The sequence below is a fragment of the Oceanotoga sp. genome (assembly GCF_030445905.1).
In the GTDB taxonomy this organism is placed as follows: Bacteria; Thermotogota; Thermotogae; order Petrotogales; family Petrotogaceae; genus Oceanotoga; species Oceanotoga teriensis.
On sequence record NZ_JASUSU010000006.1, the window covers coordinates 1 to 57,671 of the forward strand.

The 57,671-nt window shown below is 26.9% G+C and carries 49 protein-coding genes and 1 riboswitch (1 of these 50 running past the window's edge); of the genes, 27 read left to right on the forward strand and 22 right to left on the reverse strand.

Going from position 1 to position 57,671, the window contains the following annotated elements; genetic code table 11:
* Positions 1-128: 128 nt before the first annotated feature.
* Positions 129-674 carry a GNAT family N-acetyltransferase gene (locus PWP28_RS02720; protein WP_109605373.1) on the forward strand — a complete coding sequence of 182 codons (546 nt, stop codon included), beginning with the start codon at positions 129-131 and terminating at the stop codon, positions 672-674.
* A 16-nt stretch (positions 675-690) separates the two neighbouring features.
* Here the strand turns inward: PWP28_RS02720 and PWP28_RS02725 are convergent, their stop codons facing one another.
* The gene (locus PWP28_RS02725) at positions 691-1,974 is read right to left on the reverse strand and encodes a sodium:proton antiporter (protein ID WP_109605371.1); all 1,284 of its coding nucleotides are present in this window, start codon (positions 1,972-1,974) and stop codon (positions 691-693) included.
* 197 nt (positions 1,975-2,171) lie between these two features.
* Between PWP28_RS02725 and PWP28_RS02730 the strand changes: the two genes are divergently transcribed.
* The 5 genes from PWP28_RS02730 to PWP28_RS02750 all read left to right on the forward strand — a co-directional run bounded on the left by PWP28_RS02730 (position 2,172) and on the right by PWP28_RS02750 (position 10,087).
* Entirely contained in the window at positions 2,172-2,579 is a 408-nt protein-coding gene (locus PWP28_RS02730) for a hypothetical protein (protein ID WP_109605369.1), read from the forward strand.
* A gap of 90 nt (positions 2,580-2,669) precedes the next feature.
* Positions 2,670-5,402, forward strand: coding sequence for an ATP-binding protein (locus PWP28_RS02735; protein ID WP_109605367.1), 2,733 nt, complete (start codon positions 2,670-2,672; stop codon positions 5,400-5,402).
* 20 nt (positions 5,403-5,422) lie between these two features.
* Complete coding sequence (locus PWP28_RS02740) at positions 5,423-5,776, forward strand: response regulator (protein WP_109605365.1); 354 nt, start codon at positions 5,423-5,425, stop codon at positions 5,774-5,776.
* Between the two features lie 165 nt (positions 5,777-5,941).
* Entirely contained in the window at positions 5,942-8,698 is a 2,757-nt protein-coding gene (gene ileS, locus PWP28_RS02745) for an isoleucine--tRNA ligase (RefSeq protein WP_109605363.1), read from the forward strand.
* 51 nt (positions 8,699-8,749) lie between these two features.
* Positions 8,750-10,087, forward strand: a complete 1,338-nt coding sequence (locus PWP28_RS02750) for an NYN domain-containing protein (RefSeq protein WP_109605361.1) — start codon at positions 8,750-8,752, stop codon at positions 10,085-10,087.
* Positions 10,088-10,122: 35 nt separating this feature from the next.
* Here PWP28_RS02750 and PWP28_RS02755 read toward each other — a convergent pair whose 3' ends face one another.
* The gene (locus PWP28_RS02755) at positions 10,123-11,076 is read right to left on the reverse strand and encodes an S-layer homology domain-containing protein (protein WP_146192165.1); all 954 of its coding nucleotides are present in this window, start codon (positions 11,074-11,076) and stop codon (positions 10,123-10,125) included.
* A gap of 128 nt (positions 11,077-11,204) precedes the next feature.
* On the opposite strand from PWP28_RS02755, the gene aspS reads away from it, so the two are divergent.
* The 11 genes from aspS (at position 11,205) to PWP28_RS02810 (ending at position 23,819) form a co-directional block, all read left to right on the forward strand.
* On the forward strand, positions 11,205-12,989 hold the full coding sequence (gene aspS / locus PWP28_RS02760) for an aspartate--tRNA ligase (RefSeq protein ID WP_369426130.1): 1,785 nt from the start codon (positions 11,205-11,207) through the stop codon (positions 12,987-12,989).
* Between the two features lie 60 nt (positions 12,990-13,049).
* Positions 13,050-13,379: an STAS domain-containing protein gene (locus PWP28_RS02765; RefSeq protein WP_109605356.1), complete on the forward strand. Its 330-nt coding sequence runs from the start codon at positions 13,050-13,052 to the stop codon at positions 13,377-13,379.
* A gap of 11 nt (positions 13,380-13,390) precedes the next feature.
* Positions 13,391-14,053, forward strand: coding sequence for a (d)CMP kinase (gene cmk / locus PWP28_RS02770; protein WP_374045478.1), 663 nt, complete (start codon positions 13,391-13,393; stop codon positions 14,051-14,053).
* Entirely contained in the window at positions 14,043-14,888 is an 846-nt protein-coding gene (gene ispH / locus PWP28_RS02775) for a 4-hydroxy-3-methylbut-2-enyl diphosphate reductase (protein WP_308644213.1), read from the forward strand. The genes cmk and ispH overlap by 11 nt, the downstream gene beginning before the upstream one ends.
* 22 nt (positions 14,889-14,910) lie before the next feature.
* A complete protein-coding gene (locus PWP28_RS02780) occupies positions 14,911-16,509 on the forward strand; it encodes a S1 RNA-binding domain-containing protein (protein WP_308644214.1) in 1,599 nt (532 codons plus the stop codon).
* Positions 16,510-16,538: 29 nt separating this feature from the next.
* On the forward strand, positions 16,539-17,882 hold the full coding sequence (der, locus tag PWP28_RS02785) for a ribosome biogenesis GTPase Der (protein WP_109605349.1): 1,344 nt from the start codon (positions 16,539-16,541) through the stop codon (positions 17,880-17,882).
* Positions 17,883-17,897: 15 nt separating this feature from the next.
* Positions 17,898-18,512: a glycerol-3-phosphate 1-O-acyltransferase PlsY gene (gene plsY / locus PWP28_RS02790; RefSeq protein WP_109605347.1), complete on the forward strand. Its 615-nt coding sequence runs from the start codon at positions 17,898-17,900 to the stop codon at positions 18,510-18,512.
* The gene (locus tag PWP28_RS02795) at positions 18,509-20,284 is read left to right on the forward strand and encodes a hypothetical protein (RefSeq protein ID WP_308644215.1); all 1,776 of its coding nucleotides are present in this window, start codon (positions 18,509-18,511) and stop codon (positions 20,282-20,284) included. The genes plsY and PWP28_RS02795 overlap by 4 nt, the downstream gene beginning before the upstream one ends.
* Complete coding sequence (locus tag PWP28_RS02800) at positions 20,277-20,732, forward strand: tetratricopeptide repeat protein (RefSeq protein ID WP_109605343.1); 456 nt, start codon at positions 20,277-20,279, stop codon at positions 20,730-20,732. The genes PWP28_RS02795 and PWP28_RS02800 overlap by 8 nt, the downstream gene beginning before the upstream one ends.
* Before the next feature lie 13 nt (positions 20,733-20,745).
* Positions 20,746-22,992, forward strand: a complete 2,247-nt coding sequence (locus PWP28_RS02805; RefSeq protein WP_308644216.1) for a polysaccharide biosynthesis/export family protein — start codon at positions 20,746-20,748, stop codon at positions 22,990-22,992.
* A gap of 272 nt (positions 22,993-23,264) precedes the next feature.
* Positions 23,265-23,819, forward strand: a complete 555-nt coding sequence (locus PWP28_RS02810) for a TetR family transcriptional regulator (RefSeq protein WP_308644217.1) — start codon at positions 23,265-23,267, stop codon at positions 23,817-23,819.
* 32 nt (positions 23,820-23,851) lie between these two features.
* Here the strand turns inward: PWP28_RS02810 and PWP28_RS02815 are convergent, their stop codons facing one another.
* The 6 genes from PWP28_RS02815 to PWP28_RS02840 form a co-directional block, all read right to left on the reverse strand.
* Entirely contained in the window at positions 23,852-25,144 is a 1,293-nt protein-coding gene (locus PWP28_RS02815) for an extracellular solute-binding protein (RefSeq protein ID WP_109605338.1), read from the reverse strand.
* 33 nt (positions 25,145-25,177) lie between these two features.
* Positions 25,178-25,753 carry a dephospho-CoA kinase gene (gene coaE / locus PWP28_RS02820; protein WP_308644218.1) on the reverse strand — a complete coding sequence of 192 codons (576 nt, stop codon included), beginning with the start codon at positions 25,751-25,753 and terminating at the stop codon, positions 25,178-25,180.
* Positions 25,750-27,123 (reverse strand): glucose-6-phosphate isomerase, encoded by a 1,374-nt coding sequence (locus PWP28_RS02825; protein WP_109605334.1) that lies wholly within the window; start codon positions 27,121-27,123, stop codon positions 25,750-25,752. Before PWP28_RS02825 ends, coaE begins: the two co-directional genes overlap by 4 nt.
* Positions 27,124-27,135: 12 nt before the next feature.
* Entirely contained in the window at positions 27,136-27,648 is a 513-nt protein-coding gene (locus PWP28_RS02830) for an adenine phosphoribosyltransferase (RefSeq protein WP_109605332.1), read from the reverse strand.
* A gap of 178 nt (positions 27,649-27,826) precedes the next feature.
* The gene (gene cls / locus PWP28_RS02835; protein WP_308644219.1) at positions 27,827-29,275 is read right to left on the reverse strand and encodes a cardiolipin synthase; all 1,449 of its coding nucleotides are present in this window, start codon (positions 29,273-29,275) and stop codon (positions 27,827-27,829) included.
* A gap of 124 nt (positions 29,276-29,399) precedes the next feature.
* The gene (locus PWP28_RS02840) at positions 29,400-31,418 is read right to left on the reverse strand and encodes a methyl-accepting chemotaxis protein (RefSeq protein ID WP_308644220.1); all 2,019 of its coding nucleotides are present in this window, start codon (positions 31,416-31,418) and stop codon (positions 29,400-29,402) included.
* A 488-nt stretch (positions 31,419-31,906) separates the two neighbouring features.
* On the opposite strand from PWP28_RS02840, the gene PWP28_RS02845 reads away from it, so the two are divergent.
* From PWP28_RS02845 to PWP28_RS02865, 5 genes are all read left to right on the forward strand, one after another.
* On the forward strand, positions 31,907-33,760 hold the full coding sequence (locus PWP28_RS02845; RefSeq protein WP_308644221.1) for a ribonucleoside triphosphate reductase: 1,854 nt from the start codon (positions 31,907-31,909) through the stop codon (positions 33,758-33,760).
* A 25-nt stretch (positions 33,761-33,785) separates the two neighbouring features.
* Complete coding sequence (locus tag PWP28_RS02850; protein WP_308644222.1) at positions 33,786-34,424, forward strand: anaerobic ribonucleoside-triphosphate reductase activating protein; 639 nt, start codon at positions 33,786-33,788, stop codon at positions 34,422-34,424.
* A gap of 70 nt (positions 34,425-34,494) precedes the next feature.
* Positions 34,495-34,673, forward strand: a riboswitch (cobalamin riboswitch).
* Positions 34,674-34,786: 113 nt separating this feature from the next.
* Positions 34,787-35,644 (forward strand): YitT family protein, encoded by an 858-nt coding sequence (locus tag PWP28_RS02855; protein ID WP_109605323.1) that lies wholly within the window; start codon positions 34,787-34,789, stop codon positions 35,642-35,644.
* A 17-nt stretch (positions 35,645-35,661) separates the two neighbouring features.
* The gene (locus PWP28_RS02860; protein ID WP_264149182.1) at positions 35,662-36,687 is read left to right on the forward strand and encodes a succinate--CoA ligase subunit beta; all 1,026 of its coding nucleotides are present in this window, start codon (positions 35,662-35,664) and stop codon (positions 36,685-36,687) included.
* On the forward strand, positions 36,684-37,523 hold the full coding sequence (locus PWP28_RS02865) for a CoA-binding protein (protein WP_264149181.1): 840 nt from the start codon (positions 36,684-36,686) through the stop codon (positions 37,521-37,523). Before PWP28_RS02860 ends, PWP28_RS02865 begins: the two co-directional genes overlap by 4 nt.
* 30 nt (positions 37,524-37,553) lie before the next feature.
* On the opposite strand, the gene PWP28_RS02870 is transcribed toward PWP28_RS02865, so the two are convergent.
* Positions 37,554-38,804, reverse strand: coding sequence for an MFS transporter (locus PWP28_RS02870; protein ID WP_308644223.1), 1,251 nt, complete (start codon positions 38,802-38,804; stop codon positions 37,554-37,556).
* A gap of 73 nt (positions 38,805-38,877) precedes the next feature.
* Here PWP28_RS02870 and PWP28_RS02875 point away from each other — a divergent pair, with 73 nt between their 5' ends.
* Complete coding sequence (locus PWP28_RS02875; protein ID WP_109605454.1) at positions 38,878-39,414, forward strand: 2'-5' RNA ligase family protein; 537 nt, start codon at positions 38,878-38,880, stop codon at positions 39,412-39,414.
* A gap of 2 nt (positions 39,415-39,416) precedes the next feature.
* Here the strand turns inward: PWP28_RS02875 and PWP28_RS02880 are convergent, their stop codons facing one another.
* Genes PWP28_RS02880 through PWP28_RS02900 form a run of 5 tightly spaced genes read right to left on the reverse strand, consistent with a single transcriptional unit; the run spans position 39,417 to position 43,326 of the window.
* Positions 39,417-40,163, reverse strand: coding sequence for a LytTR family DNA-binding domain-containing protein (locus PWP28_RS02880; protein ID WP_109605456.1), 747 nt, complete (start codon positions 40,161-40,163; stop codon positions 39,417-39,419).
* A gap of 19 nt (positions 40,164-40,182) precedes the next feature.
* Complete coding sequence (locus tag PWP28_RS02885) at positions 40,183-41,226, reverse strand: histidine kinase (protein WP_308644224.1); 1,044 nt, start codon at positions 41,224-41,226, stop codon at positions 40,183-40,185.
* Entirely contained in the window at positions 41,227-41,910 is a 684-nt protein-coding gene (locus PWP28_RS02890; RefSeq protein ID WP_109605461.1) for a lipopolysaccharide assembly protein LapB, read from the reverse strand. It lies immediately after the preceding gene.
* Positions 41,911-41,970: 60 nt separating this feature from the next.
* Positions 41,971-42,615: a hypothetical protein gene (locus PWP28_RS02895; RefSeq protein ID WP_109605463.1), complete on the reverse strand. Its 645-nt coding sequence runs from the start codon at positions 42,613-42,615 to the stop codon at positions 41,971-41,973.
* A gap of 15 nt (positions 42,616-42,630) precedes the next feature.
* Entirely contained in the window at positions 42,631-43,326 is a 696-nt protein-coding gene (locus PWP28_RS02900) for a hypothetical protein (protein ID WP_109605465.1), read from the reverse strand.
* Between the two features lie 158 nt (positions 43,327-43,484).
* Here PWP28_RS02900 and PWP28_RS02905 point away from each other — a divergent pair, with 158 nt between their 5' ends.
* Positions 43,485-44,411, forward strand: a complete 927-nt coding sequence (locus PWP28_RS02905) for a hypothetical protein (protein WP_109605467.1) — start codon at positions 43,485-43,487, stop codon at positions 44,409-44,411.
* 27 nt (positions 44,412-44,438) lie between these two features.
* A complete protein-coding gene (locus PWP28_RS02910; RefSeq protein ID WP_109605469.1) occupies positions 44,439-44,894 on the forward strand; it encodes a MarR family winged helix-turn-helix transcriptional regulator in 456 nt (151 codons plus the stop codon).
* Between the two features lie 31 nt (positions 44,895-44,925).
* On the opposite strand, the gene PWP28_RS02915 is transcribed toward PWP28_RS02910, so the two are convergent.
* The 4 genes from PWP28_RS02915 to PWP28_RS02930 form a co-directional block, all read right to left on the reverse strand.
* Positions 44,926-47,295: an EAL domain-containing protein gene (locus PWP28_RS02915; RefSeq protein WP_109605471.1), complete on the reverse strand. Its 2,370-nt coding sequence runs from the start codon at positions 47,293-47,295 to the stop codon at positions 44,926-44,928.
* A gap of 222 nt (positions 47,296-47,517) precedes the next feature.
* A complete protein-coding gene (locus tag PWP28_RS02920; protein WP_109605473.1) occupies positions 47,518-48,267 on the reverse strand; it encodes a peptidylprolyl isomerase in 750 nt (249 codons plus the stop codon).
* Between the two features lie 196 nt (positions 48,268-48,463).
* On the reverse strand, positions 48,464-49,141 hold the full coding sequence (locus PWP28_RS02925; RefSeq protein WP_308644225.1) for a histidinol phosphate phosphatase domain-containing protein: 678 nt from the start codon (positions 49,139-49,141) through the stop codon (positions 48,464-48,466).
* The gene (locus PWP28_RS02930) at positions 49,138-49,515 is read right to left on the reverse strand and encodes a DUF427 domain-containing protein (RefSeq protein ID WP_109605477.1); all 378 of its coding nucleotides are present in this window, start codon (positions 49,513-49,515) and stop codon (positions 49,138-49,140) included. Before PWP28_RS02930 ends, PWP28_RS02925 begins: the two co-directional genes overlap by 4 nt.
* A gap of 311 nt (positions 49,516-49,826) precedes the next feature.
* On the opposite strand from PWP28_RS02930, the gene PWP28_RS02935 reads away from it, so the two are divergent.
* The gene (locus PWP28_RS02935; protein ID WP_264149173.1) at positions 49,827-50,156 is read left to right on the forward strand and encodes a hypothetical protein; all 330 of its coding nucleotides are present in this window, start codon (positions 49,827-49,829) and stop codon (positions 50,154-50,156) included.
* Between the two features lie 11 nt (positions 50,157-50,167).
* Here the strand turns inward: PWP28_RS02935 and PWP28_RS02940 are convergent, their stop codons facing one another.
* From PWP28_RS02940 to PWP28_RS02955, 4 genes are all read right to left on the reverse strand, one after another.
* The gene (locus PWP28_RS02940) at positions 50,168-51,439 is read right to left on the reverse strand and encodes an L-serine ammonia-lyase, iron-sulfur-dependent, subunit alpha (RefSeq protein WP_308644226.1); all 1,272 of its coding nucleotides are present in this window, start codon (positions 51,437-51,439) and stop codon (positions 50,168-50,170) included.
* A 166-nt stretch (positions 51,440-51,605) separates the two neighbouring features.
* Entirely contained in the window at positions 51,606-52,838 is a 1,233-nt protein-coding gene (locus PWP28_RS02945; RefSeq protein ID WP_308644227.1) for a metallopeptidase TldD-related protein, read from the reverse strand.
* An 11-nt stretch (positions 52,839-52,849) separates the two neighbouring features.
* Positions 52,850-54,187, reverse strand: coding sequence for a TldD/PmbA family protein (locus tag PWP28_RS02950; protein ID WP_305081510.1), 1,338 nt, complete (start codon positions 54,185-54,187; stop codon positions 52,850-52,852).
* Between the two features lie 16 nt (positions 54,188-54,203).
* Entirely contained in the window at positions 54,204-54,956 is a 753-nt protein-coding gene (locus PWP28_RS02955; RefSeq protein WP_109605487.1) for a transposase, read from the reverse strand.
* Between the two features lie 160 nt (positions 54,957-55,116).
* Here PWP28_RS02955 and PWP28_RS02960 point away from each other — a divergent pair, with 160 nt between their 5' ends.
* Positions 55,117-57,671, forward strand: the 5' portion of a protein-coding gene (locus PWP28_RS02960; RefSeq protein WP_308644228.1) for an MMPL family transporter. The gene runs 160 nt beyond the window's last position; the window shows 2,555 of its 2,715 coding nt (coding positions 1-2,555); its start codon is at positions 55,117-55,119; its stop codon lies beyond the right edge, outside the window.

The following is a 57,671-nucleotide window of genomic DNA, read 5'->3' on the forward strand; positions in this document are numbered from 1 at the left end:
AACAATTTAATTATAACCTATGGAGGTAAATATCCCTTTTAACATCGTTTAAAATTACTTTAAATAAACGTTTTTAGAATTTAGAAAGATACTATTTTAAGAGATCTATAATATTAGGAGGTGCAAATATGCTTAAGGGAGATAAAGTTATATTGAGGGCTTATAACAAAGATGATGTGAAAAATGCTTTAAAAAGTATTAATGATTTTGAAGTGAAACAATATTTAGATCCATCTATTCCATTTCCATTAAAATATGAAGATGAACTTAAATGGTATGAGCGTTTAAATCCAAAAGGGGATGGAACTTACAGTATGGCCATTGAAAATTTAGAAACTGGAGAATATATGGGTGGAATAGGTGTAAATTCTGTTGATTGGAAAAATTCTGTAGCCTCAATAGGATTATTTTTAGCTAAAGAATTTTGGAATAAAGGATATGGAACTGACTCTTTAAATGTACTTTTGAATTTTATTTTCAATGAAATGAATATAAATAAAGTCAAATTAAATGTTTATGATTTTAATAAAAGAGGTATAAGATGCTATGAGAAAGTTGGATTTGTTAAAGAAGGTGTATTGAGAGAAGAAATTTATAGAAATGGAAAATATAATGATGAAATAATAATGGGAATATTAAAAAGTGAATTTAAACAAAAAAATAATCAGGAGTAAAAAATATGCTCCTGATTTAATTAAAAACATTTATTCTCAAAAGAAGATAGCCTGTAGATAAAGTCAAACCCATTATGGCTACAAGCATACCAGGTTTCATGAAATCTGTAAATTTAATTTTTTCTTTAAAATTTGATTCTAACATACCAACCACAACCATATTTGATGCTGCTCCACTAATGGTTCCATTACCACCGAATGAAGCTCCTAAAGCAAGAGCCCACCAAAGTTCTGGACCATTTGGTATTTCTGGAACTAATGCTTTAACTATAGGAATAAATATTGTGACAACTGGAACAGCTCCTATAAAAGCAGATAATATACCGGATATCCAAAGGACTAATATTATTAATAGTGTAGGATGGCTTGAAAAGTTAAAGATCAATGAAGTTATATCATCAATTACTTCAGCAAGTTCTAAAGCTTTTACTATTGTGAACAGACCAATGAAGAAAAAAATCGTATCCCATTCTATCTCTTTTGAAACTTCTTCAAAAGATTTTCCCGATATCAAAAGCATTATTGCTCCACCTGTAAGAGCTATAAGTGCTGCTTCATAATCGAGGTACTCATGAATTAAAAATCCCGCAACTACAGCAAAGAAAACTATACTTCCCTTTATCAAAAGTGGTTTGTTTGTTATAGCTTTTTTAGGCTCAATATTCAAAAGATTTTTGAATTTATCTGGAGTGGCCTTTTTAAACTCTTTATTGTATAATAAAAAATAAAGTGTTGATATAAAAAAAGCTAAAACTGCTGGAATAACCATTACCGAGAAAAACTCTACAAAACTTTTTTGAGAAGCACTTGCAACCAATATGTTAGGAGGATCACCAATCATTGTTGCCGTACCACCTATATTTGCCGCAAAAATCATTGGAAATATTATGGCTTCAGGTTTAATTTCAGCTTCCTGACATATCAAAAGTATAACTGGTGAAAAAAGAAGTAATGTTGTTACATTATCCAATATACTGGATAGTACTGCGACAGTGGCAAGGGTTGTTATGAATATAGTATTTATATTTCCCTTTGAAAATTTTACTATATATCCTGCAATAGCTTGGAAAACACCCGTGCTCTTAAGTATTCCAACGAGAATCATCATTCCCATTAAGATACCTATAGTATTAAAATCGACATACTCACTTATGTTTTCTACTTTCATTTCATCTGAAACTTTAATCAATAAAGCCAATAAACCCATACTAAAAGCAATAACTGATTTATTGACTTTTCCAAAAATTATAAAGTAGTATGTCAATAAAAGAATACCTACCACAACAATCTTGGAAATCATGTTATTCCTCCTGCATAAAAATGTTTTAAAAGCCTAAAAAGTACTAATAAATATAATTTCAGCTTCTAACTAATTACATTATACATCAAAAACCTTTTTTTACAAATAAAAGATATTTTATATATTTAAAGATTTTTTATTTAAATTTAATTTTATTATTATAAAATTGAATGAATATATTTGAGGAGGTAAAAAAAATGAAAAAAAGTATTCTGATCATTATGATGGTTATTATATCTATTTTTACATTTTCTGCTACCCTTAGAGTAAATGTAGTTCCGCCAACATTAAAAAATGTTAATGGTGATTTATTATTTGTAACTGATTTTAAAACTGCTGGAATTGGTGCAGGAGCAGAATTACCTATTATATCATTTGCATATGATAATGATTTTGTATCTACGATGGGTATAGGTGTGGGCAAATATAATAAAGACATGGATATAAGATTTGTCCTAAAAGCAGGAACATATTCAACAAAAGCTTTTGGAACATTTGGGACTGATGGAATATCACTTGGAGCATTGGTGGGAGTAGCTGGTGGATATTTTAAAGCAGGTGCTTGGATAAGTCCGTTTAAATTATTTTTAGGATTTGAATTTTAAAGATGCCCTAAGGCATCTTTTTTTATTATAAATATATTTTAATTTTAAAAGTTATTAAGGTATAATTAAATATAATGGGGGGTGAACCTTATGATGGACAATTTAATAGGAATAATAGCTAGAGAAGAACCTGAAAAATTGTTAAAATCGATAGTTGAAGAAATCTCACAACAGATGAAAAATAAATTAAAAGAAGATATTTTATTATTTATTTATGAGCCTTCAAGAAAGGTTCTTAGACTCATAGGTAATACAACTGAAAAGAAAGAAATAAATGGTTGTAAAATAATGACTAAAGAAGAAAAAATCGAAAAAGAACTTTCTAAAAAATCTTTATTGAAGTATAAAATAAATGATGAACTTAAGGCTTTGAATACAGATTATATATATATATATCCTTTGATATCAGAAGAAAAACTTTTAGGTGTTGTTGGATTATTTAAAGAAAACATAAATATTGATACTTTAGAGAAAACCTTTTCTTCTTATGAAATAATATTAAAAATGGTGATGGAAAATCTCAGCATAAAAGAAATTAGGGAAAGAGTTTTACTTATAGAAAAAATAACAGATCTAATTCAAGAGACACTTGAAATAGAACAATTATATACTAAATATATAAAGATATTGAATGATTTTTTACATGCTGAAAAAGTTATTTATTGGGAACTACATGATGAAAAGCTTGTTTTTAAATATGGATATGGTATAGATAAAAATGAAATATTAAAAAAAGAATTATGTGAAAATTCTTTAGAATATGAAGCATTTAAAAAGACAGATAAACTTATAATAGGTAGAAAATCTTTTTTGAATTATGAAAAAATATTTGATATAGACTTAAAATCAGCCATGTTTTCGACATTGATAGTTGATGGAGAAAAAAAAGGTTTATTTGGAATTTATAACAGAAATATATCGGGATTGAGATTATATAAAAATTTTGATGAACTTGATTTTGATTTCTTTAAAGAGACAGTAAAAAAGATGAGTATAGGTGTTAGTAGAATAAACTTGTACAATAAAATAAAAAGTGAAAATGATGAATTAAAAAGTTTAAAAGAATCTACGGAAAATCTTATAGAGCTTCAAAACAATCAACTTGATAAGATGAACTCTTTACATAAAATTTCTCAAGCTATAAGATCTACATATGATAAAAATATGGCAATTAAAATAATGTTAATAGGTCTTACTTCTGGAAGAGGTTTGAGGTTTAATAGAGCACTTTATCTTGAAAAAGATAATTTAAGAGGATTTCTTGTTCCAAAACTTTGGATAGGCCCAGATAATTTTGAAAATGTTCATCAAGTTTGGGAAGAAGCCGATAGAAGAGCACTTAAATATGGAGAAATATCTCAATATTTGAGAGAAGAAGCTGTTAATTTGCCGGATACAAATAAATTAACAGAAAGTGTTGGAAACAAAGTTCTTGCATATAAAGGTCATCCTGTTCTTGAAAGAGTAGTTCAAAAAAGACAAATAGTTCATGTTAAACCAAATGTTTTAAAGGTGAAGGGTGAGGAATTAGAAGATATATACGATATAATAAAATGTGAAGAATTTTTAATATTTCCGATAACTGGTAGAACAGAAACAAAAGGTGTAGTTATAGTGGATAATATAGTTACCAGAAATGAAATAAGCGATCTCGATTCTGAAATAATAAAATTATTTCTTGATAGTACAGGGCTAGCCTTTGAAATGATAGAAAATTATAATGAACTAAGACATAAAAATAAAACTCTTGAAGAACAAAAAAATATGATGGATTATTATAGAAGATTTAAAGAAAATATTCTCCAAAATCTTGTTGTTGGAATAATAGTTGTTGATAGACAAGGTGAGATTATAGAATGGAATCAAAAATCTGAATTAATGTTTTCTAAACCAAGAGAAAATGTAATAGGACAAAATATAAGTATAATGAAAGAGACTTTTGGTGAAGATATTATAAATACTATAGATGAGGTGTATGAAAAACAAACAAATTTAAAATATCCGAGCTATAAATTGAATATAGGAGAAGATAAAAAGGTTTTTGATATACAATTTTCACCATTGAGAAATCCAGATCTTGGTTTTTTAGAAGGGGTAATAATACTTTTGGATGATGTTACAGAGTTATTTTCGCTTCAAAAAGAAATGGAAAAAAGAGAAAAACTTGCAGCAATAGGAGAAATGACTTCAAGAATAGCACATGAAATAAGAAATCCTTTAACTGTTATTGGAGGATTCTTAAAAAGAATGAATAAAAAAATAGATGATCCTAATTCAGTTAAGAAATATACAGATATAATAAATTCTGAACTCGTTAGACTTGAGGATATAGTTTCAGAAATACTTGAATATTCAAGAGGAAGTAAATTGCCAAGATTTGAGAAAATAAACTTTAATGATTTAATAGATGATGTATTGATGATGTATGAAGACTTTGTAGAACAAAAAAATATAGATTTAAAAATAATGAAAAATACAGATATAATAAACATGGATATAGATAGAAATAGAATAAAACAGGTGTTGATAAATCTAATAAAAAATGCAATAGAAGTAGTTTCTGATGAAGGAAATATAAGAATAAAGACTGGTATAGAAAAACAAAAAACAGCATACTTTGAGATATACAATGATGGAGAGCCCATACCTGAAGAAGCGAAAGAAAAATTATTTATGCCTTTTTTCACTACAAAAACAAATGGTACTGGTTTGGGATTGCCAATTTGTAAAAAAATAATAGAGGAAGAACATAAAGGAAAACTATATTTGGTAAAATCGAATGAAGATGGAACAGTTTTCAAGTTTGAAATACCTATTAATTAACATTTAGGGAGGGATTTAAAATGGCAAGAATATTAATTGTAGACGATGAGGATAACTTAAGATTACTTATAAAAGAAGAACTTGAAGAAGCTGGATACGATGTAATAGATGCATCAAGTGCAAAAAAAGCTTTAGAAATATTCAAAGAAGAAGATATAGACTTATTATGTACAGACATAGAAATGCCGGATATGAATGGTTTAGAACTTGCCGGAGAGATAAGAAAAAAATATTCAGAAACAAAAATAATACTTTTGACCGCTTATTCTCATTATAAGAGCGAGATGGCATCTTGGGCAGCAGATGCTTATGTCGTAAAATCTATGGATTTAACAGAATTAAAAGATATAATAGCTAATATATTAAAGATTTAGTTTATTAAACATTTTAATAATAAAAAATTGTGCCTTTTTAGGCACAATTTTGTCAATATATTTGCAAAAAAAATATAATATAATAAAAACAATTGTATAATAAACTAAAAATATTAAATAAAATATTTTATATTCTAAATAATACAAAACTCGGAGGTGTAAAAAATGGACTACAAAGATTCGTTGAATCTACCAAAGACCAACTTTAAAATGAAAGCTAATTTAAAGGATAAAGAGCCATTAACATTAAAAGAATGGCGAAAAATGGATCTTGAAAAAAAAGTAAGAAAAGAAAAATCAGAAATGCCAAAATTTCTTTTACATGATGGACCTCCATATGCAAATGGAGAAATTCATATGGGACATGCATTGAATAAAGTTTTAAAAGATATAGTTATTAAATATAAAACTATGAGTGGACATAATGTACCATATGTTCCGGGTTGGGATACTCATGGTCTCCCAATAGAACATAAAGTTACAACTGAACTTGGCGAAAAAGCTAAACATATGACAAAACTTGAAATAAGGAAATTATGTAAAAAATATGCTTTAAAACATGTTGAAAAACAAAAAAAGGGATTTGAAAGACTTGGTATAAGAGGAGAATGGGATAATCCATATATAACTCTTGATCCAGTTTATGAATCAGGAGTTCTTGAGACATTAAAATCTTTGGTTGAAACAGGTAATGTATACAGAAATAAAAAGCCTATATATTGGTGTACTGAATGTCAAACGGCTTTGGCTGAGGCTGAAGTAGAGTATCATGATCATTCTTCTCCATCTATATATGTAAAATTTCCATTTGAAGATAAAAATACTTATATAATAATTTGGACTACAACTCCATGGACACTTCCTGCTAATGTAGCTATAGCACTTCATAGAAGTTTTGATTATGTAAAAGTTGAAGTTGAGGGTGAAAAATGGATAATGGCCGAAGCATTGGTTGAAAAAGTTATGAAAATAGCTGGAAAAGAGAAATATGAAATAGTTGAAAGATTTAAGGGAAAAGATTTAGAAAATAAATCTGCAAAACATCCGTTTATAGATAGAGAATCAAAAATAGTATTAGCAGATTATGTAACACTTGAAGATGGTACAGGATGTGTTCACACTGCACCAGGTCATGGAGCTGATGACTATATAACAGGATTAAAAAATAAATTACCAGTTCTTTCTCCAGTTGATTATAAAGGCGAATTTACTGAAGAAGCAGGAAAATATGAAGGACTTAAAATTTGGGAAGGAAACAAAGTAATAATTGAAGATCTCAAAAACAGTGGTTATCTCGTTGCATTACAGAATATAGAACATTCATATCCACATTGTTGGAGATGTAAAAATCCTATAATATTTAGAGCTACAGAGCAATGGTTTATAAGTGTTGATCATAATGGTTTGAGAGAAAAAGTTCTTGATGAGATTGATAAAGTTCAATGGATACCGGAATGGGGAGAAAAAAGATTTAAGGGTATGGTTCAAGATAAACCAGATTGGTGTATATCAAGACAAAGAGCTTGGGGAATACCTATACCTGCCATCAAGTGTGACGAATGTGGCGAAGTAACATTAACAGTTGAACAGATGAATCATTTTATAGATATAGTTAAAAAAGAAGGAACTGATTCGTGGTTTGAGAAAGACATAAAAGAACTCATACCAGAAGGATTTAAATGTCCTAAATGTGGTGGAATACATTTTACAAAAGAAGAAGATATACTCGATGTTTGGATAGACTCTGGAGCTTCTTGGGAGTCCGTTGTAAATTCAAGAGAGGCCTTGAATAAATACCCTGTTGATTTATATCTTGAAGGATCTGATCAACATAGAGGATGGTTCCAAAGTTCTATGTTCCTCTCAGTGGGTAAAAATGGAGTTGCTCCTTATAAATCTGTTCTCACTCATGGATTTATAAAAGATGAAGAAGGAGAAAAAATGTCAAAATCCAAAGGAAATGGAATAAGTCCTAATGATATAATTGAAAAAGATGGTGCTGATTTATTAAGACTTTGGGTTGCTTCATCTGATTACAGAGGAGATATAAGAATATCTTTTGAAATACTTAAACAACAAAGTGAAGTATACAGAAAATTTAGAAATACATTGAGATTCTTATTGGGTAATATATCAGATTTTGATCCAAATAATGATTATGTTGAATTTAATGATCTTTATGAAATAGATAAATGGGCTATGATAAGGCTTAATGATTTAATAGAAAAGGTTACTGGATTTTATGAAAATTATGAATTTTATAGAGTTCATCATTTACTAAATAATTTCTGTACTACAGATATGAGTTCTATTTATCTCGATATAATAAAAGATAGAATATATACAGAAGGAAAGAAGTCAAAACTCAGAAGATCTGCACAAACAGTTATGTATGAAATAGCTATGGCATTAACTAAAATGATGGCTCCTATACTAACTTTTACAGCCGAAGAAATATATAAATATCTTCCAGAAAGTGCAAGAAAGTATGACACAATACAATTAGAAGAATGGCCAAAATTAAATATAAATAAAGATGAAAATCTAATTCAAAAATGGAATTTAATACTTTCTGTAAGGGATGATGTTACAAAAGCTCTTGAAGAGAAAAGAAGAGAAAAATTTATAGGAAATTCTCTCGAAGCTAAAGTAATAATAGAACCTAAAAATGAAGAAATAAAAGAAGCTTTATCATCTACAGATCCTTATCTATTATCTGATGTGTTCATAACTTCTCAGATAGAAATAAATAATGTAGAAAAAGGATTTGAAGGAGAAAAAGTTAAGGTTGCCGTTGTTAAAGCAGAAGGAGAAAAGTGTGAAAGATGTTGGAAAATAGATCCAAAAACAGGTGAAGATGAACAACATGAAGGAACATGTCCAAGATGTGCAGCTGTTTTAAGGGGAGAAAGAGAAAATTAAATAATTGGCGTGGCTAAAAGCCACGCTCTCATTGAACTGAGGTGATAAGATTTGAACAATATATTTGTATTTATGGACTATCAAAACCAACCAGTTGACCCGGAATTAGTTGTACAAAAATTAGAAGAACATGGAAAATTAGTTGGAGGAAAAGCTTATGGACATTGGTCGAAATATCCGGCAACGATGTTTTCATTTTCAAGGCATGGAATAGAATTAATTGAAATGCCGGAAGATGGATTTGGAAACAAAAAAGGAAATGATATAAAACTTGCCGTAGACGCAATTGAAACAATGTTTTCTCTTCCCCATATTGAAACCTTTGTTTTGGTAACCGGAGATGCTGATTTTGTACCTCTTGTAAAAAAATTGAGGACATACGGAAAAACAGTTTATGTAATAGGTAGAAGTAAAAATACTTCTCCAGATATGCAATTTGCAGCTGACACATATATCCCTTATGAAGAAATAGTAAAATCTGAAAAAGTTAATTCAACTGATTCTTTTGAAGATTTAGTCGATGAAATGATAAGAATAATGGATGAAAAAAGTCTTCAACCAGATGAAACTGTTGTAAAAAGAATAGTAACTGGAATGGGAGTTTATTATGGAAACTTTGGATATAAAACTATGGGAGATTTTGTTGAAGGTCTTTTAAAAAATATAAGAAAAAAGATGTTCAAAGAATCTTATGAATATTCAGAGTATGAAGAGAATTATATGAGGTTTTTAGAAAGACTTGTTGCAACATCGAATACACCTTTTGATGTTGAAAAGCTTGAAAAAATAGCTAAATCAAGACATCAATGGATATCTAAAAACTCAAATTTAGATAGCCTTGAAAATTTTATCCAGAACATGATAGGTTCTGGAAAATTAAAAGAAACAAAAGATAAGTTTTTATATGTTCCAGCACCGAGAAGATGGGAAATAAAATATGATAAAATTCTTCCTTATCCAGAACTTAGAGCTGAATTTGGGAAACATGTATATGAATTATTTATGAAGAGAAAAGTAAGTACGATATCAGAGGCCTTACATGTTTCAAAAGAAAATTTAAATCTTACAAATAAAGTAATAGGTTCTTTTGGTATAGCATTAAAATTTTCTGGTATGTTTATCGGAAAAGATGGAAGTGATTATGTAAGTTTAAAAACTCCCGTTAAATTAAATGGGACATATGAAGAATTTAAACTCACGCTTGATACTTTTTATGTTAAAAGAATTTTGAAAGATGAAAATATAAATGAAGGACAGTTAGATAAAGTTTCAATACATGTTTTTAATGATAAAGATCATGAAAAGACGAAAAAGGTTTTGGATTTCATGATAAAAACAAAAGATGTATTCTATGAAAAGCCATATTATAAGTATAAAGATAAAAAATAATGACGTCAATGACGTCATTATTTTTTTAAGAATTATTATTTTATAAATTGTGTAAATGCAAAAGCTACACCAGCTGATATAACAACTGAGATCAATATATCTAATATATCTACTCCGCCATTTCCAGATTCTGCTACAGCTTTTTTATTAGCTTCTACTTCTTTTGAAAGTTCATCAACAGAGCTTTGAACTGTATTCAAAGAAGATTTTATATTAGAAATATCTTTTCTATTGGTATCTATATCAACTATAGAATTCTCAAGTGCTTTGATTTTACTTTGTACATCACTTATACTCATTGAATCAGATTTCATATCTATTTTAGAATTCAAATTAGATAAAAGAGTATTTATTCTTTCTATTTCTTTTTGATTTGAATATGTTTCATTAGAAACATTATTTAGTTTAGATTGAATAGATGTATTTGCAGAAGAAAGGTTTTGAATATTTTCCAATAAAGCATTATTTTCATTTTCCATTCTTGCAAGTCTTGTATTTATATTAGAAATAGAATCTTGATTTATAGATGAATTTGTCATATCTTTTACTTTAGATTCCAATTCATCTATTTTTACAGTTGCATAACTCAATAATTCATAAGAACTCTGTAATTGATTCAAAGAATTTTCAACTTTATTAACCCTAACTGATAAAGCATTAACCTCTGAATTAGAAGCTGAAGAAGTATTTCCAGATGACATAGAACTTACTTTTTTGTCAAGTTGAGAAATTTTTTCAGCTAAAGGAGCTATAAGATTTTGCTGTGTGTAATCGATAGTTCTTGATACAGTTAAAGTTAATTGATATCTATTAACTGTGTCCATACCTTTAAAGGTACCATCAGGATATCCTTCTAAAATACCGATAGAAGAAATTTTTTGTACAGCATCGTATGCCCAGTGATTAACAGGAACATCCTTAAATGTTTGGGCAAAAGCTGAACCAAAAGCTAACGTTAAAACCATTGTGATGATAAGTAGTTTTTTCACAACGACACCCCCTGTAAAATAGTTTTTTTCTATTACTATTTTATCATAAAAGATGGTAAAATAGTAATGTCCTTAGGCTATAATACATTAGCAAACTTAGAAAACAATAAAAAATTTTTATATGTTAGATGTTTTGGAGGTGTTCAATTTTGTTAAAAAGGACTCATACTTGTGGAGAATTAAATTCTTCAAATTCAGGTCAAGAAGTTATTCTAAATGGTTGGGTAGATAGAATAAGAGATCTTGGCGGAATAAAATTCATAATGCTCAGAGACAGATACGGTAAAACACAGGTTTTCTTTGATCCAAATGAAAATCAAGATTTATATCAAAAGGCTTTAAAACTCGGTAATGAATATACTGTATCAATCAAAGGTATAGTAAAAGAAAGACCAGCAGATGCAATAAATACAGACATGAAGACAGGTGATATCGAGATTCATGCAACAGAATTAGAAATCCTTTCAGAATCAGAAACTCCACCTATTTATGTTAATAGAGATGAAGAGATATCAGAAAATTTGAGATTAAAGTATAGATATTTAGATTTAAGAAAAGAAAAGATGCAAAAAAATATTATTTTAAGACATAGAGTAATGCAAGCGGCTAGAAATTATCTTTCAAACAAAGATTTTCTTGAAATAGAGACTCCATTTTTAAACAAATCAACACCAGAAGGAGCAAGAGATTTTGTAGTTCCATCCAGAATAAAAAAGGGGAATTTTTATGCCCTTCCACAATCACCACAAATTTTTAAACAACTTTTGATGGTTTCAGGTATGGATAAATATTTCCAAATTGCAAGATGTTTTAGAGATGAAGATTTTAGAGCTGATAGACAGCCTGAATTTACTCAAATAGATTTTGAAGCTTCATTTGTTGATAAAGAAGATATTTTTGAAATAGGAGAAGGCCTTGTAAAAGAATGTTTTGATAAAGGTCTCAATGTTGAAATAGAAACTCCATTTAAAAGAATGACATATAAAGAAGCTATGAACAAATATGGAAGTGATAAACCAGATACGAGATATGGTATGGAATTAAATGATATAACTGAATACTTTAAAAATACAAAAGCTAAATTCTTAAAAAGCGTAATAGATGAAAACGGTGTTATAAAAGGATTTTCAATACCTGAAAAAGCTAATGAATTTTCAAGAAAAAAATTTGATGAATTAACAGATCTTGCAAAACAATTTGGTGCATCAGGATTGATTTGGATATCAAAAGAAGAAAATAAAGATGTAAAATCCACAATAAAAAAATTAGCTGAAGAAGAAATTAATAATCTTTTAAATGATGGTATAATAAACGATGGAGAAGTCATGTTAATAGTTGCGGGAGAATTATCAAAAGTTAATAAAATATTGGGTCAATTAAGGGCAACTATTATAAGAGACGAATATGTTAAAAAAGATGGTTTTGATATAATGTGGATAACGGATTTTCCTATGTTCTCATGGAATGAAGAAGAACAAAGACTTGAAGCAGAACATCATCCATTTACAATGCCTAACGTTGAAGATCTTGAAATGTATAAAGATGAACCGCTTAAAATAAATTCTCAATCTTATGATCTCGTAATAAATGGCTATGAAATGGCAAGTGGAAGTGTCAGAATACATAGAAAAGATATTCAAAACAAAGTATTTGAAATAATAGGATTAAAAGAAGAAGAAATAACTGATAAATTCGGTTTTTTACTTGAAGCTTTTAGATATGGTCCTCCACCACATGCTGGAGCAGCATTGGGAATGGATAGATTAGTAGCTGTAATGGCAGGAGAAGATTCAATAAAAGAAGTAATAGCTTTTCCAAAAACAGCTACAGGTTCAGATCCAATGGCAGAAGCACCATCAAAATTATCTGAATATCAACTCAAAGAATTAAATATAATTTTAAAAAATGATTAGTTAAAGGAGTATAACTCCTTTAACATCTTATAATTTGAACAATTATTTAGGAGGGGTAAAATGGACTTTGTTATAACTTTTAGTGAAAATGAAAAAGCTTTTGTTGCAAAGGTATCAGGAGATATAGATGCTTATCATTCGGCAACATTTAAGCAAAAGATAATAGAACATATGGATAATATCGATAAGAAGATAATAGCTGTTGACCTATCAGAAGTTTCATATATAGATAGTGCGGGACTTGGAGCTATTGTATCTTTAATAAAAGAATCAAAAAAACATGAAAAAGAAGTAGTTCTTCTTTCTTTACAAAATCAAATAAGAAGAATATTTGAAATGACAAAACTTGATAAAATAATAAGAACAGAAGATACGATTGAAGAAGTTTAGAGAGGAAGGTAATCTTGATAAGAATAGCAATAGACGGACCAGCCGGTTCCGGAAAATCGACTATGGCAAAAATAATAGCGAATAAACTTAAAATTAATTATCTCGATAGTGGAGCTTTATACAGAATCATTGGTTATTATTGTGTTAAAAATAATATAGATCTTGAAGATAAAAAAAGCATAAAAGATATTTTACCTCAAATAAAAATAGACCTGAAAGATCATAAATATTTTCTAAACGATGAAGAAATATCCGAACAAATAAGAAATGCTGAATCAGGGAATTATGCCTCTATGGTTGCTAAAGTTCCTGAAGTAAGAGAAAAAATAAATCAAATATTAAGAACTATGTCTCAAGAGATGTCTACTGTGATAGATGGAAGAGACATAGGAACTGTTGTTATTCCTGATGCAGAGGTAAAAATATTTTTAACAGCTTCAGTTGAAGAGAGAGCAAAAAGAAGATATGATGAACTTTCTGAAAAGGGTAAAAAAGTAGATTATAAAAGTATATTAGAACAAATAATATTTAGAGATAAAGCTGATAGTTCAAGAAGTATAGCCCCTTTAAAGCCAGCTGAAGAAGCTATAAAAATAAATACTACAAATATGGATATAGAAGAAGTTACAAAAAAGATTATTGAAATAATAAAGGAAAAAAATCATGGAAATTAGAATTTCAGATAATGTTGGATTTTGTTATGGAGTGAATAGAGCATTTAATAATACAATTAAATTAAATGATAAAAAAAACATATATATGTATGGACAACTAGTACATAATAATTCTGTTATCGAAAAGATAACAAATACTGGAATAAAAATATTTGAGAATATAGATAATCTTCCAGAGAATAGTTATAAAAGCACAGTAATAATAAGAGCTCATGGAATAACGAGTAAAGAAAGAGAAATACTTGAAAAAAACTTCAAACAAGTCATTGATATGACATGTCCAATAGTAACAAACCTTATAAAACTTTCTAAAGGTATACAAGAAAAAGGATATTATATAGTAGTTTATGGTAAAGAAAGCCATCCTGAAATGAGAGGGTTAAAAGGAAATCTTTCTGAAGATAAAATACTTATAACAAAAGAGCCTTTAAAACTTCAAAATGAAAGCAAGGTGTGTATAATTTCACAAACTACGGTTGACTATCCTTCATTTAAAAAATTCTATTTAAAAATGCTGGAAATAAATCAATTTTCTGATATAATTATAAAAAATACTATATGTAGAGAGACATATATGAGAGAACAGCAAGCTCTGGAAATATCTCAATGGGCTGATAAAGTTTTTGTTATTGGAGGTAAAAACAGTTCAAATACAACAAAGCTTTATAAAATCTCTAAAATGAATTGTAAAAACTCTTATCATATAGAATCAATTGAAGAAATTAAAGAGGTTGTTATAAATAAAGAAGACAAAATAGGTATATTAACAGGGGCCTCTACTCCTTTATGGCAACTTGAAAACATAAAAAAACATATAGAAGGCAATATTTCTTAATATAAAAGGGAGGTTTATCGTTATGAACGAAAATTTCGAAGACTTATTGAAGGAAGAAGAAATAAACGAACTGAAAAAAGGAAAGGTATTAGAGGGAGTTTTATTAAATAAAAGCTCAGATGGTATATGGGTTGCTCTCGATGCCACAGGGGATGTTTTTGTTAAAAGAGAAGAATTATTAAAAAATATTTCTGAATATAAAATAGGTGAAAAAATAACTGTAAAAGTTATAAAAACAAATGATGCTGAAGGATTTAACACAGCATCTGAAAAAAGAGCACAGGCAGAAAAATTAATGGATGAAATAGAAGAAGGAAGCCTTGTAAATGTTAAATTTGAATCAAGAGCTAAAAATGGCTATATTGTATTGATAGAAAATGCAATAAAGGCGTTTTTACCAGGTTCATTATCGATGTTGAGACCAGAGGATGAAATGCCAAAAGATTCTCAAAGAATGAAAGTAATACAAAAAAGAGGAAGAAAAGTAGTTGTATCTAAAAGAGATGCAGTTGAAGAATCCATAAAAGAAGTTTATGAAAATTATAAAGAAAATATGATAGTTGAAGGTATAATTGAAAGCATAAAAGATTTTGGTGCTTTTGTTAAATTAAATGAACATGTTACAGCTTTAATACCGAGAAGTGAAGTTAGCTGGGATAAGAACACAAGAATAAATAAACAGCTTTCAGAAGGTGAAAAGGTAAGAGGTGTAATCATAAATCTAGATAAAAATGCTAAAAAAATATCAATGTCTTTAAAACAATTAAAAGAAGATCCATGGGAAGATGTTGAAAAGAAATATCCAATAGGATCAGTTCAAAAAGGAAATATTACAAAATTATTTCCATTCGGATTTACTGTAAAACTTGAAAATGCTGTTGAAGGATTGGTTCATGAATCTGAAATATTCTGGGGTAGAAAAGGAAAAATAGCCGATATTGCTTCAGAAGGAGATAGAGTAGAAGTAAAGGTATTAGATATAGATAAAGGAAGAAATAGAATAAGTTTAAGTTATAAACAGGCATTGGGAAATCCTTGGGAAGAAGCAGAAGAAAAGTATCTTGAAGGAAATATAGTTAATGGAATAGTGGAAAAAATACTTGCAAACGGAGCAATAATAAAACTTGAAGAAGGACTTACTGGATTTTTACATGTATCTGAATTATCTTGGAATTTTGTAGATAATGTTGAAGATGTTTTAAAAGAAGGAGAAAAAATAAAAGTTAAAATATTGAATCTTGATAAAGAAAATCAAAAAATAAAATTATCTTTAAAACAGGCCAAAGAAAATCCATGGAAATTGATATCAGAGAAAGTACAAAAGGGAGACATACTCACAGGAAAAATAACAAGATTTGTAGATAAAGGTGCTGTTGTATTGATAAATGATTATGAAGTAGAAGCTTTTATGCCTGGAAGTAAGGCAACAGAAAACAGAACAGACGATATAAAAGAAGTCTTAGAGGTAGGAAGCCCTATAACTGGAAAAGTACTCGATATAGAATTTCAAAGTGATCAACAAAGAGGAAACTTAGTTTTGAGTGTATTAGATTATATAAAAGAAAAGGAAAAAGAAGAAGGCTTAAAAATAATGGAAGAAATGAATTCTGAAGAAGAATAAAAGCTTTCCTTTTTTAAGGAGTGATCGACTTGTCAAATCCATTAGTATTAGTAGTAGGAAAACCAAATGTTGGAAAATCAACATTATTTAATAGAATAATAAAAGAAAAAAAATCAATAGTATTAGATTATCCAGGAGTTACAAGAGATCATGTATATGCTGAGGCGCGCTGGGATGAGCGTGCCTTCATGCTCGTAGATACGTGTGGAATATTTGAAGATCCAGAAGAAATAATTGCAAAACAACAAAAAGAAGTTGTATTAAATTCTATAAGAGAAGCAGCGCTCGTAATATTTGTGGTTGATGGTAAAAATGGATTGACTTCAGAAGATCATCATATAGCAGAATTCATAAGAAAAGCAGGAGTTGATGTGGTACTTGCAGCTAATAAGGCTGAAGGTTTTGAAAAATATGAATCTTTTATAAAACCCGATCTTTATCAATTGGGATTTGGAGAACCAATACCAGTTTCTGCCGAGCATAATAGAAATATAGATGAACTTTTGGATGAAGTTGTAGAAAAACTTGAAAATAAAGGAATCAGTATAAGATATGTAAAAGAAATTGAAGAAGATGAGAATACTATAAAAGTTGCTTTTATAGGGAAACCTAATGCTGGTAAATCTTCTTTATTCAATGCAATAACCGGCATGAAAAAGGCTATAGTATCAGATATTCCTGGAACAACAAGAGATACAGTAGATCAAATAGTGACTATAGATGAAAACACCTTTAAATTTATAGATACTGCTGGAATGAGAAAAAAGTCTACAGTTAAATATGGAACGATAGAAATGTATTCAATAATAAGAACTATAAAAACAATAGAAAAATCAGATGTAGTTGTTCTACTCATAGATGCAACTGAAGGTGTTACACAACAAGATAAAAAAGTAGCTGGATTGGCAGAAAACAATGGTAAAGGAACTATAATAGTATTTAATAAATGGGATTTAATAGAGCAAGAAAAAAGAGAAGAGTTCATAAATAAAGCAAAAAAAGAACTTTATTTTATAAATTATAGTCCTGTAATATTTACAGAGGCTAAAAATTCAAAGGGGATAAAAGAAGTAATAAAAAAAATAGTACAAGTAAATGAATCAAGAAATAGAGAAATAAGTACAAGTATTTTAAATCAAGCTTTAGAAAGACATATGATGATGACACCTCCTCCTATAAAGAAAGGAAAGAGAGTAAAATTATATTATGGAGTTCAAGTAGGTGTTAGACCTCCTGTATTTACTTTTTATGCAAATATGCCTAAAGAACTTTCTAAATCATATCAGCAAAGTATAAGAAATATGATAAGAAAGTATATAGACCCATTTGAAGGTTCTCCTTTATTTTTAAAGTTTGAAGAGAGAAAAAGGTAATTTGGGGGTGAATTAATGATATTATCTGCATCATTACTTATAATAATTTCATATTTTATAGGAACAATACCTTTTAGTTTTATAGTACCAAAACTAAAAGGTATTGATGTTCGTAAAAAAGGTAGTGGAAATGTTGGAGGAACTAATGTCTTAAGAAATCTTGGATTTGGATATGGATTAACAGCTATGGTTTTGGACTGTTTAAAAGGTTTAATGCCAGGTTTTGTTGGAGTTATGATTTATACAAATGAATCTTGGATACCATATTTAATGATCTTAGCAGCAGTTTTAGGACATGATTACTCTGTTTTTTTAAAATTTAAAGGTGGAAAAGGTGTAGCAACAACAGTTGGAGGATATATATCAACACATCCTCTATCTGGATTTATATTTTTTTTGATTTGGTTTCCAATAGCATTCAAAACTAAATATGTTTCTCTTGCATCTATAACATCTATGTTCGTTGTTGCTATACTTGTATTCATATTCGATTATAAAGCTGCAATAATATATCTTATTCTTGCTGGGATAAGTGCTTACAAACATAGAAGTAATATAAAAAGACTTATAAATGGAGAAGAAAACAAGACAGATATATTAAATATTATGTCAAAGGGTGTTAAAAAATGAAAAAAACTTTATGTATTATATTGATGATTATTGTGGGGCTTTTAGCTTTTTCAAATGAATTAAATAGTTCAGAAAAAAAATCCAGACAACTATTTTCAGAAAGTCTGGAATTACTTTTTAAAGAGAAAAAATTCGATGCAAGATTAAAATTAAATGAAGCTATGAATGGAGAAGTTTATTTAAATGATATTCCTAAATTTTGGTATTATGCGGCTAAACTTGATTTACAGCTTGGTTTAATAGAAAAAGCAAAAGAAGATATAAATAATATACTATTATTTACAAATCAAGATGAAGAAGTTGAAACACTTTTAAATTTTATAAGAACGATGGAAAATTTTTCATTAACAAATTATTCTACTCCATCATATTATGAAATAGTAAAAATATCTGGGAACAAGGATGCTTTTGAAAGATTTTATACAATAGATGATTTAGAAATAATAAATTCTACGGCATATTTATTGGATTCGAAAAACAATTTAATATTCAAATCAAATAACTTTGAAGAAAAATGGATAAAACTTCCAAAAGATAAAAAATTTAATACTATAGCTTCTGATAAAAATTTAAATAGAATATATCTTGGCTCTGAAAAAGGTATATATTATTTTGAACCAAGTACAAAATTTTCATATAAAGAAATATCAGAAGATTCTACACCTTTATTAACTCCTAATACTTCAGAAGAAAACTTCAAAATTTTAAAAGAAAATATTCAAGCATATATTTTAGGTGTAGATCGTGCAGGAAGAATAATAAGTTATAATCCATACTTAAACCAAATAAACTATACTGGCTATGATGGAAGTGACTTAAATATATTAAACTTCAAAAATGATGAAATATTTATAGATGGTAAGATATACAATAATAAAATATTCTTGCTTGAAAGAAAAAACAGACAAATATATATATATGATGAATTAAAAAATGCTATCATACAAAAGATAAAACTTCCAGATAAAGATTATCTTTCCATAGAAATATTACCATGGGGAAAAATACTTGTTTCTACTCTCGAAGATAGTATAGAAATAGAAAAAGATGGTGAGTTTTATAAACTTAATGATGAAGAGTTTATAGGAAAACTCAAAATAAAAAATGGAATATTTATAAAAAATAATCTTCAAAATTATGAAGTATCACTCAACAGATTATATAATCAAAATGATTTAAATATGTATAATTTAAATGTTTATGGATTAAATTTTAATAAAGAAGATTTAACTGTCACAGCAAAATTTAATTCGAATACACTTTCAGGTGAAATAATAGAATATCCTACAAAAGACATATCTGTTGAAGACTCTGGAGGAAGAGTTGCTTTTGACTATTATAGAATATATTCTAAAACTAATACATATGAATTTGAGAATATGGACGATTTTTTTCAAACTGGTATATCTCAAATAAAAACAGATTCAAAAATAATATTAAAAAATGAAATCAATCAAAATTTTGAAATAAAGAGTTTAATTCCAATATTAATAACGGGTAGTTCTATATATTATGTGAATTCAGAACAAGAAATACCTCAAAGTTTTATAGATATGATATATTATTCTGGCGGAATTATAATGCCTGAAAAATATCATGATTATTTGAAGGATTACTTAAATAATTCATACAAGCCTATGGATTATTTAAAATATAGTGTATATCCTCCATTAATAGAAGGAATAAAACAAACAAAGGTATCTTTAAATTTATCTGATAAAATTTTAAGCGATACATTATATTATTATACTGAAGGTGTAGGAAGTGAATGAAAATAAAGCTCGTGAGTATAATAATATGGGTAATCTTTTCATGCAAAAAAAAGATTATAATCAAGCTTTAGATTTTTATTTAAAAGCAATTTCTTTGTACGATGAAGAATCAGTATTCTACCATAATGCAGGAGTATGTTTACTCATATTAGAAGAAAAACAAAGAGCTATTACACTATTAAAACGTGCTTTTGAAAAAGGTACAAAAATAGATGAAACAGAACTTTATCTTGTAAGTGCATTATATGAAATAGAAAATTATTCAGATGTTTTATCATTTAAAGAAAAAAGAAATAATAAATACTATATAGATATAAACATGTTAAAATTGAAATCTGCCATAAAGCTTTCTAAAATTCAACAAGCAAAAAAAATAATAAATACTTTAAAAATGGCTGGTTTTAATTCTCAAGAATTAGAATTAATAGAAAATATGTTATGGAGATGAGGAGGAAATTAAAGTGAAAAAAACTAAGTTAATTTTCTTAGCTATATTATTGCTTCCAATTATAGCTTTTACATACAACTTAAGAGTTGGTGATGTTCTTGGAGTATGGGTATTTGGATATCCGGACTACTCTTCAAATAGTATTTATGTAGGTCCTGATGGAAATATAACAATTCCTCCAATTGGAAGAATCAATGTAGAAGGTAAAAATATTGAACAAGTTGAAAAAATAATAAATGAAAAAATAAAAGATTATATAAAATCTGCAAAAGTTACAGTTGGAATAGTAAACTATGCACCATTTAAAGTAAACATACTTGGTAATGTAGTAAAGAATGGTATGTTAGATATAAAAACAGATAAAATAAAACTTTCTGACTTAATAGCAATGGTAGGTGGTTTGAGAGAACCTTCAAAATCATCAAAAGCCATAATAAAATATTCCGATGGAAATGAAAAAACAGTTAATATAGATTGGATATTAAAAGGTGAAAATGGAGAAAATCCTTATATATACGAAGATACATTTGTTATCATTCCATATGAATTTACAAATAAAGTCAATTTATTTTCGGATTTTGGTACATATTCTTTAGATTATTATGAAGGATTGACATTAAAAACTCTCATATCAGAATCAAAAATTTCTTCTGATAGAATAGATGATGAAATAACTATAATTAGAGATGACGAAATAAGTAAATACTCATTCGAACAAGTAATAACAAAAGAAGATATACAATTAAAATCAGAAGATACCATCATAATAAAAAAAGCAGAAAATTATGTCTATGTAATATCAGAAACAAATTCGAGTAAAGTTCCATTTGAAAAAAATGAAGATATGACATTAAAAATATTGTTGATGAAACTTGGTATAAATCCTTCATATGTTGATGAAGTAACTATAGAAGATAAAGAAATAAAGTTGAACGAAAAACTTCAAAATAAAAGTTTTATAAACATAAAAATGAAGAAAAATTATGTTTATTTAACTGGTGCATTTAATTATAGTGGAAGAATGGGTTTTGAATTTGGAGAAGATATGACACTTATAAAATTGATATCACTTGCAAAAGGATTTAGTACAGAATTTTCTGGAAATATAACATTGATAAATCCTGATGGGAGTACAAAAAATTTATATATAAATCCAGCCAATCTTCAAGAATCAAATGAAATAAATATTTTACCTGGATCTACTTTAATAGCTCAAATGGAAGAAAAAATTATATATGTTATGGGAGATATTTCAAAAATAGAGACATATAAAAATGGAGACACATTGTATGATTTTGTTTTAAGAAATAATTTAAACAATTCATATACATTGAGATATAGAATAGAAAATGAAGAAAAAGAAATTGATTTGGAAAATATAGAATCATTAAAAGAAGTACCTTTAAAAGGAAAAGTATTCATAGAATTAACAAAAGAAAAAAATGATCAAGTGATAGTATATAAAGAAGGAAATATGGAAATTATAAACAAAAATATAGTAAGATTACAAGACGTTGTAGCTGCAGTAGGTGGATTTGCTCCTGTAGATGATGGAAATATAAAGGTTATGAAAAATGGAGAACAAATAGCAAATTATACCCAAGAAGATATAATAAATAATCCATTAATACAAATACCAAAGGGAAGTTATGTTGTAGTTCAACCAGAAGCAAAGTACTCTTATATAACAGTTATGGGTAATATAGCCCCAAGAAGTATAAGGACAGATGTACCTTTGAGTTTAGTAGAAATATTAGCTGGAACAAGTATAAAATGGGAATTCCAAAATAATATAATACTATATCCTATCAATGGAAATAAAACTATGATAGATATTTCAAATATAGAAGAATTGAGAAATAAATTTGTAGAACCAGGATCTATAGTATATGTACCAGATGTTGAAAACATATTCGTATATGTTTTTGGAGAAGTATCAAGACCTGGTATCGTTCAGTATATAAAAGGAATGACAACAGTTGAAGCTATATTAAAATCAGGTAATATAACTAAATCTGCTGAACTTGGAAGTGTGTATCTTTTCAAGGAAGGTCCTGAAAATGCTCCAGTAAAATTAGATATATCTGGAGTTATAAATGCAGCACCTTTAAAAACAGGAATGAATCCAGAATTGAAACCTGGAGATATAATATATGTACCTAAAAATGCAATTACAAATGTATTAGAAGTTGTATCTACAGTAACTACTTTTATGAACTTTGTAGATAAAGGTTTGAACATATATGGAAAGGTAAAATAAAAATTAATTATATAAAATATTGCATCGCCAAAAGACGGTGCAATATTTTTTTGATAAAAAATGATAATCATGTGATATAATAATATTATAATGAAACATGATTAAAAAATTATTATAAACAAACACCTTAAAAAAAGATAATTAATCATATTTAAATAAATGTATTTTAAATATTTAAGATATTATGATATAATTATAAATAGATTTTTCATATATTAATATAATAAAATTACATGGTATAATTTTAAATAAAAGAAAGAGGGGTGAACCGAATGGCCAGGAGACCAAATCCTGAACTAAGAGAAAAAAGAAAATTGGAATTAATAGAGTCTATAATAAACATCATCAATCAAAATAGTATAAGTGGAACTACAACGAGAAAAATAGCTACAGAGGCGAACTTAACTATAGCATCTTTACATTATTATTTTGGCTCAAAAGATGGAGCTATGGTAGAAACGGCGAGATATATACTCGATACTTGGATAAAAGATATATTTGAAACACCAGGAGAAATAGAAGACAAAATTTTAACCTTATTTTCACCACCAGATAAGATGGCAGCTTTTTCACAAATAATAACTTATCCTTATAGATCTAAAGTAACTTTATCAGATATACAGGGTATAGATGAAGAATTTAATTTGATAATAAAAGATATACTCAGAGCAAGGGGTTTTGATGTAGACTCTTCATTTACTATTGCAGATGTCATAAAAACATTTTTAATAGGTCTTGGATTTAAAGGATATGTATATCCAGAAGTTATAAAAGAAGAAGTAAAAATAGTAATAAATTTCTTTGAATTAAATAAAGAAAGAGAATAATAAAAAACCCGGCTGAAAAGCCGGGGTATTTTTTATTTAGCTAATTCATCTGTTTCAGCAAGCAATGTTTCTAAAGATCTTATAGTTCTGCTATAAGCTTCATCAGAATCTATTTTGTCATTTAAGAAATCAGAATAAATATTAGAAAGTTCCCCTCTTATATCATTCCAAGCTGCTGGTTTTGGATCTGAATAAGCAGTTTCAAGAGAATTTAAAGCTATTGTTGGTTTTTCATCTGTAGCTGTATAAACTTTCCACTGTTCTGTTTGTGTAACATCTTTTCTAACAGGAACATAGCCTGAATTTATAGCCCAATAAGCCATATTAACAGGATCCATTAAATATTTTAAGAATCTAAAAGCAGCTTCTTTTTCTTCATCTGAAGCCCATTTAAATACAGTTAAATCTGTACCAGCTATAGGAGAATGAGGAACTCCATCAACTGAAGGTAATGCTGACCATGTCCAACCATGTTTTCCTTGAGAAGATCTATCGGCATAACTCTTACCAGCTATAGTTCCCATATAAGCAGCTATTTGACCTGAACCGAAAGGACCATCAAGATATCCACCTTGGAATAAAGCATTATCATTTTCTTTTAATTCTTTGACGATACTCAAAGCTTCTTTAAATTTAGTTTTATCTAAAGAAACAGCATATTTTCCATTTCCTTTATCTACTAATATTCTCTGATCATAAGCATATAATAGTAATTGGAAATCATCAACGAAAGTTCTTGAACCTAATCCATATTGATCTACATTTCCATCTTCATCAATATCTTCTGTTAAGTATTGTGAAACTTCAATTAAATCATCAAAAGATTTTGGTGGTTCAACTCCATATAAATCAAATAAATCTGTGTTGTAATAATAAGTATAAACAGATTTATTATAAGGCATAGAATAAATATTTTCATCCCAAGTAGACATTTCTTTGAAAACATCATATATTTCATTATCCCATGCATCTTTCATTTCTTTGTCATTTTCGATGTATTCATTTAATGGTTGAATAACATCTGAGAATAAGTACTTTGCGATCCAGTTACCATAAGCTTGAGCCATAGTAGGTAATTCACTTCTTGTACCTTGATTATAAGCAGTTATGGTAGATAATAATTTCTGGTTTAAAGCTGAGTAGTTTCCAACATAAATAGGTTTAACTTCAATATCAGGATTTTCTTTATTAAAGTTTTCGATTAGATAAGATAAAGTTTCTCCTAATCCACCACCCATAGCATGCCAAAATTCAAAAACTACTTTTTCAGAAAAAGCAAAACTAAAGATTAAAACAGTTAAAAGTACTGCTAAAAGCTTTTTCACCAAGAGCACCTCCCAATCAAAATATGTGTTTAGTTAAGGTTTAATGAGATCAAAAATGATTTTTTTTATGTATTTTAAATCATCATAATTATTTTTTATTTCAATATCATGAGGACCAAAATCTAAGTTTTTTTGACTTTGGACAATTGAAAGAGCTTTATCTAAAGTCAAAGCTCTTTTCTGGGTGAGTCTTTTAATTCTTACTTTTTCATCTGCATCAACAAAAATTATTTTATCACACAGGGTATGAAGTTTTATTTTAAATAACAATGCTGCATCTATAATAATTATATCATAGTTTTTTAAATCTTTTTTTATAAAAGTTTCAATTTTATTAAACATTGCGGGATGTACAATAGAATTAAGTATATTTAATTTATTTTCGTCTTTAAATACAATCTTTCCCAACTCTTTCCTATTAATTTCATCATTTTTGAATATAGAAGATCCAAAGGTATCTTTAAGTTTATCCTGAACAAAAGACAGGGTTAGTACATCATGACCTACCCTGTCAACATCTATTACATAAGTTTTATCAAAATTATTTTTTATAATGTTTGAAACAGTAGATTTTCCAGAACCAGCAGGTCCAGTTAAACCTAAAATCATAAAATCACCTGTTTCTTTCCTTCCAATTTACTCATAACTTCTTTTTCCATATTTTCATAACCTTTTCTTCCCATTAGAGCATAAGTAACTTTTTTACCAAGTTCTACTCCAGGTTGATCATATGTGTTTATATTGAGTAATTTTCCCATAACAGCAGTTTGAAATTCATAAGCAAAGAAAAATTGACCTATATTATAAGGATTTATGGCTGGAAAAATAACTTTCATATTAGGTCTTTTATGTTCAACTAAAGCGTATTCTGTTCCAGTAAGTTCAGTATTTAGAAGATTTGAAAGTCTTTTACCACCCAAGTAATTCAATTCTGGAATATCACAATGTATATTTGGAATAGTTATTTCTCTATCAAATCTTTCAAGTTTTAAAAAAGTAAATACTTTATCGAAAGGACCTTCATTGTATAATTGAACTTGTGAATGTTGGTCAGTTGCTCCAAGTGCTTTAACTGGAGTTTGTCCAACATGTACTTCTTTGCCATCTAAATCTACTTTTTTACCAAGTGATTCAGCCCATAATTGTCTATACCAATCAGCTAATAGAAGTAATCTGTTTGAATAAGACATCATAACAGAAATATTATACCCGTCATTGTATAAGATATAATGAATTAAAGCGTTCAATGCTGCTGGATTTTCCCAAACATCAGTATTTATAACTTTATCATACATATCTTTTGCACCATTGAAAAGATCTATTATATCTATTCCACCCGCAACAGCTGATAAAAGACCAACAGGTGTTAATACACTAAATCTTCCACCAACTTCTGGAGGAATTTCAAGACATCTTATGTTTTCTTCTTCTGCTATCTTTCTCAAAATTCCATTTTCTGGATCTGTTGTGAACAATAAATTTTTTGAAGGTTTAACACCATATGTTTCAAGTATGCCCCTTGCTATCAAATAATTTGACATTGCTTCTGCTGTTGTACCAGATTTTGATATGACATTAAATAAAGTTTTTTTAGGATCTATTTGATCTAAAACGGATGCTATAAAGTCTGGATCTACATTATCTAAAATAAAAACTTTAGGAGTTTTTCTATCACATGAATTCATGGAATTATAATTCAAAGGATTCAATGCTGTTTGTAAAGCTTGATTTCCAAGTGCTGATCCACCTATTCCAAGAACAACTACACTTTCAAAGGATTGAACAAGATTTTTAATATCGAGTACATTATCTATCCATTTTCTATTAAAAGGAACACTCATGAAACCAGGTTTTTCTTCTATAATTTCTTCAATGATACTTTTAATTTTATCTTTGTGATCATTAATTTGATCTTCTGTTACACCAGTTTCTACATTAGGTTGAAAGAGATTTGTAAAATCAAATTTTATACCTTTCATAAAAGACCCTCCCTAAAATTGGATTAAACTTTCAACTAAAACATTTTGAAGTTTTTCCCTCGGATTTAAAAAAGCAAGTTCTGCAAAAAATAAAGTAGCTACTACTTCTCCACCACATCTCTTGACTAATTCTATTATGGCTTCAGTAGTTCCTCCAGTTGCTAAAATATCATCTACAATAATAACTTTTTGACCTTTAGATATAGCATCTTTGTGCATTTCAAGAGTTGCTGAACCATATTCGAGCTCATAAGAAATGCTAACCTTTTCTGAAGGCAATTTTCCAGGTTTTCTAACTGGAACAAATTCTTTACCCATTTTATATGCAAGAGGTGCTCCAAATATGAAACCTCTTGATTCAGGTCCTATTATTACATCAAAATCTATATCTTTTACTGTACTTTCGAATTTATCAATAATATATTTGAAAGCCTCTGGACTTTTTAAAGCTGGAGTTATATCTTTAAAAATAATACCTTTCTTAGGGAAATCTGGAATATCTCTCACATAATCATTTATGTTCATTGAAAAATCCTCCTTTAAACTTGTAATATGAACAAAACTATTCACAAAAACAAGGTTTATTTTATCATATTAGTGTTAATAATAAATTATAATCTAAATATTTAAATTATATAGACCCAAAAAAGGAAAAACCAAACCAGTATAATTATACCTTCAAAAAGAATCTTTTTCAATTGATTTATAATATATTTGAAAAAAGTCTTCCAAAAGATTCTAAAAATATTATGAATATATTTTTATTTTCAAAATAATTATAATTTATTGCTCTACTATTTAGGAGGTTATTTTCAAATTCCTCATCAAGAATTCTTGTCATTTTATCATCATATATCATTGCATTTATTTCATAATTCAGTTCATAACTTCTAATATCCATATTTGCAGTTCCTATAGAACATATTTCACCATCTATACTTATAGTTTTAGAGTGTATGAAATACTTATCATTTAAAAAATATATCTTTGCCCCTGTTTCACTTATTTCTTGCAAATAAGTCATAGATGCAAATCTTACGAGATAATGATCTATATTGGATGGAAAAAGAATTTTAACATCTATACCGCTTAAAACAGCAACTTTTAAAGCTGAAAGAACTTCATCATTTGGAATAAAATAAGGTGTTACTATATTTATATTTTTCTTTGCCAAATTTATCATTTGAAGAATTCCTTGCATTATAGAAGGATTTTCTGAATCAGGACCACTTTTTATTAATTGCATTTTAATATTATCTTTTGTTTGTTCATGTATTTTAAAGTATTTTTCATAATTACCTTTGATAAAATTTTTTTCTTTATATAATTTTTTTATTCTATTAAAATCATCAAGAAAAGATGCTTGAAGACCATATACAAAATCACCAGCAACTCTTATATGAGTATCTTTCCATATACCAAGTTTTTTACTTTTTATATATTCATCACCAATATTAAAACCACCAACATATCCAATTTCACCATCTATAACTATAATTTTTCTATGATTACGATAATTTATTAAAGTATTAAAAGGTTTTAATATTGGAGCAAGAAAATAACTATAAAATACAAAGTCAATATTATTTTTTTTCATTTCTTTTATAGCTTTTCTTTTTAAATCTACAGAACCCACTTTATCAGCTATTATTCTTACTTCTACACCCTCATTGGCTTTTTTTATAAGTGCTTTTATTATTTTAGAACCTATATCATCATTTTTGAATATATAATATTCTAAATGAATATGATCTTTTGCTTTTTCTATATCCTCAATAATTCTTTCAAAAAGAGAATTTCCTTCTGAGAATAATTCGATTTCATTGTTTCCATATAATGGAGAAAAACTATTATTTGCAAATAGTTCTGTTAAAGGTTCATACTTTTTTATTTCTATTTTAGTATTATAAATATTAAAAAGCTCTTTTGTTATTTCATCTGTAGTTGTATTTAATTTATTTTTTTTCTTTTTCCAATTCCTACCAATTAAAAGGTAAAATAAAATTCCGATGGGAGGAAATAAAACGAAAATTATAATCCAAGTTAGAGTTTTTTCTGGTCTTTTTCTTTCCATTATTATCAAAAATGTCGTAAAAACTGCATATATAACATAAATTATAGAAGGGATGTCTGTAAAAAGTGGAAAATACATATTTTCACCTCTTGAGTTTATCGAATATATTATATTATACCTTATTAATCAAAATAAAAAGTCTCCATCATTGAACTGATTTAAATCAGTTTACAATGGAGACTTTTTAATATATTTTAAATAATTATCTTAATTTAAATTTATCTATCAATTGTGCAAAACTTTCAGATAATGAGGCCAATTCTTCTGAACTTGCACTCGTTTGTTGAGCTCCTTCGGCTTGATTTGTTATAGAAATAGATGCTGCTGAAAGATCTTCTGAAATTTGATTAACTATTCTTGCTACTGAGTCCATTGCCGAGCTCATTTCTTCTGCCGATGCACTTTGCTGTTCTGAACTTGCTGACATATTTTCAATAGATGATCTCATTAATTGTACTTTTTCTAATATAGAATTAAATTCATCTGATATTTTTTTGATTTCATCATCGATTTCTTTTATAGTTACAACTGTATCTTCTGTTGAAGTATTAACATTTTTTGTGCTCGATTGAATTTCTTTTAGTATAGCTTCGATCTCTTCTGTAGCTTTTCTGGATTCTTCTGCCAACTTTCTTATTTCATCGGCAACTACTGCAAAACCTTTTCCAGCTTCACCGGCACGTGCAGCCTCAATAGCAGCATTTAAAGCAAGTAATTTGGTTTGTTCTGTTATAGAACTTATTGCATCGACAATTTCACCTATTTTATTTGATTTTTCTTCAAGTAATTTAACATCTTCTTCAGTTTTTTTAGATTTTGTGACAGCATTTTTTACAGTGCTTGAAATTCCGTTTATCGAATTAACTCCCCTTAGAGCAGAGCTATTAGTATCATTTGATTGTTCATTTAATTCTGCAGCAGCTTTTGAAATAGCCTGTGCAGATGCCGCAACTTCTTCAACGCCTGAATTTACTTCTTCAACGTTTGCTGCAGCATTTTCAGCTGAATGGGTTATTGAATTAACCTGAGCAGATAATTCTTCGGCTGTTGCACTCGTTTCTTCTGCAACTGATGCGAGATCTGCAGATGAATCATTTATATTTTTAGAAGAATCTTGCATATTATCTATTATTGTTCTCAAGCTTTCTATCATTTTTTCAAAAGATTTTGCAAGTACTCCAATTTCATCTTTTCTATTAACTAATTTCTTATCAACATCTGTGGTTAAATCATTTTCAGCTACTCTATCTGCAACAATAGAAACTTCTTTTATAGGTTTAACTATTTTAGAAGTAATCAAAAGTATTATTAAAATGACAACTGCGAGAGATACTATTGAAATTATTATAAGCGAAGTTATAAGTATATTCAATCCACTCAATACTTCTGATTTAGGAACAGAAATTATATATTTCCAACCATTTAAAAGTGTGGAATATCCAAAGAATTTTTCTTCATCTTCGGTATAACCAGATTTGGAATTTTTAAGTGTTTCAGCCAATTTTGAAGTATTACCTTCTAATTCTTTATGTACTATCAATTTATTATCATTATTTACTAGATATGCATAGCCTGTATCATATACTTTTTCACTTAAAACAAGATTTTTTATATCATCAAATAAAAAATCCATTCCTGCAACGGCTATAAATCTACCATTGATTATAATAGGTTTTGCATAAGTTATTAGCATAGTTCCATCCCAGTCATATGGGTCTGTGAAATAATTTGTTTTTGTTTTCTTTGGGACAAAGTACCATACCATATCATCTCTTGATTCTACAAAATTTTCTTTTGGTGTTGTTGGTTGTAATACATAATCATTTTTATCTGCTTTATAATATACATTATAAGCTTTATCTGTATAATCTGGATCAAAGTGAATATATGAAGAATCATTTCCTTGAGTACTTATAGCAATATTTTTCATAAAAGGTTTTATTGATTCTGTAAATTCAGCCATATAATCATCATCATCAAGTCTTTTTGTATCTATTTCTGCTTTAATATAATCTTCTATAGCATCAACTTTTAAAGTGACCTCTGAAAGTATGGAGTTGAAGTCTAAAGTAGCTGTTTCAGCCATGTGTTCAAGCCTTGAAGTTGCTTCAGCAGTTATAGCTTTTGAACCTTCATATAAGGTGAAAATCACGAGTGTTAAAGTCATCAATACTATAGTTATTATTGTAGGTATTAAGATTTGTTGACTAATTTTTTTCATATTAACCCCTCCATTTTTAGGTTTATAAAAATATATAATCTTTATATTAACTATATAATAATATTATATTATTAATAATATAACTTATGTAAAAATTATACCACAAAAAAATACAACTTTTAAAGTAAAAAAATTAAACATTTTAATTTTTAAAACTTTATTAAGAATAAAAATATAAAATTAATATATTTCTTTATATTATCGGTTGATATAATAAAGAAATTAGGAATTTAATATAAAAATAATCAAAGTTCAAAAAAAATTAATGTAACGATTTTTTGGTTGAAGAATTAAAAAAACCTATACTTGTGTATGTATCAATATTTAGTGTTGAAAAGGTAAAATTTGAAAAAAAACATTATATATAGTATAATTAATTCAAGAAAAATAAATCATACTACTTATAGTTAATTGGAAGTATTATTTTATAAAACTTATTTTATTAAATAATGCTTTTATTTTTTTGATGTTTTTTTAGGAGGGTTAATATGGATATAATAAATAATTATTTGAATCAAAGTGATTGGAAAGTAAAAGAAAATTCTAATATGCAATATTCTTTACAAGGATTAAATAATCATATTCATCAGGAAATAATAAAGAATTACTGGTTAGAAGAAGTTTATGATAATTATAATTCTAAAATTAAAGATTATCATAAAAGAGGAAATATGCATATACATGATCTTGGATCTTTATCGAGTTATTGTGTAGGCTGGGATCTTGAAGAGCTTTTAAGAAAAGGTTTCAATGGAGTTGAAAATAAAGTTGCTTCTGGCCCTGCAAATCATTTGAGAACTGCTTTAATGCAAATAGTCAATTTTTTATATACAATGCAAGGGGAAGCTGCTGGAGCTGTGGCCTTTTCAAATTTTGATACGCTTTTGGCACCTTTCATATATTATGATTCATTAAAATATGAAGAAGTTTATCAAAGTATGCAGGAATTCATATTCAATATGAATGTGCCTACAAGAGTTGGATTTCAATCACCATTTAGCAATATAACTCTTGATATATTTGTACCAAATACTTATAAAAATAAAAAAGTAATAATAGGTGGTAAAGAGAAAGATAAAACATATGAAGAGTTTCAAACTGAAATGAATATGCTCAATAAAGCATTTATAGAAGTTATGATGAAAGGCGATTATGATGGAAGACCTTTTTCATTTCCTATACCAACATATAATATAACAAAAGACTTTTCATGGGATGATGAAGTTTCAAATATGATAATGGATATGACTATGAAATATGGTACCCCGTATTTTTCAAATTATGTAAATTCAGATATGAGCCCCGAAGATGCGAGAAGTATGTGTTGTAGGTTGAAACTTTCAAATAAAGATGTTAAAGAACATATGGAACAACTTTCTTTTGGCTTCGTGAATGATACAAAAGATGAAGAACAAGCAGATGAAGTTAAAAGAAGGGGTGGATTATTTGCATCTAACCCTCTTACAGGATCTATAGGTGTGGTAACTCTAAATATTCCAAGGTTGATGTTTTTATCAAATGGAGAAGAGAAAAAATTCTTTGAACTTTTAGATGATACTATGAATATTGCTAAAGAATCACTTGAAATAAAAAGGATTAATGTTGAACAATGGACAAAAAGTGGACTTTACCCATATACTAAAGTTTATCTCGATGGAGTTTATAAACTCACTGGTCAGTACTGGGCAAATCATTTTTCTACGATAGGTTTTGTTGGAATGCATGAAGGTTTATTAAATTTTGGTATTGAAGATGGGATATTGAACCCAGAAGGTAAGATTTTTGCACAAAAAATTATGGACTATATGTTAAAAAAACTTGAAGAATATAATAAAGAGACGGGGAATCTTTATAATCTTGAAGCTTCACCAGCAGAAGGTACGAGCTATAGACTTGCAAATCTTGATTTTAAAGAATTTGGTGCAGATATAATACAATCTGGTGATGAAGATACTAATTATTATACAAATTCAGTACACCCTCCTGTGAAATTTTTTGAAGATCCTTTTGACTTATTAGAACATCAGGAAGGTCTTCAAGATAAATGGACTGGTGGAACAGTTTTACATATATTTGTTGGAGAAAAAATAACAGATAGAGATGTTTTAAAAGAATTTATAAAAAAATCATTTGAAAATCATACATTACCTTATATGAGTATAACACCAACATTTTCTATATGTAAAAATCATGGATATATTTCTGGAGAACATTTTGAATGTCCTATATGTGGAGAGAAGTCTGAAGTTTATTCAAGAGTAGTTGGTTATTATAGACCTGTTCAAGCTTGGAATAAAGGTAAACAAAAAGAATATGTTGAAAGAAAGCAGTATACCATATAGTGTTTCAAATATTGGAGGAATTCATATGTATTGTGGATATAGATCTTTTAGTTTTGTAGATTATCCTAAAAAAATATGTTCAGTTCTTTATACTTCAGGATGCAACTTTAGATGTCCATGGTGTCATAATTGGAAAATAGCTTTTGAAAAAGAAAAAAATTATATAGATGAAGAACAACTTCATAAATATTTAAATAAATCTAAAAAGAGAGTAGAAGCCCTCTGTATAAGTGGAGGAGAACCTACTATATATGAACAGTTATATGAAAGTATAAGGGATATAAAAAATAAATTTAATTTTTATATAAAATTAGATACAAATGGTAGTAATCCAAAACTTTTGAGTAAAATTATTAAATCAAAAAATATAGATTATGTTGCTATGGATATAAAATCGAAGCCAAATAAATATAGCGATCTCACAGCTGTAAAAAATTATTGGGAACAGGTATATCAAAGCGTTTGGATGTTGAGAAATTCTGATATTGATTATGAATTTAGAATGACTTATGTTCCAGGATTATCCGATGAAAAAGATATAGAATTTTTTGAAAATTTTCTTTTAAATTCTGAAAAAGGTTATATAACAAATGCAAAATCTACAGAAATTTATAATATTGAAAAAAATGAAACTATAAACACAGATAAGCTAATAATGAGATAAAACTGGTATTAAATACCGTTTTATCTCGTTTTTTTAAAATGTATACTTTATGATAGAATATATTCGTAAAATTAAATAAATTTTTTTAGGTGACGGAAGTCTTAATAGAGAATTTGGTGAAAAGCCAAAACGGTCCGGCCGCTGTGAGCAGATACGAAAGTTCCATAAACCACTGATATTATTCGGGAAGGGGAACGATTAGGTTTGATGCTGTAAGTCAGAAGAACTACCTAAAAATTTATTCTGTGCTTTCTCCGGGATTGGAAAGTAAGAAAAATAATTGTATATTTAAAAATACAATAATTCTTTCTTGCCATTTTTCGGAATGGAGAGAAAGAATTTTTTTTTGGGGAGGATATAGGATGAATAAACGGATTATCAAGGAGTATACATTATCGATTATTGGAGTTTTTTTAACAGCTGTTGGATTAGTATCTTTTTTAATGCCATACAATATAGCAGCAGGAGGTGCAAATGGAATAGCAATAGTTATAAATGGATTTACAAATATTCCAGTAGGGATTTTGATGTATGGTGTTAATATAGTTTTATTTTCAATAGCTTTTATTTTTATTGGAAAAGAGTTTGGGTTCAGAAGCATTTTTTGTACATTTTTATTAAACTTTTTTGTGGATTTTTTAGATAGAATCGTTCCATTTCCAAAATATAATGGTGATGATATGTTTTTAGCAGTTTTTTTTGGAGTTATAATATCAGCCATTGGAATGGGAATAGCATTTTCTGTTAATTCTTCGACTGGTGGAACTGATATACTTGCAAGAATAATGAATAAATATACAGGATTGCCACTTGGAATATCACTTTTATTATTAGACTTAATAACAGGTATTGCTGCTGGTACTGTATATGATTTGAGAGTTGGAATGTATTCAATAGTTTCTGTAGTATTTAACGGACTTACTGTAGATTTTGTTATGAAGAGCATGAATACAAGTAATATATTGACAATAATTTCTGAAAATACAGATGAAATAATAAATTATATATTAAATAATCTTGATAGAGGAGCATCTATAATAAAGGCTCAAGGTGCTTATACCAATCAAGAAAAAAATTTTATATATGTTGCAGTTAATAAAAAACAAAGGGGTGATATAGTTAGAAAAATTCAAAAAATAGATCCAAAAGCATTTATAATAATACAAGAAACTCTTGATGTAATAGGTTATGGATTTAAAAATTTTCATAACTTTATATAAAAATAAGGAGGTAAATGATGAAAATTCATGAATTTACAGGAAAGAAACTTTTGAGGGAATATGGTATAAATATCCCACAATCTCAATTAATAATAGATAAAATTCCCGAAAAAAGATTGATACCCAGTGTTGCAAAATCTCAAGTTTTAGTTGGTGGAAGGATGAAAGCTGGTGGTGTATTATTTATAAAAAAAGAAGATGAATATACAAATACTATAAATGAACTTCAAAATAAAGAAATAAAAGGAGAACTTCCTTATGGAATACTCGTTGAAGAACTTATAAATATAAAAAAAGAATATTATATATCTATTTTAATAGACAGAGAAGATAGAGATATAAAATGGGTATTTTCTTATGATGGTGGTATAGAAATAGAGAGTTCAGAAAATATAATAAAAGGTACTTATAATGAAGTATTTCTTAAAGCACCGAGAAAAATAAAAGAAATAATGCCTAATTTATATAATCTCTTTATAGAGAAAGATTTAACATTATTAGAAATAAACCCGATAGTTGAAACACAAGATGATGAAATTTATGCACTCGATTGTGTTATGCATGTTGATGATAATGCAATATATAGACAGAAATGGTCTCAAAGATTTCTTGAAAAAACAGATTATAATTTTCACTATGTAGAATTAGAAGGAGATATAGGGGTTATAGGATGTGGTGCTGGAATAGTAATGGCTACTATGGATACTGTTAGCAATTATGGATTAAAACCAGCCAATTTTTTAGATATAGGTGGTGGAGCAGATAAAGAAACTACATTAAAGGCTTTAAATCTTTTAAAAGATAAAGGAATAAAAAATATAGTTATGAATATATTTGGTGGAATAACTCAATGCGATATAATAGCTCAATCTATAGTAGAATTTGAGAAAAAAAACGAAGATATAAAACTTTTTATAAGGCTTACAGGTACTAATGAAGAAAAAGGAAATGAAATACTCTCTGAGAATAATTTGAAAAATTATGAAGATATGGATACTATGATAAAGGCTTTAAAAGGATATTTAAGGGAGTTGGAAATATGATAAATGGAAAAGAAAGAGTATGTGTTCAAGGAATAACGGGAAAATATGGACAATTTCATACAAAAAAAATGAAAGAATATGGAACTAATATAGTATGTGGTGTTTCAAAAAATGATCTCATAGATGAAGTGTATGACATTCCTGTATTAAAAACTATGAAAGAAGCTGTTGAAAAATATAATGCTGATACATCAATAATTTTTATTCCAGCTAAAAATGTAAAATCAGCTGTTTTAGAAGCTATAGAAAGTGGTATAAAAAAGATAATAATAATAACTGAACATGTACCAGTTCATGATATGCTTATAATAAAGTCTAAAGCAGATGAAAATAAAGTTTTAATAATAGGACCGAATTGTCCAGGTATAATACTTCCAGAAAGATCTAAAATAGGTATAATGCCAGAAAAAGCTTTTAAAAAGGGAGATATAGCTATAATATCAAAAAGTGGTACTTTGATGTATGAAATTGCAGATTATCTTTCAAATAATTCAACAGGTATAAGCATAGGGATTGGATTAGGTGGAGATATGATAATAGGAACTGGATTGAAAGAAGCTTTTGATTATATAATAGAAAATAAAATAAAAAAGGTTATAATAATAGGTGAAGTTGGTGGTAGTGAAGAAATAAAAGGAATAAGATATGCTTTAGAAAATAATTATGATGGCAAAATAAAAGCGTTTTTTGCTGGTCGAACAGCACCGAAAGGAAAAACTATGGGACATGCTGGAGCTATAATTGAAGGATATGAAGGAAGTATAGAATATAAAGAAAAAGTATTGAGTGATTTAAATATAAAGGTTTGCAAGAGTATCAAAGATTTAATATCGTAAAACATAATCCTCAAGTAGATTTAATTAACTTTATCTACTTGAGGATATTTTAAATCTGAATATATTACTTATTAAAATGGAAAAAATGGATAAAACTATTAATGAAACACCGACATTTGAAATGTCTGCTATCAAACCCATGAAAAATATCATTATGGCTGTAAAAATCGTTTCAAATTGAGATTCTGTTGATAAACCAGTTGCCATAGATTTTAGGTCAATTTCTTGAGAAACTTTTGAAACTGCTATTGGTTTTCTCAAATTTTCTATTATATATATTAAAAAGAAAAATATTGTGGATAAATAATAAAGTTCAAATACAAAAAATATACCGCTCATCATACCTGATAAAAGACCAATAATCATAGTTAAATTTAAAGGTTTTTCAAGTGTTTTATATTTTTTTACTATTTTAGAAGAATTTTTTGAAGAAATTGCAGTTAAAATATAAAGTATAAAATATACAATTCCAACAAATATAGAAACTCTTTTTTGATCATTTAAAAATAAAAATATAGGAATATTTAAAGCCAACATCTTAATTATGGGCTGTAAAAAATCTTTCATGCTTTTATAATAACCCGCATAAAAAGATGAATTTATTATAGCTTTTAAAAACTCTTTATTTTTAAAAGAGTTAAAAATCCCTTTAAAAACATTTTTAAAATGTAATTTTATATCTTTTAAATTTATTTTTTGAATATCTCCATCGAGTTCTTTGGGATATGTAGAAAGATTTATTAAATCTATAAAATAAGGTATTATAGAAGCTAAAAATATCATAGAATAATTGCCAGCATATAAAACTAAAATGGCAGCAATTATAGATGAAATAGCTGATCCTATTTGTGACCATGATCTCGTATTTCCATAATATTCAACCTTATAATCTTTCCAGTTTTTAAGACTTAAGTATTCCATTATCATAGCCTTATGTGTACCAGAACGAAATGTTTCTCCAAAAGAATAGAAAATCATAGCAAAAATAAATATAAAAAAAGACTTTGATACATAAAATATAAAAAAAGATACTATGTATGATAAAAAAGAAAATATCATAGATCTTCTTCGGCCTAATCCATCTGCAACTATACCTGTAGGTATTTCTAATAGATTTATCAAAATTTCTCTTATTGCATAAAGAGAACCTATTTCTGTGAAAGAAAGACCTTTTTCCTTTAAAAATAACATGAAAAAAGGTTCAAAAAATCTCAAATTCTTAAAAAAACCATACATACAGAACTTATAATATTGTTTATCTTTTTCGAAATTATTTTTCATCTTTTCCTCCCGATGTATAATATAGATTAATTATAATATATTTTTGTTATAATTAGTTATTGGGAGGGATTAAATGAAAGCATTAATAAGCATATTATCAGAACCTCATTTTTATATAATAAACAAAATCTGGGATGAACTTGAAGATAATTTTGGAGTAAAAAAAATAAAAGATATATTTCCATATCCCCATTTTACTTGGAATATAAGTGGAAATAAATTAGAAAATATAGAAGAAATTCTTTTGAATAAGATTTCAATTTTAGAACCTTTTGAAGTACAAACAAGTGGTTTAGGCATATTTACAGGAGATCGAAATGTTCTATATGTCCCAATAAAATTGAGTAGAAAATTATATGCATATCATAAATATATTTGGGAAATATACGAAGATAAAAGTCAAAATGTTGAATATTATTCTCCCGAAGAATGGTTTCCACATATAACTCTCGCATCTGAAGACATAAATCGAGAAAATATAGGAAATATTGTCTCATATTTATCAAAAAGACAGTTGAATTTTAAAATAAAAATAAACTCAATTTCTCTTATAGACGAAACTGAGCTTGGATTTAATATTATAAAAACTTTTAATTTTAAAATGAAATGAAATTAAAAATCAAGTTCATTTTTTAAAGAAGATAAATAACTTCTACCAACTTTTAGAAGAGTTTTGTTCTTATCTTTTAATTCTATTAAATATTCTCTTAGAAATAATTTTTGTATTTTATTTATTTTATTCAATGAAACGATATAACTTTTATGAATTCTTATAAATTTTTCAGGATTTAATTTTTCTTCAAGTTTTTTTAAACTCGTATCGAAGAACATTTCTTCATCATAAGTGCATAAAAAAGTATATTTATCCTGTGCTTTAAAATAAAAAACATCATCTTCAGGAATGAGTATTATCTCATCATTATTTTTAATAGAAAATCTATTCATATAATTTTCTTTTTGCATTATTTTTTCTAATATATCTATCATTTTATTATCTACTTTTTGATTTTTTTCTTTAATTTTATCCAATGACTTTTTAACTCTTTCGGAATTAGTAGGTTTTAATATATAATCAACGGCATTTTCTTCAAATGCTTGAATTGCATATTTTTCATAAGCCGTTACGAATATTATATAAGGTTCATAATCAATTTCTTGTATGATTTCAAAGCCGGTTTTTCCTGGCATGTTGATATCTAGGAAGAGAAGTTCAGGAGACTTTTCTTTTATCAAATTTAAAGCTTCATTACCATCAGAAGCCTGTGCGACTATATCTATTTCTTCAAATTCAGAAAGGATTTTAACCATTCTTGACATTGAATGTGGTTCATCTTCGGCTATTAAAGTTTTTATTTTCATAATTTTATTTCTCCTTTCATTACTTATAAGGTATTGAAATAGAAACTGTTATACCATAATCTTCATTTTTTAAGATTTTAAAAGAAGACTCATTAGAATAAAGAATTTTAAGTCTTTCTTTTACACTCGTAACACCGAATCCAAATTTAATATTTTCAGATTTAAAGCCTATACCATCATCTTTTATAAGTATCTTTAATTTTTTATTTTCTTTAAAAACTTCTATGTTTATATGCCCTATCCCTATTTTCTTTGAAATTCCATGAATTATGGAGTTTTCAACTATTGGTTCTATTATCAGTGGAGGAATTTTAAAATTTTTTAAATTATCTTCGACTTTTATGGTATATTCAAGTCTTTCGCCCAATCTAACTTTTTCTATATCTAAATATTTTTTTACGAGCTCTAATTCTTGGTCAAGTGTATACAATTCTGTTTCTGAAGAATATAAAATTTTTCTGTAAATACTGGATAAATTTATTATCATCTCTTCAACCTTCTCAGGAGAAGTATATACTAAATCTATAATCGTGTTCAAAGTGTTAAAAAGAAAATGAGGATTTATTTTTGATTGTAAAGCGGCCAGCTCAGATTCGAGTTTTAACTGATTTAATTTTTCATTTTCTTTTATTTTTATCTCGATTTCTTTTTTTAATTTTCTATACACATAAATCATGAAAAATGCCGTTATCAACAATATCATATTTGATATCAGTAGAAAATTTTGAAATGTTTTATCATAACTTATGAACTGTATTTTAAATATCATATTTGAAAGCAATACAGAAAGTTGAATACCGGTAAAAAGTGAAAAAGTACCTATGAAAATTTTTATTAAAATGTTGAAAAATTTAATTTCTATTTTATCATTTATCAGATTATTAATTATAGAACTTATAAAATAGTATATTAAACCAATAGTGTTTGAAAATAATAAAGCTATTTCAAGATTTAAAATAAAATTATAAAATGTTCCAGTATATAATAATATCAAAGCAGAAAGCATAAAAGCTGAAATCTGATTTATTATAATTATTTTGATAAACTTTTTAATTTTAAACAATCATTTCACCTTCTGAATTCCAAGTAATAAATCTATAGATTTTTCTGCTCTCTGTGATTCTATAGTATTTGGAAATTCTTTTATTATTTTATTATAAATTTCAATAGCGGAATAAAAATCTTTTTTCAATTCAAAAATTTTAGCGAGTCTTGAATAAATTTTTAATTTTTGATCATATATTTCAGATTCAAAATTTTCTAAAAGATATTTATAATCCGTTATTATAGCATTTTCACAGAATTCAAATTCTAAAAGGTTATAACATGATTCCGCTCTTATGAGTCTGAATTCTATGTTATCAAATTCAAGATTTACAGCCATTTCCATTTCTTTAAAGGCTGTATTAACATACCATAGTTTAATTGGAGAAAACCATGTATATTCACTTATTTTAGCAAGAACACTACCATATCTAAGATGTGCCTCATTTAAATCTTCATCAATTCTAAAAGCTTTTTCAAAAAGTATTTTTGCAGTTTCTAAAGATTCTCTATCACCATTTTTACCAAGTATTTCATATAATTTTGCAAGTTCAAGAGTTGATATTGCATCATCTGGATTTATACTTATTATTTTTTCGTATTTTTGTATACCTTCTATTATTTCTACTATGTTCAAAGAACCAGAAAAAGTTATCAATGTCGATGAAAATAAAATAAATATAAAAAAGTATTTTTTGAACATATAAATTCCCCTTTGGTATTTTAAGAGAAGGCGGTTAAATAACCGCCTTATTGAATTTTATTAATAACCAAAAACTATACCAGCAGATAATTCATAAAAGTTAATGCCTTTGTTTTCAAGACCTTTCACTCTATCGCCAGATTCAAATTTCCATCCATCAAATGATACACCTACTGTATATTTTCCTTTTATAAAAAATCCAAAAAAATCTGTAGGTTTTAAGGTTATGCCAATATAAGGAGATACGATAAAACTATCAATAGATATAGTATTTATATAAGGAGAAGATCCATCTATAAATCCTTCTTTATCTTTATTAACTCCATCTTGATAGACATCTATTTTTTGTGTAAATCCACCAAGTCCAAGTCCTGCATCTAATGAAACAAAGTTAAAAGTGTCATAAGAAGTACCTATTAAAAATGCTCCATAAGAAGCCGAAAATTTATATTTATCTTTTTTTGAAGAGTATCCATCAAAACCTTCTCCACCTAAAAATATAGGGCCAGAACCTATTCTTCCCATTCCACCGCCACCAAAAGCAAAAATCCCTTCTGAAAAACCTAATTTAACAGTATCTTTTATAGGATTTAAAAGTTGATCTCCTGGAATATAACTAACACTTGGCCAACCACCACCAAATTTAAGAGAAAAAGCAGAAACCGCCATTAATGTTATCAATAATAATGTTATAACTTTTTTCATTTTTTCAACCTCCCATTAAAAAAATTTTTTATTTATAAATATATTTTTAGAAGAGTAAAGATTAAGAGTTTTACCAAGGTTTGTATATAAATCTATACTTCCTCCTATACCAGTTATAGTCATTTTTGAAGATATATCATCTTTAAATCTTATTATTCCATTTATTCCGACAGAATCTATGATAAAAATTTTATTATCATAAATATTAACATCTATATCCAAACCAACTCCATTTATATTTATGTTATTTGAATTAAAATCACCCTTTAAAGAAATGCCAGTGCCACTTATATCTAGGTTTTTAGAATTAAAATTAGAATTTGAAATCAATTCATTTGTAGAAATTTTTATATTATCAGCAGAAATTTCTCCCGAAATTTTTAATTTCAAAGTATTTATTTCCACATCTTTAAACTTTTCTTTTGTTCCTATTATTATTTTTATTTCATCGGAAATATAATTTTCATCTGCATATATACTCAATGTATCATTTTCAAAATTTGTTTTTAATTTTGAATTATATTCAATATCAGTTTTGTTTTCATCAAATTCTATTTTAAAATTGTTACCATATATTTTTAAGTTTTTAGGGGTATTTATTTTAATATCTGGATTTATAACTGCTTTATTTACATTAGGATATCTCATATTTCCTGATATTGTTATTAATATTACAACGATAAAAGGTATTATAAAATTTTTTAATTCCATAATATTCTCCTCCTTAAACTTTCATTTATATTATAATTTATATAAGCAATAAAAACAATAGCTATATGATAAAAAGTACAAAATAAAGAATTAATTGGACTTTTTAGAAGTTATTATATATAATTAATATAATAATAAAATTAACAGGAGGTGTTTTTATGGAACTCGATGATAAAATAATAAAAACTAAGTACAGATTAGATGAAAAGAATAAACTCTTAAAAAGAATAGAAAAAGCAGAGATGGAATTGAACAAAACTAAAATTGAATTAATAGACTATAAAGATAAACTTGATAAAGAGTATAAAGATGTTGAAAAATTAGAAAATCTATCCATAAGTTCTATATTTTATAATATAATAGGTAGCAAAGAGAATAAACTTCATGAAGAAAGAAAAGAATATCTTGAAGCAAAATATAAATATGAAACTTGTAAACATGAAGTTGAAAATATAAAAAGAGATATAGATTATATGAATAAATTGCTAAAAGATTATATTGGTATAGAAGAAGAGTATGAAGAACTTATAAAAGAAAAGACAGAGATCATTTCAAATTCGAATGATGAAAATTCAAAAAAAATTGAAGAAATTTTTGAAAGAATAAAAACTAATAGTTCTTATATAACAGAATTAAATGAAGCGATAAAAGCGGGAGAAAATGCTTTAACCTCACTTGAAAAAGTTATAGATTCATTAAAAAGTGCAAGAAATTATGGCCTATGGGACATGTTTGGTGGGGGAATGCTTTCTACAATGTTGAAAAGAAATAAGATGGATGAAGCCAATCAACTTGCTACATATGCTCAACATGATATATTAAAGTTTCAAGCTGAAATGCAAGATGTAAATATAGCATTAAACTCGAGTTTTTCTTATGAAGGATTTGGAAGATTTGCCGATTATTTTTTTGATGGTTTATTTGTCGATTGGATAGTTCAAAATGGAATAAATAAAACTTTAGATAATACAGTATATACATACAATGAAATAGAAAGACTTCTATCTGAATTAAGAATTAAATTAAAAGATGTAGAACAAAATATACAAAGACTTGAAGAAGAAAAAAATACTTTTATTAAATAATTTTGAAATTCCTGGAGGGATTTATTTATGGATGATGGATATGACTGTAAAAAGTACTTTGGGAGATACATAAGCATAATATCCAGAAATTTATTTTATTATATTTCTAAAGAAATGAATGATATAGGTATAGGCAAAATAGATTTTGAAGTTTTAGTCTTATTATATGATAGAGAAGGGATATGTCAAGAAGGAATAGTAAGTATTTTAAAACTTGATAAAATGACAGTTGCAAAATCAATAAAAAAACTCACTGAAATGGAATATATAATAAAAGTCAAAGATAGAGAAGACAAAAGAAAAAGTAGTATATATTTAACAAATAAAGGACTCAAAATAAAAGAAAAAATATGTTGTGTGAAAAAAGAAATAAATGATATCTTTTTGAAAGATTTTAATGAAACAGAAATAGAACTTTTTACGAAACTTCTATATAAAATAAGTAAAAATGCAGTTGATGAAATATCAGAAACAAAGTGTTAAAAAACTGATGTATAAATATATACATCAGTTTTTATTTTATTATAAAAGATTTAAAAATATTTAATCTAACAGGGGGAGAAAAATAATATCCTTGTATTTCATCACAACTCTTCTCTTTCAAAAAATTAAGTTGAAAATCTGTTTCAACTCCCTCAGCAAGTACTTTTAATCTCATGTTTTTTGCCATTGCTATTATTGTGGAAGTTATTTCTTGAGAATTTTTATCCGTTTCGAGATCTTTTATAAAACTCATATCTATTTTTAATTTATCTATTGGGAATTTTCTCAAATAACTCAAAGATGAATATCCAGTACCAAAATCATCTATTGAAAGTCGTATACCAAAACTTTTTAAAGTATCTAATTTTTTTATTACCATTTCAACATTCTCAACCATTATAGTTTCTGTTAATTCTAATTCTAAGAGATTTGGATCTATATTAGAATTCTCTATTTCATTTTTAATTATTTTTAAAAAATTTTTATTTTTAAAAAATGTATCTGATATATTTATCGAAATAGGAATCTTTATATTTTTTTCCATGAAAGATTTTATTTCAGATGTAACTTCTTTTAAAACAAAAATATCTATATCTTGTATTAATCCACTTTCTTCGGCAACTTTCATGAACATTCCTGGGCTTACAGTACCAAGTTCTGGATGATTCCATCTTATGAGAGCTTCAGCACCAATTGGAATACCACTTTTTAAACTGACCTGTGGTTGATAGTATACTTCTAATTCTTTTGTTTTTATGGCTTCTTCAAGTTCATTTTCAATTTTAATTCTTTTTTGAATTTTATCGTATAAATTGGAAGAGTAAAAACTATAATTGTTTACACCACTTCTTTTTGCCGCATAAAGAGCCATTCTTGCACTATTTATAAGCTCATTTATATCATTGCTATCATATGGTGAGGTGCTTATTCCTATATTATATTTTAAAATTATTTTATTTTTATCTATTACAAATGGATCTATAAGAATATTTAATAGTTCTAAAATAGTTTTATATAAATCTTTTTCCATATTATTCTTTGTGAAGATACAAAACTCATTCGTAGAAAATCTTGAAATAATAGCATCTTTACTCCAAAAATTCATAAGTCTTTTTTTTATAGCCTTTATTAATTTATCACCTTTTAAAAAACCATAAGTATTGTTTATAGTGCTAAAATTTTTGATATCTATTAATAATAAAGCATATTTATTGAGTTTGTTTTCATTTATAAGCATTTGAGCTTTTTCTATAAAATATTCTTGATTCGGTAATTCTGTCAAAGGATCATATCTTTTAAATATTTCAAGTTCAGATTGAGCCTTTCTCTCGATAGTTATATCATTAAATATACCTATATATCCATTAATTACTGAATTACTCTCTTTCAATTCAAATATATTAAACTTAAGAACTATCAATTCTCCATCTTTTCTTTTATCCCATATAGTTCCAGACCAATATCCATTTTTTCTTATACTCATCCACATATTTTCATAAAAATCTTTATCATGATAACTCGAACTCAAAACTTTAGGACTTTTACCTATTATTTCTTCTCTATTATATCCTGTGATTTTAGAAAATGCACCATTTACCCTTATTATTTGTTTAGAGGTATTTACGATCATTAGACCTTCACTAATCTTTTCAAAAAAAGATTTATTCATTACAATATCTCTTTGAAGTTTTACAATATCTGTTATATCTTTTAAAAGAATTATAATACTTTCATGATGTTTTTGAGCCGTTACAGATAACCATTTTTCATTCTTACTTTCTATTTTTATTTTTTCTTCCCAATAATTGTATCTTTTCAAAGAATTTATCATTTTTCGATAAGATTCTTTTAGATAATCAATATTATTAAATTCATTTTTTATTGCATAATTAATTTCCTCAAAATCAAAACCTATTAAGTCTTTCAGATTTGGCGAAGCTATTATAGTATTATTTTGTTTATTTATTTCTATTATTGCCGATTTGTTTATAGTCATTGCAGTATCATACATATTTTTAATACCCGTAATAGTAACTTCTTTTTCAACCTTATCTGTCACATCGAGAATATATCCATCAACATAATCAGAATTGTTTTCGCTGAGTCTGTTATAATCATATACCCAAATATATTTACCATCTTTCCTTTTCAAACGAAAATAATCAAATTCATAAAAATTTTTTTCTTTTTTTTGAGCTTCAAAAACTTGATTTTCTACATGAGAAATATCATCTGGATGTATTAAATCCTTGAACCTTAAATTACCGTCTAGAAATTCTGAACTGTTGTATCCCAAAACTTCTTTAACATTTTGAGAAACAAAAAGTATAGGCCAATCATTATTTTTACTCCATCTGAATAGAACAACAGGCCCTTTTAGAAAAAAGTTTAAAATATTCATATAAAAAATCCCGCCTTTAGTATATTATATAAGCTATATCCCTTAATTTTATTTTAATATAATATTGTTAATTATATATTTTAATTATTGAAAAATTTAAAATAAAAAAGGCCTGCATAAATGCAGGCTAAAAATTTTTTGGGGATTTATATTCGGGGGGGTAACTCTAGATTACCAACTCTGAATACATTTTAATATTTTAATCTTAATTCTTACTTAAAATTATTTATTGATGATTACTTCATATTTTTTTTCTAATTCTTTTCCTTTATTCATATATATTTCAGATTGTTTATAAACCATTAATTGTTGTTTGATATTATCCTTAACTTCATCAAATTTCATTACACTTGCTTCTTTTTTATCTGTTAATTTTATTATATGGAATCCAAATTGAGTTTTTACTGGTTCACTTAAATCTTCTTTATTCATTTTAAAAGCTGCTTGTTCAAATTCAGGTACCATTTGTCCCTTTCCAAAGAATCCTAAGTCTCCACCATTGTTTTTTGAAGGACAAGAAGAATATTCTTTAGCAGCATCTTCAAATGATTTTCCATTTTCGAGTTCTTTTATTATTTCATTAGCTTTATCTTCTGAATCAACTAAAATATGACTTGCTTTTACTTGTTCGCCTTGTTGAAAAGCATTTGTATTTTCATCATAATAATTTTTTGCATCTTCATCTGTAACTTCTATAGTATCGAATAGTCTACCAATTGCGAATTGTTTTAAAATTTCTCTTTTTGCGAGTTCAACTTCTTTAAGAAATTGTTCATCTTTATCAAGATCTGTATCTAAAGCTTCTAAATACATTAATTCTTGATTTATGAGTTCTCTTAATAAACTTTCTTGACCTTGAGGTGTTTGAAATTGAGCTGCTCTTTGAGGACCTATTCTTTGTAATAATATATCCACATCTTTTTGAGTTATTTCTTTACCATTAACTGTAGCTAATACTTTGTTTTCTGACATTAAAAACTCTCCTTTAATAAAAATTTGATTAAAATAATTATATTTTAATCTCAATATTTCTTTCCTTTTAATAATAACAGAATTACATTGAATATTCAAAATATTTCTGTTATTATTAATTAAAAATATAATTTATTGAACAGAATAAAATGCCGAACACAAGGTTTGATGTGATCGGCATAGATTTAAGCATATATCATATATCATTATTTTTAATTTTATTTATAAACAATTTTGGATTTTTTTCCATTATTTCGATTAAATTTTCTTCTGAAATTCCAGAACCAAGACCTATTTTAAAAGCTTTCTCATAATTACAAAAATCATCTGGAGTATGTACATCACTGTTTATAAGTATTTTGGCGTTATTTTTAATTGCAAGTCTTGCTACATGACCATTTGTTAAGGCATGGCTTTTTCTTGTAGTTATTTCAATATAAATATCATTTTTTACTGCTTGTATAATATCTTCTTCTGATATTAGACCTGGATGGGCTAATATATCCACATAATTAGATCTTACGGCATAATAATTTGTTTTTAGAGGAACAGGTTCTGAGATGGTTTCTCCATGTACTACAACAATTTTTGCTCCTATATTTTTTGCATATTTTGCCATTTCATTTATCAAATTTGGAGGAACATGAGTTATTTCAATTCCAGCGAATATATCGATGTCTTTATAGAATTTTGATTCATTTTTTATGAAATTTAACAAATTTTTAATTATAAAATCTATATTTGAATAATCTGCATGATCTGTTAAAGCAATTGCAGAATAATTGTTTTTAATAGCCCAACTTATTTGTTCTGAAGGGGTTAAAACTCCATCAGATAAAAGAGTATGGGTATGAAAATCGTACCTTTTCTTCAAATTATATCATCGCCTAATACAACCTTATCCATTTTTTCTGGCAAAAAAGATATATAGTTTTCAAGTATTGTGTATCCATCATTTGGTTTTGAATATATAAAAGCGGCATTTTCAACCTTAGTATTTTCAAGTATTAGATCATAAAAATCTGATATACCTATAATTGGAGATGTATAATGTTTATCAGATTTTTTTAAATATTTTGTATGTACATTATTGAGATTTATAAAATAAATCGGAGTGAGATCTTTCTTTAAAATCTTTAGAGGTCTACTGCTTTTTGCAATTTCTTTTGAATCAAAGTACACTATTATTTCTTTTTTTACAAGTTCAATTATTGGAGTTTCTGGATATTCTAATTTGTTTTCTAACATATTTTCCCGTTATATAAAATTTACGATTGGCTCAAAATATTGGCTTTAGTAAACTTATAACGGTTTTCACCTTCCTTTCTAATATCAATTTTATCGAGATTTTTCTCTACTTTTTTAACTACTTTTTAAGTCTTTTAAACTAATACTAAGTATTAAATTTTTATATATTTAAAAAATAATTATAAATTTAATTAAGGAAGGAATATAGAAAACATCCATTATCATATTATATAATATTTTAAAGGTTTTACAAAATAGAATGAAGTTTATGATAAAATAGTCTTGAATTTATCTAAAAGAGGAGAAAGAATATGATAAAAAGAATTTTTAAATATAAATTATTTTATTTTGGAGTCATTGTTGAAAGTATCCGATTTATATTGAACTTATATATTACTTTGTACAATTTATTTTCCAATTCTATGATTTTTGGTGTAGATGTATGGCTAAACTTTGTAGTTTGGGGTATGGGAATATATGGGTTTTGGATTTTTAAAAGATGGTCTATAATAGTATTTACAGCTGTTCAAGTTTTGTTTCTATATAGTTCATTTGCCATGGGGGTTTTTAATATATTTAATTTTTTAATTCCACTTTATGTAATAATAATGTCTTTTGTATATAGAAAAGAGATGAATTAATCATCTCTTTTTCAATTTCTTCCTTCAAGTATCGATATTATAAGTGTATCAAGTTTTTTCATTCCATTTAAATTCATTTTTTGTATATTTTTTATACTTTCACTGCAACAATTACCTATAAAGCCTTGATTAGTATCCACATAAAGCTCTTTATCTGCCATCAATGCTGATATATAAGCTTCATGTGCTGCAATTCCAACTCTAAATGCACAGCTTTCTTTTGCTCCATCACATATAACTCCAGTTGTGTTTGAAATCATAGTATCTATTGCACAAAGCATTTTTTTGATGTTTTTATTCATTAAATAACTTATTCCAGCAGTAGCTCCGGCACCAGCTGAGTAAAAAGCACCACAAATAGGTGCAAGCTTTCCCACTATATATTTTATATATCCCGATAGGAAATGGCTAATTGCAACGGCTTTTGCGATTTCTTCATCTGTGTTTGAATTATTTTTTCCAAATAAATATACTGGAATAGTTGTTACAATGCCTTGATTTCCAGAACCTCCGGAACTCATTATGGTTATATCTGCACCAGTCATTCTTGTAAAAGAAGCAGCTGAAGAAAACTTTCTTATTTTTTCTGATAATATATCATCAGAAAAAATTTCACTCAATACAATCCCAGTTTTTTCTACAAATTTATCATTCTTATTTAAACAATAATTAGCAGCTTTCATGTTTAAGTCTATTCCTTGAAATATAAAATCAATGTCTTTTGAATCCATATCAGAAGAAATATTAATTATTTCTTCTAAAGATATATTTTCAAGATTATATTTTTCAAAAAAATTTTTCTTAATATTTCCCTCTGATTCAGAAGAAAATATAACTTTTGAATTTAATATAATTTTTTCTATACCAGTATGTGAATTACGTATTATACATTCTGATATATTATTATATATATCTTCAACAATAGCATGTATAAAAATTCCAGGTTCTTCACAATAATTTATTTTTACTCTATTATTTTTTATGAGATCCTGAGCGTCTTTTTTATCTTTTTCTTTTGAATAATAAAGAAGGTTTAGATCTAATAAATCTGGAGATATAACAGCACCTAAAGCAGCTGCTGTTTTGTTACCTTTTAAACCTTTAGTTCCAGGAATTGAAACATATAAACCATTTTTATATATACTTTTGCTGACTATTACTTCCACTTTTGAAATTTTTTCTTTTAATTCTTTTTTTGCCCTTGCTACAGATAAAGCAACTGCAGCGGGCTCCGTACAGCCCATAGCTGGTTTTACTTCTTCTGTTAAATATTCTTTTATCATATTTACATCCCCAATCTTTTTATATTCTATATATACATTTTAAATACTTTTTACCTAATAGTCAATTTTATAATTTGATTAAAAATATGGTTTAAAGACAAATAAAATCAAAATTATAAAAAAAGAACCTTTTAGATTAAGATTAAAACTAAAAGGTTCTAAAGATTTAAAGTTTTTCAACTTTCATTTTAATTACATTTATAGTTTGATTATCATCAAACAGAGTATTATTACATGTTCCAAGATAATCTTTTCCATACATTTTATAAATATCAGAAGAAATATTTATTTCTGGTATCTTACCCAATAAACTTTCACCATCTGTCAAATAAGCTGTTTGTACAGGAGATGCAAATACACCATCAGAAGTAAAATCTCCTCCTGAGGCTAAATGGCATAGTATTGCTTTTTTACCATTTAAAATATCTTTTAATGATTTGTGAGTATTTTTTATTTTAAAATTACAAGGAATAATTGAAGGAACTGAATCATACTCTCCACCGGCACTTCCAGTTAATGGAAGATTGAATAATTTTGAAGATTTTTTATCTGTATAAGGAGATTTTAAAATTCCATTTTCAATTAAAGCTGTTCTAAATCCTACTTTTTCAAAAGTACCCTCTGAATCAAAAAAATGTGAGAAATTATTATCTTGAGGATTATTTGATTGATATAATGTAAAATTCTCTGCAAAAATTTTTTCATTCATTTTATTAGAAAATATAGAGCCTCCAGAACCAAATATCATTCCATGTAAATCATGATAGAATTTTAATTTTGGTAGACCTTCATTTTCAAAAAATATTATAGGATAAGTCCCATTTTTTATATCGATGTTCTTTAAATGCGTTTTACATATTTTTTCTGTGATTTCATAAGCTTTATTAAAGTTATCTTCAAATCCATCATATCCAGAAAAAGAATCCATTATATTAGAAGAATTTTTATCTTTAATCAAAAAGCCTAAAGAATAATAATTTAATTCTGATTTTAATTCAGTTTTTAAATCATTTTTTAAATACTTTATTTTATTAATTTTTTTAATTCCAAAAGAAAAAATAAATTGTGGAATATTAGTTCTAAACTTTTCAAGAATTTCTTCTGTTTTTTCTAACAATAAATCATTTGATATTACATCTTTTCCAAATTTCAGACTTAAATTTTCGTTTTCAGTCAGTTTAAAATCATATGGTATTTTATAATCCAAAGCTTTTTCAGCTTTTTTAATCAATTCATCTTCTTCATAATTCCCCATTTTTCCAGCTATTCCTATAAAACCATCATTATAAAGTCTTAAAGCATTTTCTTCAATTTGTTTTTTTCTAATAGATTCTACTTTTGTATCGGCTATTTTTATAAACGTTTCATTGATTTTTATTTTAAAAAACTCTTTAATCATAAAAATTCCCCCTATTGAACATTAAGTTCTTTAACCCTTACATAAGGACCACCAAATCCTACAGGTAAAGGCATTTGTTCTAACTTTCCACAACCACCCATAGAAAAAGAAAGTAGTTTGAATTCTTTTGAAACATTTTCAATTAAATTCAAAGTTTCAAAGACATTTCCAGTTACTACAGAAATTTTTACTGGTTCTGCAATTTTTCCATCTTTTATCAAATAAGACATATTTGGTGCCATAGTAAAAGTTGACATACCAGAACCATGAGATATACTATCTATAAAAATTCCTTCTTTTATATCAGAGATCAATTCTTCAAAAGATAATTTTCCCGGTTCTATATAGGTATTTGTCATTCTAACTATAGGCTCGTATTCAAAATCTAAAGCTCTTGCATTTCCAGTAGTTTCTTCTTCAAGATCGGCAGCCGTTGTAGAAGAATGTAATCTACCACTTAAAATTCCATTTTTTATAAGATAAGTTTTATGGGCTTTATTTCCTTCATCATCAAAAGGTACGAATCCATTCCCCTTTTCATTTCCATCATCAACTATGCTCAATATACTACTTCCAACCTTTTTTCCTAACTTCCATTCTTTTTTCATCTTTTCATCACCAATCATGAAATCTGCTTCTGATTTATGACCAAAACTTTCATGTGCAAAAATTCCAGCAGCTAAAGGTGAAAGTACAACTGTATATTTACCAGGTTTTATGTTTTTCGAATTTTTAATGAATTCTATAGATTGATCTATTTTTTTTATGAGATCATCCTTTTTAAAACTCATAATACTATAGAAATTATCAGAACCATCAAATATTTCAGAGAGTTTTTCATCTCTGAAAGAAAGGTTCCAACCAAATCTAAACCCGACTTTTTGATAATCAAAACTTAGATTAGACCCCTTGCTTGAATAAAATTCTTTATGTATATTCAAATCCATGTAATTAGCTTTCCATAATGTTATTAAGTCATAACTTTTTAAAATTTCAAAACATGATGAAAGATCTGATAATTTTTTTTCAATTGAAATATCCCTCACACTATTATCCTTATAAAAAGAGATTTTTTCTTTATTAGATTGAAGTTTCTTAACTATAGGGTTATTATTTATGTTCATATCTTTTGAAGCGAGTTTTGATAAAGAATCTATTTCTTCTTGAATTTTACTTATATCATTTAAAGAAGAATAAAACCATTTTTTACCATCAAAAATTCTGATAAAGGCTCCCGAATAGTCATTTTCTTTCATATTATCTAATCTTTCATTTGTGACTTCGATATTAGATTCAAATGTATTTTCTATTCTAACATCTGTGTATAAACCATCATGAAATTTGTACATTCTATCCCCCCTTTTTTTAAGCTTTTTGAAAAGCATTGAGGAAAAGTTCTACAATATAATCTTTTTCATGCTTATATTGTAAAGCACTTTGAGCTATAGTATAAAGTATTGTAGGTGAGTTTATTATCTTTCCCCTCTTTATTTTATCAGAAAAATCCTCTAAAAATTGTTTAATTTCATTTTTAAAATCATCAATATTTGGAACTCTATACATTTTTTCTAACTTTTCAATGGATTCTTCACTTATTACTATCAAATGGTCAAAATCTTCATAATCTTCTATAAAATAGATTCTACCTATTTTATAAACGTTATTTGATTTTATAATGGAAAAGTTTAAGTTTTTGACCACTTCAAATTTTAAATAATCCTCAACTATTTTTATCCCTATTAAAATATTTCCATCAACATTTTCAAGCTTAAAAACTTCTTTAATTATTTGATTTTTAATTCTATTTCTAACTTTTAAAACCGTATTATAAGAAACTTTTAGATCATCAGAAATATTTTTTAATAAAGTTCCTTCTGCAATTTTTTCGATTATTCTTAAAAAAGTTAAAGGTTTAATCCTTATATTTTCTAAAAGGGAATCTTTATATTTACTCCATTCACGTCTACATTTTTTACATTTTATATGATTTCTTCTAATATGATAAATCTCTGTACTTCCACAATAAGGACATACTTCTTTATACTTTAAAATTCCCATATCAAGCATTTTATCCTCTGCTTCACTGTCAGAAGAAGCTTTGAAAAATGGTTTATCCATTTTAGATCACCTCCTATTTCTATTCTATCATCTTTAATAAGTATTAATTATCTGCCACCAAATCTTATTTATTTTGAAAGAATTTTGTAAACTAAAGGGTGTAAATTATGTATGAAAGAAAATGTATTTACTATTTGCCACCAAAGGAGGAAGAAGCTTTATGCACTTGAACAAGAAAAAGTCGTGGACATACATAATTTTATTTACTGTAGTAACTTTGTTTCTTGGAAGTTTTGCTCTTCAAGTAAGAGTAGAAGATGATATAAAAAAATATATACCACAAGACGACCCACAAAAAATAATTTATGATGAGGTGTCAGAAAATTTTGGATTAAATACTCTTATTTTATCGGCAGTTGAATTTGAAGATGCTTCAAAACATTTGAATGATATTCAAGATATATCTGATGAATTGAAAGAATTAGAGGGAGTAGACAATGTTATTTCATTGATTAATGCTCCAAGAATAAATTCAAATGAATTTGGAGAAATTTCCGTTGGAAATTTAAAATCATCTTTAGATTTAAAAGATTATGATTCAGATGAAGCAAAAGTAATGATAATGTCAGATGAAATGTTAAAAGGAAAATTTATATCAGATGATGGAAATAATGTTTTGATAATAATAGGTTTAAAAGATGATGCTGATGGATTAATAATAGGGGATGAAGTAAGAGAAATATTTGAAAATTCAAATATTAAATATCATTTACTTGGAACACCTCTTGCAAATGGTGAAATAGAATCCATAGTAAAAGCTAATCTAAGAACACTTGTTCCTTTAGTTACATTTTTAGTGGCTCTTGTTTTATTCTTTAGTTTTAGAACAGCTACTGGAGTAATATTACCTATAATATCTGTTGCGATAGCTGATATTTGGACAGTGGGAATAATGGTTTTAAGTGGTCTTACATTTAATACAACTACTGCTGCAGTTCCCGTTGCTGTTGTTGGAATTGGTACAGCTTATGCAATTCATATAATAAGCAAATATTATGAAGAAGTACAAAAAGGACTTGTTGGAGAACAAGCGGTAAATGAAACAGTAAAAACAGTTGGAACAGCTGTATTATTGAGTGCATTTACTACAATCGCAGGATTTTTATCACTTTTAACAGCGGATTTAAAACCTGTATGGCAGCTTGGAATATTTACATCCATAGGTATAGCTATTTCACTACTTTCAGCGACTATTCTCGTACCATCAATTTTATTGATAATATCTCCAAAACCAAGAAAAAAGATGTCTGAAGAAGGAGAAAGTCCATTCTTAAAGAAAATAACTCATGGCATTGTTTATCATAGAGTTACAACATTTACTGTTATAGGAGTTTTCATTGTGTTATTTTCATTATATATCCCTAAAATAACAGCAGACACACAAATAGAAAATTTCTTAAATGATAAAACAGAAATAGTTCAGAGTTCAAAGTTCTTGAGAAACAATTTTGGAGGAAATGACTATATATTTATAGATTTTAAAGCTGATGGAGATAATTCATTTAGAGATTTTTATTTTAACAGATCTTTAAGAGATATAATAACTTATTCAAAATCATTCAATATTATTTCTCAAACAACTGATATATCAGAGGTTGTTGCTAAACTAACAAAAGGATTTACAGGTACAGAATATATACCAGGATCTAATGCAGCATTAGAACAAAATTATATGCTCATAGAAGGATCTGAAGGTATAGATAAAATATTAAAAGCAGAAGACAATGAATCAGTGGCTCAAATAATGGTTAATACAGAAATATTTAATAGAGTTGAAAGTATATATGAAGAACTTTTAAACTTTGAAAAAGAGTATATTTTAAAAGAATATTCTGTAGAAGATTTTGATACATCAAATTCAGACCATTTAAAAGCATTTGAAAATGAAATAAGAAGATTTGTTTATGCAAGAGGCGGATCATACAAAGATACATTAACCCAAAACATAGTAGATGTAAAAAATATGAATGTTTTAAAAATAATAGATAAGATGAATTTTGATAAATTTTATAATGATTTTAATAAATATATAACTAATTATGGAGAAGAAGAAATAACTAAAGATGAATTAAAAGCATTTTTAATGGGTGGAGAAAATGATTTTCTATCTGAATATTTTGAATATTATACATTTGAAAATGAAGCAAAAATAAAATCGGATTTTGCATATTCAAAAATAAAAAATATAGATGTAGGACTCAATGATGAACAAATAAAAGAATTATCTCAATATGTAAATGATTTACAGGTTCCAGTTCAAGGTGGAAATAACAAATTAGATGTAAGAATAACAGGTATCCCTATACTTGCAAATGAAGTTAATGACATGATATTTGATAATCAAACAAAATCAATGATTTTAGCTTATTTATTTGTATTTATAATATTCTCAATTCAAATGAGATCTATATTTGTAGGATTATTATCTTTAATTCCAATATCATTAACAATACTATCAAATTTTGGAATAATGGGAATGACAGGAATATCTTTAAATGCAGCTACAGTTACAATTGCATCTATAACAATCGGTGCAGGTATAGACTATACTATACATTATTTAACAAGATTTAAAATAGAGTATGCAAATTTAGGAGATAAGTTTCAAGCTGCAGTAAAAACATCAGCTACATCTGGAAGAGCTATAATAATAAATTCATTAGCGGTAGTATTGGGATTTGCAACATTTATATTCTCAGATATAGGTATGTTAAG

Excerpts from the sequence above, each read along its gene's own strand:
- PWP28_RS02935 (WP_264149173.1), top strand. The coding sequence starts at position 49,827 with ATGATAAAAAGAATTTTTAAATATAAATTATTTTATTTTGGAGTCATT.
- PWP28_RS02930 (WP_109605477.1), bottom strand. The coding sequence starts at position 49,515 with ATGTTAGAAAACAAATTAGAATATCCAGAAACTCCAATAATTGAACTT.
- PWP28_RS02870 (WP_308644223.1), bottom strand. The coding sequence starts at position 38,804 with ATGAAAAATAATTTCGAAAAAGATAAACAATATTATAAGTTCTGTATG.
- PWP28_RS02915 (WP_109605471.1), bottom strand. The coding sequence starts at position 47,295 with ATGAATATTTTAAACTTTTTTCTAAAAGGGCCTGTTGTTCTATTCAGA.
- PWP28_RS02720 (WP_109605373.1), top strand. The coding sequence starts at position 129 with ATGCTTAAGGGAGATAAAGTTATATTGAGGGCTTATAACAAAGATGAT.
- PWP28_RS02875 (WP_109605454.1), top strand. The coding sequence starts at position 38,878 with ATGAAAGCATTAATAAGCATATTATCAGAACCTCATTTTTATATAATA.
- PWP28_RS02855 (WP_109605323.1), top strand. The coding sequence starts at position 34,787 with ATGAATAAACGGATTATCAAGGAGTATACATTATCGATTATTGGAGTT.
- PWP28_RS02845 (WP_308644221.1), top strand. The coding sequence starts at position 31,907 with ATGGATATAATAAATAATTATTTGAATCAAAGTGATTGGAAAGTAAAA.
- PWP28_RS02860 (WP_264149182.1), top strand. The coding sequence starts at position 35,662 with ATGAAAATTCATGAATTTACAGGAAAGAAACTTTTGAGGGAATATGGT.
- PWP28_RS02810 (WP_308644217.1), top strand. The coding sequence starts at position 23,265 with ATGGCCAGGAGACCAAATCCTGAACTAAGAGAAAAAAGAAAATTGGAA.
- PWP28_RS02865 (WP_264149181.1), top strand. The coding sequence starts at position 36,684 with ATGATAAATGGAAAAGAAAGAGTATGTGTTCAAGGAATAACGGGAAAA.
- PWP28_RS02730 (WP_109605369.1), top strand. The coding sequence starts at position 2,172 with ATGAAAAAAAGTATTCTGATCATTATGATGGTTATTATATCTATTTTT.
- PWP28_RS02740 (WP_109605365.1), top strand. The coding sequence starts at position 5,423 with ATGGCAAGAATATTAATTGTAGACGATGAGGATAACTTAAGATTACTT.
- PWP28_RS02945 (WP_308644227.1), bottom strand. The coding sequence starts at position 52,838 with ATGATTAAAGAGTTTTTTAAAATAAAAATCAATGAAACGTTTATAAAA.
- cls (WP_308644219.1), bottom strand. The coding sequence starts at position 29,275 with ATGTATTTTCCACTTTTTACAGACATCCCTTCTATAATTTATGTTATA.
- PWP28_RS02880 (WP_109605456.1), bottom strand. The coding sequence starts at position 40,163 with ATGAAAATAAAAACTTTAATAGCCGAAGATGAACCACATTCAATGTCA.
- aspS (WP_369426130.1), top strand. The coding sequence starts at position 11,205 with ATGTTTTGGAGGTGTTCAATTTTGTTAAAAAGGACTCATACTTGTGGA.
- PWP28_RS02920 (WP_109605473.1), bottom strand. The coding sequence starts at position 48,267 with ATGTCAGAAAACAAAGTATTAGCTACAGTTAATGGTAAAGAAATAACT.
- PWP28_RS02825 (WP_109605334.1), bottom strand. The coding sequence starts at position 27,123 with ATGAAAGGTATAAAATTTGATTTTACAAATCTCTTTCAACCTAATGTA.
- PWP28_RS02765 (WP_109605356.1), top strand. The coding sequence starts at position 13,050 with ATGGACTTTGTTATAACTTTTAGTGAAAATGAAAAAGCTTTTGTTGCA.
- PWP28_RS02795 (WP_308644215.1), top strand. The coding sequence starts at position 18,509 with ATGAAAAAAACTTTATGTATTATATTGATGATTATTGTGGGGCTTTTA.
- coaE (WP_308644218.1), bottom strand. The coding sequence starts at position 25,753 with ATGATTTTAGGTTTAACTGGACCTGCTGGTTCTGGAAAATCTACTGTT.
- PWP28_RS02940 (WP_308644226.1), bottom strand. The coding sequence starts at position 51,439 with ATGATAAAAGAATATTTAACAGAAGAAGTAAAACCAGCTATGGGCTGT.
- PWP28_RS02905 (WP_109605467.1), top strand. The coding sequence starts at position 43,485 with ATGGAACTCGATGATAAAATAATAAAAACTAAGTACAGATTAGATGAA.
- PWP28_RS02850 (WP_308644222.1), top strand. The coding sequence starts at position 33,786 with ATGTATTGTGGATATAGATCTTTTAGTTTTGTAGATTATCCTAAAAAA.
- PWP28_RS02735 (WP_109605367.1), top strand. The coding sequence starts at position 2,670 with ATGATGGACAATTTAATAGGAATAATAGCTAGAGAAGAACCTGAAAAA.
- PWP28_RS02725 (WP_109605371.1), bottom strand. The coding sequence starts at position 1,974 with ATGATTTCCAAGATTGTTGTGGTAGGTATTCTTTTATTGACATACTAC.
- PWP28_RS02950 (WP_305081510.1), bottom strand. The coding sequence starts at position 54,187 with ATGTACAAATTTCATGATGGTTTATACACAGATGTTAGAATAGAAAAT.
- PWP28_RS02830 (WP_109605332.1), bottom strand. The coding sequence starts at position 27,648 with ATGAACATAAATGATTATGTGAGAGATATTCCAGATTTCCCTAAGAAA.
- PWP28_RS02895 (WP_109605463.1), bottom strand. The coding sequence starts at position 42,615 with ATGAAAAAAGTTATAACATTATTATTGATAACATTAATGGCGGTTTCT.
- PWP28_RS02900 (WP_109605465.1), bottom strand. The coding sequence starts at position 43,326 with ATGGAATTAAAAAATTTTATAATACCTTTTATCGTTGTAATATTAATA.
- plsY (WP_109605347.1), top strand. The coding sequence starts at position 17,898 with ATGATATTATCTGCATCATTACTTATAATAATTTCATATTTTATAGGA.
- ispH (WP_308644213.1), top strand. The coding sequence starts at position 14,043 with ATGGAAATTAGAATTTCAGATAATGTTGGATTTTGTTATGGAGTGAAT.
- PWP28_RS02780 (WP_308644214.1), top strand. The coding sequence starts at position 14,911 with ATGAACGAAAATTTCGAAGACTTATTGAAGGAAGAAGAAATAAACGAA.
- PWP28_RS02840 (WP_308644220.1), bottom strand. The coding sequence starts at position 31,418 with ATGAAAAAAATTAGTCAACAAATCTTAATACCTACAATAATAACTATA.
- PWP28_RS02910 (WP_109605469.1), top strand. The coding sequence starts at position 44,439 with ATGGATGATGGATATGACTGTAAAAAGTACTTTGGGAGATACATAAGC.
- PWP28_RS02955 (WP_109605487.1), bottom strand. The coding sequence starts at position 54,956 with ATGGATAAACCATTTTTCAAAGCTTCTTCTGACAGTGAAGCAGAGGAT.
- PWP28_RS02890 (WP_109605461.1), bottom strand. The coding sequence starts at position 41,910 with ATGTTCAAAAAATACTTTTTTATATTTATTTTATTTTCATCGACATTG.
- ileS (WP_109605363.1), top strand. The coding sequence starts at position 5,942 with ATGGACTACAAAGATTCGTTGAATCTACCAAAGACCAACTTTAAAATG.